This window comes from Pseudoalteromonas sp. S327, assembly GCF_005886415.1.
GTDB lineage: Bacteria > Pseudomonadota > Gammaproteobacteria > Enterobacterales > Alteromonadaceae > Pseudoalteromonas > Pseudoalteromonas atlantica.
This window is the reverse complement of sequence record NZ_PNDP01000052.1, coordinates 1-57,079: the sequence shown is the minus strand read 5'-3', so window position 1 is coordinate 57,079 and position 57,079 is coordinate 1. Positions and strand designations below refer to the sequence as shown.

Below are 57,079 nucleotides of genomic sequence, written 5' to 3'. Positions count from 1 at the left end.
ACTATATTACCCCTAATTTACATGAATTTAATTTGGCTGGGGGGAAAACAGGCTCTGAAGAAATATTAGCACAAAGCGCGCGTGAGCTAATTAGTAAAAATGGTATTAAAGCCATGCTACTTACACGCTCTGAGCAAGGTATGTCATTAATTAACGCTGATGAAAAACACGACTTTGCAGCGCAGCAGCTAGAAGTAAGTGATGTAACTGGCGCAGGCGATACTGTTATAGCCACGCTTGCGGTGATGCTCGGGGCAGGTATGGAGCCTAAAGATGCGGTAGAAATTGCTAATTTAGCCGCAGGCATTGTAGTAAGTAAGTTGGGGGCGGCAACGGTTTCACCAGAAGAGCTTAGCCAAAAGCTTGGCCAATACTTACACACCAATGGCGAGCACTACCAAACTCCGTTTGACGATGTGCTGCAACATATTGAGTTTGCTAAACAAAATGGCGAAACGATAGTGTTTACCAATGGCTGTTTTGATATTTTACACGCAGGCCACGTACGCTATTTAGCCCAAGCCAAAGCGCGTGGAGATAGACTCGTTGTTGGTTTAAATAATGATGATTCAATTACGCGTTTAAAAGGCCCTGAGCGCCCTATAAATCCGCTTGATGAGCGCGCAATGGTATTAAGTGCACTCGCCTCTGTAGATTGGGTAATTCCCTTTGGCAGCGCGGACGAAAACGACACACCTGCTAAATTAATTGAGCAAATAAGCCCCGATATTTTAGTTAAAGGTGGTGATTACACGGTAGAGCAAATAGCTGGCGCCGATCATGTGCTACGCCATGGCGGCAAAGTAGAAGTGCTGACATTTTTAGATGGTTGTTCAACCTCTAAGGTGATTAGCAAAATAAAGCAGTAATATTTGCTGATTAAATAAAAAAGGGTTGAAAACGCAGTTTTCAACCCTTTTTTGTTATAAATAGCTGGCATTTAAAATGCTATTTTTAAATATACGGTTTAAAAATTATATTCGTACTTAGCAAACGCTGATGTGTCGTTTTCTGCGCCATCGTTGTTTGATGCAAAAGCGCCCAGCGTTAAGCGCCCACCCATAGCCAGCTGCCTGTAGCGTAGCTCAACTTGTTTTGAGTTATAACCGGTTTTGGTAATTGTATTACCTAAATCGGGGTTACTAGGGTAACGGTCAAGATTATCGCTGTTGTAATCTACACTACGTAGTTTTACTTGCCAGTCATCGCCATTTGAAAGCTGACCTAAAAGTGTTAATACCACTGACTGTGCATCATTATCAAAGGTTGAGCCAATAGTGCGGCCGTGGTAACGATAGCCCGATTTATAATCGGAGTGTTCGTAGTAGCAGTTTTCACTGGTTGATTCGGCCGAGCACGATACACCTGTATCTATGTATTCAACGTTAACGAGCACATTTTGATTGTAAATGCGCTGCGTAGTTTGTACGCCAAATAAGTACGCTCTGTCGGCTGGTTTGAATTGCGAGCTGGCATCTTCGCCAATTGTACTTGCGTAGATTGCATACGGGTGACTAAATAAAGTGTCAGACCAACGCACATCTATGCCTGCAAGCTGATTACCAATTTTAGACTCCAGTGAGCTATCACAATTTTCATTGCCATCAATACAATTAGTTTGCCCAGTAATAACATCAATAAAGTCACCTGCTGAGCTTGGTTGGCCTTCACCGGCCCACTGCGCAGACCAACTTAAAGCAATTTCAAGCTGTTGCATCGGGCGAAAGTTAACACGGCTGCTCCAAAGCAGCGCATCAGGAATAACACGGGTCGATTCTAACTTTGCCATTTGCGCGGTAAAGCTCCATTGCCCGAGCCAACTTAACCAAGGCGTTTCAAACGCTGTGCTTTGCTCACGGGTTACACTTAGTGCCGGCAGTGGCTTTGCATTACCCGACATAATTAAACTGTTATCAACACCTGGGCCCCAAAACTGCTCTACGGCACCGGCTCTAAAAATCCAATTGCCCAAGCGGTAGGCTAAGTAGCTATCGTCAAATGAGGTATCGTTACAATCTTCAAGTGCTTGTTCGTTAGTGGCTATATCATCGGTTGTTTTGCCATCAACTAAGCATTGTTTACCATCGTTTCGGTAATTAATGGCTACCTTCGCCGCAAAGTTATCGCCAAGGTAGGCGTAGGCCGCAGAAAGCTCAGATTCTTGTGTGTTGGTTGCCCCAAAGCTGGTGGCTATAATTGGGTCTGATACGGCAAGCGCTGAGAGTTGTACACTGTGCGAGCTACTGTTTTCTGACTTATAACGATGTTTTACACGAAGCAGTGCATCTTGCAGGCTGGGAGATAAAAGTTCAAGCTTGCTCGATTCTAGCTCGCCAATAAAGCTTTTCCACATTAGCGGGTAGGTGGTTACAGGCGCTAAAATAACACCGGCATCGGCCAGTTGTTGAATGTCGGCTCGTAGACCGTAATCGTCTGGCTTTACCCAGGGCTCTGCTGTTACTGATGCGCTTATAGCGCAAAAAAGAGAAGAAAGTAGAAAGATTCTGTTTCGCAAAGTTCAGATCCTTGTGATTAAGATTGCGGCTAAGTTTACCAATCTAACATGGCTATTGCAGTAAATAATCTATTTTAGGGCGTTAAATTTGTGTATAAAAATGTAACCTAGCTATCGTAAAAACAATGGGATTGATATACTGCTGCGCAAATAGGAAATAGAGAATGCAATGAGCAACAAACGACTTTTATTTATACCCGTATCATCGCCACAAGGAATAGGTGAATACATGCGCTCGTTGTTGCTAGCCCAAAGCCTTGAGAGTGAATGTCTAGGTTCACTTACCATCCATTTTGTTTTAAATAAACACACGAACTACGCTAAAAACTGCCCATATGATACCACCTTGCTTGAGCGCTCTGCGACTAAAGAGCGCGATAAAGTGTGTGAAGTTATAGCCGATTTTAAACCTGACATTGTAATATTTGATTGTGCAGGGCGCGCTGCTCACATGAAAGCTGCAAAAAAAGTGGGTGCCAAAGTGGTGTTTATTTCTCAGCATGCGAAAAAGCGAGCGAAGGGCTTAAAACTTAACCGTATCAACTTAATTGATAGCCATTGGGTGGTACAGCCCGATTACTGCATTGAACCTCTGAGCTGGGCTGAAAAAGCTAAAATAGATATGTTTTCTTTAGCTATGCCTAAAAATGTGGGCCCTTACATAGCATTTTCATCAGCGTGTGATACCAAACAGGTGTTAAAAAAATATCAGCTTGATGAACAAGGCTACTTTATTGTGAGTGCAGGCTCTGGTGGTCATGTGCTAGATAATCAAAACTGTGCAGATGTATTTTTTGCTGCCGCAGAGCAAATTTCATTGCAAACAGGGTTAAAGGCGGTGGTGGTATTTGGCCCTAATTATAATAAAGCGTTGCCAGTATCAAATACGGTTATAAATTTGGATACGTTAGAAAATAGTGAGTTTTTGTCGCTTATGGAGCAAGCTAAATTTGCATTGTTAAGTGCTGGCGACACGCTATTGCAGGCGGTTGCTGTTAAAACGCCTGCTGTGGCATGCGCTATATCAAAAGATCAAACACAGCGCCTAGCAAGCTGCGCCACAACTGGCGTGGTAATTAAAGCAAACTTTGAGATTGAAGACATAATAAATAAAGCCAGCGCTTTACTAATAGAGCCGCATTTTAACCAGCTACTAGAAAAATATTCTTTGCTTGAAAGCGCGCATAGCTATGAAGAAATAACGCAAGGGGTTAAAAGCATGCTGATGGTTGCCGATAGATGAATATAGTGATTGTAATAGACTCGTTAGCGGGTGGTGGCGCCGAAAAAGTGATGCTAACCCTTGCTCAGCAGCTAGTAAAAACGCATAGCGTTACTATTTTATCGTTGGCTAATAAATATGAATACACGATCCCTGCGAACATAAAGGTTGAAAGTTTATTCAGTGATAAAGCCACTAAAGTGGATCGCTTTTGGAAAATAAACAAAAGTGTAGCAAAACTAGAGGCGTGGTTTAATAACAAACAAAAACAAATTGGCCCCATAGATTTAGTGCTTAGCAATTTAGATAGAAGCAATAACTTATTGGCTAAAAGCCAGATTAAAAATGTTCACTTTGTTATGCATAACTCTGTTAATGCAGAGCTAGCTAGGCAAAAAAAGTTAGGCCCGTTTTCTTATTACTATCTTAAAAAGTCAAAGCAAAACTTAAATGGAAAATCCTTGGTGTGCGTGTCTAAAGGGGTAGAGCAAGAAATTACCCAAGGGCGTTTAATTAGCCCAAGCGCCATCACAACTATTTATAATCCCTTTAATTTAGTGGATATAAAGCGGCTCTCAAATGAGGTTAATACGCAAATTCCACAATCGCCGTATGTTATTCATGTAGGGCGATTAGCTAAACAAAAGCGCCACGATATTTTATTTTCGGCATTTGCAAAGCTTGATAAAAAATACAAATTAGTCCTTTTATGTAATAAGCCTAGCAAAGCATTTAAGCTTGCAAAAACGTATGGTATTGAGGGACAACTTATAGTGCCAGGGTTTGAGCAAAACCCGTATAACTGGATTAAGCAGGCTGAGGCATTAGTATTAAGCTCTGATTTTGAAGGGCTCCCTACAGTGTTAATTGAAGCATTAGCTGTTGGCACGCCTGTAGTAAGTACTAACTGTACGTTTGGGCCGAGCGAAATTTTAACAAACGACTTGGCTAAATATTTAGCGCCTGTAGGGCATAGCGATGAGCTAGCGGCTAAAATTGAGCTGGTTTTAAACACTAAGCCTAATGTAGATAATGCCGACATTTTACAAAAGGTAACGGCCGAACAAGTTGCTAAGCAATACCTAGCTTTGTGTGGTTAATTGCTCTTTATAAATAGCCAATAAAGTTTGCCAGTCATTACTTTGCCAATAAAAAGCGTTGTTACGTCCTTGCTCTTTTAAAAATGAGCGCTCTAAACGTGCCATATTACTTTGTTGCCATTGCTTGTTAGGTGGTTTTATTTCGCCGCGATCAAAGTCGATAATATAAACCTCGCCCGTTTCATTAAATAAAATATTATTTATATTCAAATCAGCGTGGTACACACCTTTTGAGTGAAATAGCGCAACAGTATTGGCAATGCGCTTGAGCTCATCTTCTGTTAGTGGGCGTTCAATTAAAATATCGAGCAGGCTTTTAGCCCCTTTTACAGCCTCTGTAATTATATCGCCACGATAAATTAAGCCTGTGGTTGTTACCTTGGCGGCAATGGGTTTTGGTACATTTAAGCCAAGCTCAATAAGCCTTATCATTAAGCTGAACTCTTTATACACACGGGTGTTTTTAAGCCCAGGGTAGAGGTACTGATCGCTTAACAACTTGCCAACTAAACCGCCGCGCCAATAGTGCCTAAGTACAGCGGTTAAATCATCGTGTTTAAAAAACCAGGCTGTGGCGCGGCCTTTTTTAGCACCGACTATTTTATTTTGCTGTTGCCAATAATCTGCATTGAACCAGTTTAAATCAACCTCGTTAAAATAATCTGGGTGGCTTAAAATAGTGTGCTTACCTTGCGTTAGTGTTTTAAACATAGCTCGTTAAAATAATTCAATAATGCGCGTATATTAACGTGTTTTATAGCGCAGCATAAGTGCTTGCATTAGTGCGAGTATAATTTAAGATCGCAGTCTATTATTTAAAGCCAAAGTGGAACGCGTGACTCAAGTGCCTAATTACTCCTCAATTTGTATTTTAAGACTCTCTGCCATTGGTGATGTGTGTCATGCCGTTAGTGCTGTACAAGCCATTCAAAAAGCACACCCCAATGCAAAAATAACGTGGGTAATGGGTAAAATAGAAGCCATGTTACTTGCCGATTTACCTGGGGTTGAGCTGGTGGTTTTTGATAAAAAACAAGGTAAGGATGCACTTAAAAAGTTAGCACATTCTTTTAAAGGGCAGCAGTTTGATGTGCTGCTTAATATGCAAGTCGCATTAAGAGCTGGCTTTGTTGCGCGCTGTATTCCGGCTAAAGTAAAAATAGGCTTTGATTGGGCACGTTCAAAAGAATTACATAGCTTGTTTATAAATAAACGAATAGCCCCACAAAAAGAAGCGCATGTGCTAGAGGGATTTAAAGGCTTTGCGGGTGCCATTGGGGTTAAAGACTATTCACCTACCTGGGATATGCCTTATACCTTAGCGGATGAGAACAAAGCAGATGCATTATTAGGGCCTGCATATTTGGCAAATAAGTTATTGGTAATATCTCCTGCGGCCAGTAAAGCACAGCGAAACTGGTTGCCTGAGCGCTATGCTGCCCTTGCTGATTACGCGCATGAGCAAGGCTTTAACGTGGTACTAACGGGCGGCCCAACTGAGCTTGAGATTAATTTAGCTAATCAAATTATAAAACACAGTCACTGCACTATTTTAAACTTAGTTGGTAAAACAAAACTTAAAGAGCTGCTATGTGTACTTAAGCGCGCTGATTTAGTTTTAGCCCCCGATACCGGTCCTGCGCATATGGCGGTAACGGTAGGTACGCCGGTTATTGGTTTATATGCGCATTCTAATCCTGCACGTACAGGCCCTTATTTATATCAAGACTACGTAGTTGAGGTGTATCATCAAAATCTGCTAAAACAAACGGGTAAAACAGCTCAACAATTGCCTTGGGGTACGCGCGTTAAGGGAGATGACCTTATGAGCCAAATAACCGTAGGCAGTGTTAAAACTATGTTTGATCATGTGGTACAAAAAGAGTCTATAAAATGAGTGTAACAGAAAAAAACAAAGCGCTTTTTTTAGACCGAGATGGCGTGGTAAATATTGATCATGGCTATGTGTATCAAAGTGAAAAATTTGAATTTATAGACGGTGTGTTTAGTACCTGTAAAGCATTTTATGATGCAGGTTATAAAATTATCATAGTGACTAATCAATCAGGAATAGGGCGAGGTTACTACACTGAAGATGACTTTTTAGCTTTAACTCAATGGATGAAAACACAATTTAGTAAGCACAATATTAAAATTACAGATGTGTATTTTTGCCCGCACCATCCCAAAAAAGCGATGGCGCAATATTTAAAACAGTGCCAGTGCAGAAAGCCAGCTCCAGGTATGCTGTTACAAGCTATGCAAGAGCATAATATTGACCCTTCGAGCAGTGTTATGGTGGGTGATAAACTTAGCGATATGCAAGCGGCACAAAAAGCAGCTATTAGCACGCGAGTGCTAGTTCGCTCTGGTCAACAATTTGACGAAACCGCAAAACAATACGCCGATTTAGTGATTGACTCTATTAACGATTTACCAGCACACTACCTGGTATAAAGTGCGTTTATATTTTCGCAACTGAAGTGTTAAGTATTGCTGCCATTACCTGTATTAGCGACGAGCTGCAAACAGTGCATTTTACTTGTTAAACTTTTACAATACACCTCAACATAAACAGTGGCTTTAATGTTGTTGTTTACCCGTTCATTTAATTGGAGACTACAGATGAGAGCATCTGCTTTTTTTAGCCAACTACAAGAGCAAATTGAAGACGTTAAAGCGCAAGGTTTGTATAAAAGTGAGCGTATTATTACCTCGCAGCAACAAGCTCAAATAGAAGTTGCATCTGGCGATAAAGTTATTAATTTTTGTGCTAACAATTACTTAGGCTTAGCAAATAGCCCTGAGCTAATTAAAGCAGCGCAAGGTGGTTTAGATGACCATGGCTTTGGTGTTGCTTCAGTACGTTTTATTTGTGGCACGCAAGATATTCATAAAACACTTGAGCAAAAAATTAGTGCGTTTTTAGAAACCGAAGATACAATTTTATACTCGTCTTGTTTTGATGCTAACACGGGCCTATTTGAAACTATTTTAGGCGCTGAAGATGCTATTATTTCTGACTCTCTAAATCACGCATCAATTATTGATGGCGTACGCTTATGTAAAGCTAAGCGTTTTCGTTATGCTAATAACGATATGGAGGATCTTGAAAAGCAACTTATTGCAGCTGATGAAGCGGGCGCTAAAACAAAATTAATTGCCACCGATGGCGTGTTTTCGATGGATGGCGTAATTTGTAACCTTGAAGCTGTGTGTGATCTTGCCGATAAGTATGATGCATTAGTGATGGTTGATGACTCACATGCGGTAGGCTTTGTTGGCGAAAACGGTAAAGGCACGCCTGAGTACTGTAATGTGCTTGACCGTGTAGACATTATTACCGGTACGCTAGGTAAAGCGCTGGGCGGTGCATCAGGCGGTTATACATCAGGTAAAAAAGAAATTGTTGAATGGCTACGTCAGCGTTCACGCCCTTACTTATTCTCAAATTCATTAGCGCCTTCAATTGTAACTGCATCAATTAAAGTACTCGAAATGCTTGAAAATGGTGGCGAGTTACGCGCTAAACTTTGGTCAAATGCTAAATATTTCCGTGAGCAAATGGAAGCCGCTGGCTTTACGTGTGCGGGTAAAGATCATGCCATTATCCCTGTAATGCTTGGCGATGCTAAAGTTGCTTCATTAATGGCAGACAAACTACTCGCTGAAGGCATTTATGTAACCGGCTTTTCGTTCCCTGTTGTGCCAAAAGGCCAAGCGCGTATTCGTACACAAATTTCTGCTGCGCACAGTATTGAACAATTAGACACCGCAATTGCTGCCTTTACCCGTATTGGTAAAGAAATGGGCGTTATTTAATTTTTTATAAACCGAAGTATTGCTTCGGTTTTTTAGTTGAGTGTTAACTATGAAAGCTTTATCAAAATTAAAAGCCGAAACCGGCATCTGGATGACCGACGTACCCAAGCCTGAAGTAGGGCATAACGATCTACTCATTAAAATTCGTAAAACCGCGATTTGTGGCACCGACGTTCATATTTATAAATGGGATGAGTGGTCACAAAAAACCATTCCGACTCCTATGGTTGTAGGCCATGAGTACGTGGGTGAAGTGGTTGATATGGGCCAAGAAGTACGTGGCTTTGCAGTAGGTGACCGCGTATCTGGCGAGGGACATATTACGTGTGGGCATTGTCGTAACTGTCGTGCTGGTCGTGTGCATTTGTGCCGAAATACAACCGGTGTGGGCGTTAACCGCGAAGGCGCATTTGCAGAATATTTAGTTATTCCGGCCTTTAATGCGTTTAAAATTCCCGACAATATTTCTGACGAGCTTGCGTCTATTTTTGACCCATTTGGTAATGCTGTGCACACCGCTTTATCGTTTGATTTAGTGGGCGAAGATGTGCTTATTACAGGGGCAGGTCCAATTGGTATTATGGCGGCGGCCGTTGCTAAGCATGTGGGTGCTCGCCATGTTGTGATTACCGATGTTAACGAATACCGTTTAGAGCTTGCGCGTAAAATGGGCGCTACACGTGCCGTAAACGTTGCGAATGATAAACTTGAAGATGTAATGAATGAGCTAGGTATGACTGAAGGCTTTGATATTGGCCTTGAAATGTCAGGTGTGCCAAGCGCCTTTAATTCTATGTTAAATAACATGAACCATGGTGGCAAAATTGCCATGCTGGGTATTCCGCCATCAGATATGGCCGTAGATTGGAATAAAGTTATATTTAAAGGCTTAGTGATCAAAGGTATATATGGTCGCGAGATGTTCGAAACGTGGTACAAAATGGCAAGCTTGATTCAATCGGGCCTTAATTTAGACCCTATCATTACACATCAATATTCGGTAGATGACTTCCAAGCTGGCTTTGATATGATGATTTCAGGTCAATCTGGTAAAGTAATTTTAAACTGGGAATAGTTTAAAGTTTGCATACAGAGGCGGCTTAAGCCGCCTTTTTATTATATTTTTAAAAGAGATTTCAATGGCATTTAAACATATATCTATAGCACAAACGCACGAACTGCTTGATAAAGAAGATGTAGTGATTGCAGATATACGCGATCCTAACTCGTACCAAGCAGGGCATATTCCTGGCTCTGAAGCGCTTTCAAATGCCAATATCGCTCAGTTTATGATGGAAAAAGAGTTCGATCAGCCCATTATTATTGTTTGCTACCACGGCATGAGCTCACAAGGTGCGGCTAGTTATTTAGTAGAGCAGGGCTTTGAAGATGTATATAGCATGGATGGTGGCTTTACGGCTTGGGAAGCGGCTTACAGCGAGAAAGTGGAACGATGATTGAGCTAGGTAGTTTAAATAATCCTCGTGCCGCACAGGGCTTTATAGATTATTTAAAAAGCCAAGGCTTTGAAGGGCAACTGCGCAGTGCTGATGGCAGTAATGTTATTATTTGTGTTGCGGGCGAGCACTTTCATCAAGTGCAACCTTTGTGGGCTGAATTTGTACAAAACCCCAATCATGAGCGTTATCAACAAGCCTCCTGGGATGTGGGCAGTACACAATCTGGCTTAACGTATCAAGGACAGTCGCTTAATTTAGTGGCGCGCTTTAAAGCACTAAGCTGGCTAAATAAAACCGTAAGTATTGTAAGCGTTGCTATTTACTTTGCATTTTTATTGGGTGGCTTTGAGCAAATTTATACTGCTTTGCAGTTTAGCCCGAGCCAACCACTGAACTGGTTAACGCCGGCACTTGTTCATTTTAGCGCAATGCACATCGTATTTAACCTAATTTGGTGGATGTCGTTAGGTGATAATATTGAAAAGCAATGCGGCAAGCTGAGTTTAGGTGGGCTATTTGTGGTTACTGCACTTATTAGTAACTGGGCTCAGTTTTTAATTGTGGGACCTAACTTTGGTGGCTTAAGTGGCGTTGTGTATGGTTTATTGGGTTTTTGTTGGATTCACAGCTATTTAAATCCTAAGCAACCTGCGCTAGTAAGCACTGCCATTATTGGCTTTATGTTAATTTGGCTGGTACTCGGTTTTGCTGATGTGTTGTTTGTTGGTATGGCTAATTGGGCGCATTTAGGTGGGCTTTTAAGCGGCATGGCTTATGCCGTAACCGCTAATTTATTTAATGCTAAAAAAGCGTAAGCTTAGTGGTATAAATACTTAGTAAATAATACTTCACGAATAATCTCTTGGCCTGTTTCTTCTTTTAACAGGCTTTTTAATTTTTCGGCACACTTTGCTCTAATTTCTTCACGCCCAGTAAGCGACTTTATTTTTTCTTCAGGTTCTTTAGATAGTATTTCTACTAACGCATCGCGTAAAAGCGGAGTATGGTGCTCTACAATAGCAATATCTGTATTATTGCTAAGCATTAAATCTATAGTCACGCGTACATAGCCCATTTTTTTACTTGAGGCGCCTATGTAATTGGTAATAATGTCTGGCTCAAAACCAAAATAGCCCACTGTCGATTCCGCTTTTGCCGAGAAGCTAAAACAGTTTAGGATCAGTGCTAAAAAACCTGCGTATACTATTTTTTTCATCTTTAGTGTGTTTCCATTTTCTTAATACAAATAGTTTATACTTAATAGCGCCTAATAAACAGCTCCTGCAATTATTTATCGGCAGTAAAACATCACTTTTTCAAATGCTTTGGCAATGTTATCATCGTCTCGGTTTTAATTTTATTGAGCTATTGTGATTACATTTCCGCTTTCTATATCTGCCAATTGGCAATGTGCTTCTTTGGTAAATAACTTATCTGCGTTAGAGCAAGAGTGGCTATTTGAGCCACATTCATTAACCGCTAAATTAAAAAGTAATGCACAAACTTTTAGTGTAAAAGTGCTTAATGAGCAAACTTTTACTCTAAGCGATGCACAGCAACAACTACTTGGCTCAAATACAAATAAAGCACTTAATCGTGAGGTGCTTTTATTGTGTGATAATACGCCCATGGTGTATGCCCAAAGTTGGTTGCCCAGTACACAAACGCAAACAACACTGCATAATATGGGCGCACGCCCTTTAGGTGATGTTATTTTTCAGCACCCTGAACTTACCCGAAGTAATATTGAGGTAGGGCGCTTTGACTCAGAACATGCGCTGCAGTCACTTGTTAAAGAGTTGAATTTAACTACGCACCCTTTATTAGGTCGTCGTAGTGTGTTTTCTATTAATGATTATCACTTTTTAGTGTGCGAAGTATTTTTACCCGGAGCCTATTTGTACTCATGAAATTAGCCCCTTTGCAATTACAGCATAGCCCTTTTTATATTCAGCTCATGCGCATTGACAAACCTATCGGTACATTACTATTACTGTGGCCTACTTATTGGGCTTTATGGCTTGCAAACGGTGGTATGCCAAGCTTAGTTAACTTTATTGTATTTACCTTAGGCGTAATTGTTATGCGCAGTGCTGGCTGCGTTATTAACGATTTTGCAGATAGAAAAATAGACGGCTCAGTTAAGCGTACAGCAGGGCGGCCTTTGGCCACCGGACAAGTAAGTGCAGGTGAAGCACTGAGTTTATTTATATTACTGATAGCCATTGCTTTTGTATTGGTATTACTACTTAGCATCAACACTATTTTATTGTCATTTGGGGCGTTGGCACTGGCATTTTGCTACCCGTTTATGAAACGCTATACACATCTTCCGCAGGTAGTCTTAGGCGCTGCATTTGGTTGGGCGATACCTATGGCATATATGGCATCAATAGACTCATTACCGCTGCAGGCGTGGCTGTTATTTGTTGCAAATATTTGTTGGACGGTAGCGTACGATACTATGTATGCCATGGTCGATAGAGATGACGATGTAAAAATAGGGGTTAAATCTACTGCTATTTTATTTGGTAAATACGACCGCCATATTATATTTTTGTTAAACGCTAATTTTATAGCGTTGTTGGCGCTTATTGGCTTAATTAACCAGCTAGGCTTGGCGTTTGTTGCAGGTTTATGTACTGCCGCTGGGTTACTTATTTATCAGCAAGTGCTTATTCATAAACGTGCACGTGATGCATGTTTTAAAGCGTTTTTAAATAATCACTATGTGGGGTTAGCTATTTTTGTTGGCTTGTTCTTGTCATTTGTATTTGCGCGTTAATTTCATCTCAACGCTATTAATTTAACCTCAGCATAGCCACTAGTTGTTGTGGCTATGTTGGTTTTATCGTGGCGGGTCAATTACTCCACTTATTGAGGCGTTTTTTCTAAACCAGCCAGCAATAGAGTAGCGCTCATTAATGGCAGGTAACACCTCGTGTGCAAAACGCTCGCTTTCAAACATAACGAGTGTCCCCGCGGTGGGTTTAATTATTATCTCTACTTGCTTACTTTTTGGCTTGTAAATAACAAGCTCGCCGCCTTGCTCGGGCGTATTTAAATAAAGGATTGTTGTAAATACGCGGTTAGATCGCCCTTTAAATGCATCGAAATGCTTTTTATAAAAGTCGCCTTGGGTGTATTTAGCGTAGTGGCACTCATAATCAAATAAGCCCATAAAAAACTGCCGATTAAGTGTGGTTTTTATACTTTCCATTGTTGCTTGATAAGTTAGCTGTGCTTGTGAGCTGCCATCAAACCAATAGGTTTTATCTTTACGAATGGTTTTATCTATTTGTAAGTCATTAAAACGGCCAATACCTGCAGCGCTAAAATGCGGGTTAATACGGTGGCAATCGGTGATTAAACTCTCTACTAGCTCGCTAATAAGTGCGTTAGGTATAACAACATAACCATGGGTTTCTATTGCATCTAAATAAACATCAGAACTAAAAAGTGTGTTCATTTATGTCTGTTGATTAAAAAAGGTGCGACAGTGTAGCCTAAAAAAATTTAATAGCTAGTGGTTTGTGCTCCGCTATTTAAGCAAATAAAAACCTAACGCGTAAGCATAAAAACTAAAAGGGCTTTTTAGGTTAAGCTGCTGTGCTGCAGGTTTTGGTAACAAGAAGAGTAAATCAGTAAGGGCTATCTAAATTGGTTGCCCTTAAAAGGTTTAAGGGCAATGCGGTATGCTATTTTTATCTTGGCTTAAGTAATAGTCGTAGATGCTTTTTTGATAAGAGATAATAAATGGTCAATGTGTTCGCCAACTGCTGCTTGTTGGCTTGTTTGTATAACAAGTTGTTCGTGACTTAAGTCTTTATTTGTTTTTAGCTGTACAAGCTCTGTGTGCTCTGCAAGAGTGCTCGCGTGTTCAATACTTGCAATAGCAAAGTGATCTGATTTAACCAGCCCTGACATTACTTGCTCAATGCTGCCTACCTTAATGCTAGCCGATTTGTTGAGCATATCGATGGCTTCGTTAAGCATGCTTTGTACTTGTTTAGACTGAGAAAAACAGCCGTACATAGGGTAGCTATCTAAATCGTGTTTGCTGATATCGCTTTTATTTGCTAACGGATGATGTTTAGAAACAAACAATACCAGTTGGTCTGGCAGGTGTATGTCGCTGCCGATGCTGTTAATTGCCTGCGAATAAACACTGATATCAATCTCGCCCTCTTGCAGTTTGCGTGCAAGTTCGTGCTGCTCTTGCAATTGCATTTCTATTTTAACATGGGGGTATTGTGCTAAAAATTGCCCGCATGAGATAGGTACTACACTGCTGGCTTTGTTGGTATAGCCGATGACTAACTTTTCGTCAGTATTGCCGTTAACCGATTGAGAAATTCGTTTTTTTGTATGCTCAAGTTCGGCAAGGGTGTTTTTGGCGTAATCAAGAAATAGCTCGCCTTCGGGTGTTAACTTTACTGAACGTGTTGAGCGTTTCACCAGTTCGTACCCCATTTCGTCTTCTAGGGTTTGAATGCTGCGCGTTAGCGCTGATGTACTAATTTGAGTTTGTTCGGCTGCTTGTCTGAAGTGGCGTAACACACCAAGCGCTACAAATTGTTCTAACTGTTCAAATCTCACTTTATAGTCCCTTTTTATAAGTAAGTCGCGTGTGCCGCGAACATCAATAATATTAGATTCGAGCTTTCAAAAAGCGAAGCCTAATATGTAACTGTGTTTGCAAATTTATGACATATTTGCCTCAGCATATCCCTCTTTTAGTATTATTTAAAGAGAAGACGCATTTAAAAGTATTACCAATTAGGCTTATTTATAGTGATTTATTACTCTATTTAAAACTAAGCTATGTTAGCAAGTAAGACTAAATACAATGACTTAGGTGCTTTGATGCTTTTAAAAGTAATACTTTAGACATAATTTAGCATTAATTAATAAAAAAGTATGCCAGAAAAAAGGCTATAGGAGAGTCCTACGTAGTGATTTGTAATGAAGTGAGGCATAAACGCTTATAGTTTTAGGTTATGCCATCGCTTTATTATTGTTTAAGATTTTAGAAAAATAAGCCGCTAAGGCTTATTACTTTTGTTAGTAAAGTTTTTAGTAATGCGGTTACTTAAGGGTTTGTCTTCAATACTTTGTAGCTCTATTTCTATGGCGTCGCACGAAATATGAATTTCAAATAACGATGTTAATAACGAAAGGCTTAAGCACGCTAAGCTCACCCCAAACAAAATAATGCCTGTGGTATTAAATTCTATAAATAAGGCAAACATTGATAGCGTACACAATAAAAAAGACGCCACACCATACACTTGCATGGTACGTATTAGCTTAATGCGCTTTCTTAAGTTTGTTATTTGAGCCACAACAACGGGGCGAATAGATTCACCTTCTCGTGAATTTAATTCTCGGATTAATTGCGCTAGTACTAAAAAGCGGTTTGTGTAAGCAAGCAGCAACAGTGAGATTGCTGGAAAAAGTAAACCTGGGGTAGTAAGTGTCATTGTTTTATCCTAAAAAGTTACCTGCTATACACTTTAGTAGAGTATCGTAGGATATTGTAAACACAAAATAATTGAGGTGATAATTGCAAAATATTAATACTCATAGTACTCAGCAAGCTTTTCAGTGGGTAACGCTCTACAAAGCAGATAACACATTAGAGGCAAATATAATCAAAGGGCTGTTATTAAGCGCGGGAATTGAGTGCCAAATTCAAGGTGAAATGCTTCAAGGCGCCTTAGGCGAAATCCCCTTTGAACAAACCCAAGTAAGTGTGCAGGTTTATTCGATAAAAGAGCGCCACGCGCGCGAAATATTGGTAAACTACCAACAAGTAAAACAATCCGCTCCAGATTGGGTATGCCCTAACTGTAATGAGCATAATGGATCAACATTTGATTTTTGTTGGTCATGTGAGACGTTAAGAAATGACAAAAGCGAATAACTTTCAGCGTATTAGAGAGCTAAACTACTTACAAAAAGCGGTGTTAGCAAGTGCTTTAATTGAGCGTATGTTACCTAATTATGGTTTATTTAGTGAAGCCACCGGTTTTGGTGATGAAGCCTTATTACGCAGTGCGTTAAATGTTTGCTGGGAAAAAATATTACTACCAAAAAGTAAAATAGATCTCGAAAAACAAGTAGAAAAAATTGAGCCAAATGTACCTGAACTTGCCGACTTTGATATGTTTGGCACTTACCCCGCAATAGACGCTGCAACCTCGCTTTTGAGCCTAATGCACGGCTTGATGGGGCAAGACGAGCAAGAATTTATAAGTGTTAGTAAAATATCGCAAGCAACGGTGGCGCGTTTTATTGAATACCAAATGACGGTTGAAGGTGAAGTGGCTGACAATAAAGCCGTACGAGAACACCCATTAATGCAATACGAAATTGAAGTTTTGAGTGAGCTAATCGACTTTGTAGAAAATATGGGCCGCGTGACTTCTGAAAACGTTAAGGCACTTAAAAAGCAGGCCGTTGCAGATGGACAAACCAATATTGGTTTAGCGTTATAGTTGTAATTATTAACTGTGGTTAATTAATCGCTCTCTAGCAATTTTAGCGTTTATTACGTTGAACTTAGTAAAAACCTTAGCTAGAGAATGATAAAATAGTTTTAAATATGTGTGTAAATCTCTTAACCACAATGCAGGTTAAGCAGTAAATAAAGGCAGGAGAAGTAAAGTGCGAATTTTAGGCATTGAGTCATCGTGTGATGAAACCGGTATTGCAATTTACGATGATGAAAAAGGCTTATTGGCTCACCAGTTATACAGCCAAGTAAAAGTACATGCAGATTATGGCGGTGTTGTACCTGAGCTTGCATCGCGCGATCATGTTCGTAAAACCCTGCCACTTATTGACGCTGCGTTTGCTCAAGCCGGTTGTGGCCCTGAAGATTTAGATGGCATTGCATACACCGCAGGCCCTGGTTTAGTCGGGGCGTTACTGGTAGGTACCTCTATTGGCCGCTCTTTAGCCTATGGTTGGGATATTCCAGCTGTTGCCGTGCATCATATGGAAGGGCATTTACTTGCTCCTATGCTTGAAGAAAACGTGCCTGAGTTTCCCTTTATTGCTCTGCTCGTGTCGGGCGGCCATACCATGATGGTAAAAGTAGCCGGTATAGGCCAGTACGAAGTATTGGGTGAATCTGTTGATGATGCCGCAGGTGAAGCATTTGATAAAACAGCTAAACTGCTAGGGCTTGATTACCCAGGCGGCCCTCGACTAGCTAAAATGGCTGAGCAAGGTGTTGCAAAACGGTTTGTTTTTCCACGCCCTATGACGGATAAGCCAGGCCTTGATTTTAGCTTTAGTGGCTTAAAAACAGCAGCTTCTATAGCGATTCGCGAAAATGATGATGACGCACAAACCAAAGCAGATATCGCCCATGCGTTTCAAACAGCAGTGATTGATACATTGGTTATTAAGTGTAAGCGTGCTCTAAAACAAACTGGGATAAAACGTTTAGTGATTGCCGGCGGAGTAAGTGCAAATACACAGCTGCGCTTACAGCTTGAGCGTGTTATGCAAGGGATGAAAGGACAGGTTTACTACCCACGTACTGAGTTTTGTACTGATAATGGCGCAATGATTGCCTACGCTGGTATGCAGCGCTTAAAAGCAGGCCAGTTCGCCACACTCGACATGAAAACCAAACCGCGTTGGCCAATAGACAGCTTAGAAGCGATTTAGCATCAATAATTATTGATTTTTTTCATTAGTGGGTGCTTTTTTGGCGCCCACTTTTGGTTCTTCACCTTTAAAAAGGCGCATAATATTAGTGCGATGACGAAATATAATTAGCACGGTAATAAAGGTTACCGGTAGGGTGTAAAGCGGTTTAATCAACCACGTATACAGTGGAGCAAGCGACACCGTGACCAAAGCGCCTAATGAAGAAAAGCGCGTAATAGCTACCACAATAATCCAGGTACTTATTAACAGACCCGCCAACGATAAACCAATCGGCAATAAAGAGCCAAATGCAGTAGCTACCGCCTTTCCGCCTTTAAAGCTAAAAAATAGTGGGTACATATGCCCTAAGCACGCGGCAACGGCGACCAAACCAAGCGCTAAAGGCGTTAGATCTAAAAAATAAGCCCCCCATACGGGGATGGTGCCTTTTAAAATATCAAACACTAATACTAAGCACGCAGGAAATGCTCCACCTAAACGATACACATTGGTGGCACCTGGGTTATTTGAACCGCTGCTGCGAGGGTCTGGCAGTTTGAATAGCCGAGACACTAATATAGCCGATGAAATCGACCCTAATAAGTAGGCTAAAACAAACAGTAAAATGGCTAACACAAAGTCCCTTATTTTTTAATTGCTATACCCATCGATAGCACTTTTACGCTATTATTGGCGGCACAATTTATCGTGAAAATTATTAACTGCTGTATTTTGCAGTTAATCTAGCTATTTGGCTATTGTAGAAGTAATTTTTACATATTTAAACACTGCTTAAAGCATATACAGTATTAATTTAATCAATGCATTGTATGCTTAGAGAGTGTTTATAGTTATTTGGAGTATCAATGGATAAGGTTTTTATATCTCAACTACACGTCGACACAATTATTGGAGTGTACGACTTTGAAAAAGAAAGTAAACAAAGCCTTTATTTTGATATTGAAATGCTCAGCGATATAAAGCCTGCAGCAGCAAATGATGACATTAATTTAGCACTCGATTATGCAAAAGTAAGCGAGCGAGTGATTGAGCACACTACGGCTAAGCCGGTTGAGTTACTTGAAACCTTAGTAGAGCAACTAGCAACTATTATATTAACCGAATTTAATACACCACAAGTAACAATTAGAGTGAGCAAACCGGCCGCTGTAGCGCAAGCAAACACCGTAGGTGTAGAAATAACACGCACAAAGGCTATGAGCTAAATGGCGCAAATTTATATCAGCTTAGGCTCAAATATAAATAAAGCGCATTATATTCGCTGTGCGCTTGATGCACTTGAGCACCACTTTACAGATATTGTGCATTCATCTGTTTTTGAAAGCGAAGCAGTAGGGTTTAAAGGTAATAACTTTTATAACTCGGTGGTGGCTGCTACCACATCAATGCCGCTTGAGCGTGTATGTAAGTTATTAAAACAAATAGAGCGAGATAACGGGCGTAAAGCGGATGATAAAAAATTTAGCCCCCGTACATTAGATTTAGATCTGCTCTTTTACGATGACGTTATTTGCGACTCGCCAGCACAATTACCTCGCGATGAAATTACCAAAAACGCTTTTGTACTTCAGCCTCTTTGTGAAGTCGCCCCCAATTTTTATCACCCCGTTGCTAAGCAAACCATTTCTGCGCTATGGAGTGCTTATAACAACCCTCAACAAAAACTATGGAAGGTGGAGTTTTCTTACCCATGAGTATTTTAGAAATAATTATTTTAGCCCTGATACAAGGATTTACTGAGTTTTTACCTATTTCGAGCTCAGCTCACTTAATTTTACCTTCGCAAATTTTGGGATGGGAAGACCAAGGCCTTGCTTTTGATGTGGCTGTGCATGTTGGTACGTTAATAGCGGTTGTTATTTATTTTCGTAAAGAAGTGGCTGATATTCTTAGCGCCTGGTTTAAATCGTTTGGCGCCCAAGGCACCACCGACGACAGTAAACTTGGCTGGTGGATTATATTGGGCACTGTACCTGCTGCGTTATTAGGCTTATTGCTAAAAGACGTTGTTGAGCTGTACCTGCGCAGTGCGTGGGTTATAGCAGCTACGACTATTATTTTTGGTTTATTACTTTGGTACGCCGACGCCAAAGGTAAGCAAATGAAAACAATTTATCAGCTTAACTGGAAAACAGCGCTGCTTATTGGCTTTGCTCAAGCGGTGGCTATGATCCCAGGTACCTCTCGCTCTGGCATTACCATGACAGCGGGTTTACTGCTGGGCATGAACAAACAAAGCGCAGCGCGTTTTTCATTTTTACTCGCTATACCTATTATTTCTATGATGGGCCTTTACTACACGATAGAGCTGGCTTTAGGCGATCATGTGGTTGATTGGAGCACATTAATTTTAGGAGTAGTCCTTTCGTTTTTATCGGCGTACGCCTGTATATTCATGTTTTTAAAAGTGATAGAACGAATGGGTATGCTGCCGTTTGTAATTTACAGACTTTTACTTGGCGTAGGCTTAATTGTATTTTTAACGCTGTAATTTAGCTTATTGTCAGCAAGCCCTCTTACTTAGGTAAGAGGGCTTTTTTATTTTATTAACGCTGTTTTAGCATCAGTGAATTGACGAGACGTGCATAGTCACGAAGCCTAAAATTTGGCATTATAGCGCCATTAAACTTCACAGACGTGCGAAGTACGAAAGGATTTAAAAAGTTATGCATATTCATATATTAGGCATTTGCGGCACCTTTATGGGCGGTATAGCGGCTATTGCTAAATCGCTTGGCCATAAAGTAACCGGCTCTGATCAAAATGTTTACCCGCCGATGAGCACTCAACTTGAGCAGCTGGGCATTGAGCTAACCCAAGGTTACGACGTAAAACAGTTAGAGCCAAAGCCAGACATGGTGGTTATTGGTAATGCCATGAGCCGAGGCAACCCCTGTGTAGAGTATGTGTTAGATAAGGGCTTGCCGTATACATCGGGTCCAGAGTGGCTTAAACATAACCTATTGCAAAATGCTTGGGTGCTTGCGGTGGCAGGCACACATGGAAAAACAACCACAGCAAGCATGCTGGCGTGGATTTTAGAGTATGCAGGTTTAAAACCCGGGTTTTTAATTGGTGGTATAGTTCAAAACTTTGGTGTGTCAGCCAAAGTGGGCGAAACCCCATTTTTTGTAATAGAAGCGGATGAATACGATACCGCTTTTTTTGATAAGCGCAGTAAATTTGTGCATTACTTACCACGTACGCTCATTTTAAATAACCTTGAGTTTGACCACGCCGATATTTTTGACGATTTAAACGCAATAAAAAAACAATTTCATCACTTAATGCGTACATTACCTCATACTGGCAAGGTAATTTGGCCAAAAGACGATGTCGCACTTGATGATGTTATTAAGCAAGGGCTCTGGAGCGAAAGCGAAACCCTAAATGGTGATTGGCATTATAACTTGTTAAGCGCTGATGGCAGCCAATTTAATGTGCTTTTAAACAATGAACTTCAAGGCACAGTTCATTGGCAGGCTATAGGCGAGCATAATGTTAAAAATGCCATTATGGCTATCGCGGCGGCGCGCCACGTAGGTATAGCCGTTGAGCATAGCATTGCAGCGCTTGAAGAGTTTATTAGCCCTAAACGGCGTATGGAGCTTAAAGCCGACATAAATAACATTAAGGTGTACGACGATTTTGCGCACCACCCAACAGCCATAAAAACTACGCTTGCGGGGTTACGAGCAAAAGTGGGTGATGAAAAAATTATTGCTATTTTAGAGCCTCGCTCAAACACCATGAAGATGGGTGTACATCAAAATACGCTACTTGCTTCGTTAAGTGATGCCGATGACGTGCTGTTATTTGAGCCCGATAACCTAAATTGGTCTCTTAAAGCGCAAGCCGATAATGCCGGTATGCAGTGTTTTAATAGTACGCAAATGATTATTGACACTGTGCTTGAAAATATCATGCCAAATCAGCACATATTAATTATGAGCAATGGCGGTTTTAATGGCTTACATCAACACTTAGTTGATGGTTTAGCTAAAAAATACAGCGGAGAATAATGTGCAGTTTAAAGATAAAATTACACTGGCGTTTAGTGGTGCTTCAGGCGCGCCTTACGGTTTAAGATTGCTTGAAGTATTACTCGCGCAGCAATTTCAAGTGTATGTACTTATATCAAGTGCTGCGCGCGTGGTGCTTGATACAGAGTCAAACATTAAACTCTCAGCTAATGAAGATAAAGCAACCGAGCAGTTAAGTGCTTTATTTAATGCCAAGCCAGAGCAGTTAAAAGTATTTGGTAAAGATAACTGGTTTAGCCCTGTAGCTTCAGGCTCTGCGGCGCCTAAAAAAATGGTAGTATGCCCGTGCAGTGCAGGGTCTGTGTCTGCTATTGCGCTCGGAGCATCAGATAACCTACTCGAGCGTGCAGCCGATGTGGTTATTAAAGAGCGAGGGCAATTAATTTTAGTGCCACGCGAAACGCCCTTTAGCGAAATTCACCTTGAGAATATGTTAAAGCTTGCGCGTTTAGGGGTCACTATTATGCCCGCTGCGCCTGGTTTTTATCACAAGCCACAACGTATTGAAGACTTAGTTGATTTTATGGTGGCGCGAATTTTAGATCATTTAAACATTGAACATAACCTAACTAAACGTTGGGGTTATGGTGAGGGTAAATAATGAATAAGCAAAATGTTGCTTTAAATATAGAAGGCCTGACCAAGGTTTATAAAAACGGTGTAGAGGCCGTGAAAGGTGTTGATTTACAAGTTTTTGAAGGCGACTTTTTTGCCTTACTTGGCCCAAATGGTGCCGGTAAGTCGACCACTATTGGTGTTATATCGTCCTTGGTAAATAAAACGCAAGGTAAGGTGGAAGTGTTTGGTCACAACATCGATACCGACCTTGAAGCTGCTAAAGCGCATTTAGGGCTTGTCCCACAAGAGTTTAACTTTAGTCAGTTTGAAACGCTTGGCCAAATATTGGTAAATCAAGCAGGCTACTACGGTGTTACCCGCGCAGAAGCGCATAAGCGTGCCGATAAATATTTAACTCAGCTTGGCTTATTAGAAAAAAAAGACAAGCAAGCACGTACGCTTTCTGGGGGTATGAAACGCCGTTTAATGATTGCCCGCGCATTAATGCATGAGCCAAAGCTACTAATATTAGATGAACCCACTGCAGGGGTTGATATAGAGCTGCGCCGCTCAATGTGGGACTTTTTACGCCAAATTAATGAGCAAGGCGTAACGATAATTTTAACCACGCATTATCTTGAAGAAGCCGAGCTGTTATGTAAAAACATCGCCATTATTGATACTGGCCGTATTGTTGAAAACACCACTATAAAAGCGTTACTAGCTAAGCTTGATAAAGAAACCTTTGTGCTCGATTTAAAACAGCCAGCACAGCCAGTTACCCTTGAGGGGTACTCGTTTAGCATGCCTGATGAGCACACCATAGAAGTTGAAGTGGCTAAATCTCAAGGCTTAAATGCAGTTTTCAGTGCGCTAACCGAGCAAGGCAACACTGTTTTGAGTATGCGTAATAAAGCAAACAGATTAGAAGAGTTATTTGTAGGATTACTAGAGCAAGGGCGGGGCGAATAAATGTTTAAATATGGCGTAGCCTTAAAGAGTTTATGGATTAAAGAGTGTATTCGTTTTTTACGTATTTGGGTGCAAACCTTAGTACCGCCGGCGATTACGATGAGTTTATACTTTGTTATTTTTGGTAATTTAATTGGCTCACGTATTGGTGAAATGGGTGGTTTTAGCTACATGGAATTTATTGTTCCGGGGCTAATAATGATGTCGGTTATTACCAACTCATATTCTAATGTTGCTTCTAGTTTTTATTCAACCAAGTTTCAAAAAAGTATTGAAGAGCTATTGGTTGCGCCTGTGCCTAATTACATAATTGTACTTGGTTATATGGGCGGCGGTATGACCCGCGGCATGATGGTAGGCTTTATTGTTACCTGTGTATCACTGTTGTTTGTGGATATTCAAATACACAATATATTTGTAATTATGGCGACGGTAATTTTAACCTCAGCGGTGTTTGCACTAGGTGGTTTAATTAACGCTATTTACGCCAATAGTTTTGACGATATTAGTATTATCCCAACCTTTATTTTAACGCCACTAACATACTTAGGTGGCGTATTTTATTCAATTACGCTACTGCCAGAGTTTTGGCAAAATGTATCGCAAATAAACCCAATTATTTATATGGTTAATGCGTTTCGTTATGGCTTTTTAGGCGTGTCGGATGTTGATTTAAGTGTCGCGCTTGGCGTTATATTAGTATTTATTACGGTGCTATTTACTTTAGCGCTAACGTTAATTAAAAAAGGTGTGGGGCTTAGACATTAATGAGCGATGCAAATTCACGCAGTATTGTATCTAATCAGGCGGGTATACACGAAAAGCTTGATGAAATCGTTAACAAGCATTTAAACGCAGAGTTTAAAAAGCCTATTGCTGAACACACTCAACAAGCGTTCGATGAAGTCAATGAGCAGGTTCAAGCTTTTAATGGACCGCTTATTATAGACTCATGTTGTGGAGTAGGGGAGAGCTCGGCTAATTTAGCTAAGCGCCACCCAGATGCATTAATTATTGGTATTGATAAATCGTCACATCGCTTAGATAAGCACGATGTTGAATATAAACAAACAGACAGCGGCCAGTACATTTTGGTCCAAGCTGACTTAAATGACTTTTGGCGTTTAGCTGTGGCTGCTAATTGGCAGCCTACTCATCATTATTTGCTTTATCCTAACCCATGGCCTAAATCTAAGCATATCCAGCGTAGGTGGCACGGCGCGGCTATTTTTCCGTTTATTGTTAAGCTAGGTGGTCGCTTAGAGGTGCGCAGTAACTGGGATATTTATGTAAAAGAGTTTGCCAGAGCGCTTGAGCTATCGGGACACCCTTGTGAGGTGACGCTGTATGAATCAAACGAAGCAATTACTCCGTTTGAGCGTAAATACTGGGCCAGCGGCCAACAAAGCCATCGTTTAGTGATAGACCTTTAAACGGCCACTTCCTCTTGGCTTGATGAGTTAACATGTGGCGCTGGGTAAGCAAAGTAATTGCCTTGCATCAGCGCCACATCTACATTTTTAAGCGCATTTTCAATACTTACATTTTCTACCGACTCTGCCATGAGCGTTAAACCAAGCTGCTTTGCAGCATGAACTGTATGCTCAATAAATAAGGCTATATTTTCATCACTTACTGCTTGTTTTACTAATGCGCCGTCGAGTTTTATACCGTTTACTTCAAGCTTTAGCGCATTCGAAATATTTGAATAACCACTACCAAAACCAGTAATAATGACATTCACCCCTTTGGTTTTTACCATAGAAATAAACGTTTTAACTTCTAAAAAATTAGTAATAGCATGTGACTCTAAAAGGCCAAGCGTGATGTTTTCTGGGTGCGGGTAGCGCTTAAGCTCGCTAGCAATGTATTCACTCAAACTAGGGTCGAGTATATCTTTATCGCTGATATTTAAGCTCCAGCATATATCTGTTTTTCTAAACCGCTCTATACATTGGCTAAATAGCGTGCGCGTTAGTAGTCCGCCCATTCTTGAGCGGCTCACTACATTTAAAAATGAGTCGGGTTTTAAAATTTCGCCATTCTTAGTCACCATTCTGGCTAAGCATTCGTAATGTACAACTTCATTATTGGTGGTGTTAAACATAGCTTGAAAATAAGGCACTATGCGGTTGTTATCAAATGCTTCTTGAACCTCTTTGGCAAGGCTTACATTGTATTGATACTGGTTTTTTACATCGCTCATTACTTTTGAGTAGCTAACAACTTTACCGCGGCCATGTTTAGCCTGAAGCGTTGCAATGTGCGCGTTTTCAATCAGTAGTGATTTATTACCACTGGCGATACCTGCGCAGTAAGTTATATAAATAAATGGGTTTGTTAATACCGGGCTGTTTGCGTTATACGACTCAACTAAATCGCTCAGTTCGCTGCTTTTAAAGCTTTTAGGGGTAAGCACGGCAATTTTATTAGTAGCAAGGCGATACACCTTACAGCTTTGCGGGCTGCGACTTTGATAATGACTGAGCAAGCTTTTCATTACGTTGTCGCCAACTTGAGTGCCATAAAAGCTATTAATATCTTCAATTTCGTTCACCCAAATAATGGCAAGCTGCATGTGGTGTGAATTACTCTTTTTGATAAAGTACTCAAGCGCAATATGATTGGCAAAGCCCGTACTGGCATCTGTTGCTAGGGTACGCTTTAACAAATATATATAAATAGCTGCAACCAGTACCGCAATAAAAAAGAAAAAACACGCCGTTATTATGGCTTTAGTGACGCTGTATTGAAGCTTTTTATTTAAATCATCTAAGGTTATGTCGGCACCCGTAATGTAGGTAGTACCATATTTATCTACAAAGGGAATAAAAACAGTTTTAAAATCACCCCATTGGTCGCTAGATTGCTCAAAAACAGGCTCGGTAGAATAAAACGCGCCCCTGTTAATGTCGGTGGCCTCTGGGTATAAATCAAGAAATTGCGTAACACGTGCGTTTTCTTGATCGTCTTTAGTGTAGCTGGATGAGGTAAAGTAAACTTTGTTATCGCGCATGATCATCGAATAGACGTAAGCTATATCAAGCGCTTGTGCAAGCTCTGAGAGTTGTTTGCTTTTAGTTTGGTAAACCGAAAAACCAATATCGTAACCTTGGCTAATTCTATCGTGGTAACTTTGCCCTAAAATATGTTTTACGCTGGTGGCGGCATTTAGAAGGCGCTCATCGACAGCGTGCATAATTTCGCTACGCGCTGAGCTATAGGTGTAATAAACATAGACTAATAAACTGACCAAAAACAATGTAAAGCCAGCTATAAACCACTTCCCTTTTAATTTCCCTGTGAGCATACTTGTCCCTTATTGTTACACATATTAAGTATACGCATAAATGCAATTTGCCCAAAACTAAAATGTGACTTTTTAATAAAATCCTATTATTGAAATTTTTTTACAATATTTGTCATCCGTTTAGTCGCTTTTATGGCTTAAAGGGAGACATTTTACTTATATTGCAGTAAAGTTAGCGCAATTTTTAAAAGAAGCACGCTGCTTATAATAGCGCCATAGTTTGGCATTTTTAACTGTTAAACGCGTGTTTTAGCTACACACACACTAGGTATAAAGATGGATCAAAAGCGTTGTGCCGTCGCCTCTAAAGAAAGCCTTAAGCGTATATTTACTGTACCTGAAGCGCCAGACTCAACTTTAAGCAAAATTGAGCTTGAAATTTCGAGTAATTTAGCAGGGTTTTTAAACGAAAATATAGCGGCAATTGAAAAACCATTACACGAAATTGAAAAAGATTTTCAGGCTGCGGTGATTCCAGAAAACCCAACGTTTGTATCTGCTTACGCCCAAGATATTATGGAGCAGCTAGTTGCCCATTCGGTACACACGGCTGCGCCTAGCTTTATTGGGCATATGACATCGGCTCTTCCGCATTTTTTACTACCGCTTTCAAAATTGATGGTGGGGCTTAATCAAAACCTAGTAAAAATAGAAACCTCAAAAGCATTTACGCCCCTAGAGCGCCAAGTACTAGGTATGATGCATCATTTAGCTTACTCGCAAGATGAGTCGTTTTATTCTAAATGGATGCACAGTGCTAAAACATCACTCGGTGCTTTTTGTTCTGGTGGTACAGTTGCAAACATAACGGCACTGTGGATTGCACGTAACCGCTTATTAAAACCCGACGGCAGCTTTAAAGGCATTGCCGCTCAAGGGCTCGTTGCCGGTATGCTGCATTATGGCTACAAAGGGCTGGCCGTTTTAGTGTCGGAGCGAGGGCATTATTCTTTAGGTAAATCAATTGACTTACTAGGCATCGGCCGTGAAAATTTAATTGGTGTAAAAACCTGCGAAAATAATAAGGTTGATGTGAATGCCATGCGCGAAAAAGCCTTAGAGCTTGAATCGCAAGGCATAAAAGTTATGGCAATTGTAGGGGTTGCTGGTACAACCGAGACCGGTAATATCGACCCTCTTAATGATATGGCCGATTTAGCACAGCAAATAAACTGTCATTTTCACGTTGATGCAGCGTGGGGTGGGGCAACGCTTTTATCGCAAACACATCGCCCATTATTAAAAGGAATTGAGCGTGCAGATTCAATTACCATTGATGCACACAAACAAATGTATGTGCCAATGGGCGCAGGCTTGGTGTTATTTAAAGACCCAACTGCTACGGATGCAATAGAGCACCATGCAGAGTACATATTACGTAAAGGTTCAAAAGATTTAGGAAGCCATACACTCGAAGGCAGCCGCCCTGGTATGGCTATGTTAGTACATGCTTGCTTACGCGTTATTGGTCGCAAGGGTTACGAAATGCTTATTGATCGTAGTATTAAAAAAGCACATTACTTTGCTGATTTAATTAAAGCCGATGAAGACTTTGAGCTGATTTCAGAGCCTGAGCTGTGTTTGCTTACATACCGCTATGTGCCTAAACAAATTAAACAAGCCATAGCTCAAGCAGATGCCGCAACACGGTTAGAAATTTTCGCGTCGCTCAATCGCTTTACTGCCAGTATGCAAAAACGCCAACGTGAATCAGGGCGCTCGTTTGTATCGCGTACTCGCTTAACCCCTTCAAAGTACGATAATCAGCCGACGGTGGTATTTAGAGTGGTATTGGCTAATCCGCTCACATCGGGTGTTATATTAAAAGAGATTTTAGCTGAGCAAAAAGAGCTTGCTAAAACAGACCCTGTATTTAAAAAGTACTTAAGTAAGTATATGCGGTAACGCCTAGGTATAAACTAAAACAAAGGCGCCAATGGGCGCCTTTGTTATTTTTGCTGTGAGTTTTTACTACAGTCTTCTTTTTAAGCGTTAAAGCAGTTTGCCCTAATAATGTCAGTTATAATTTTTTGCGATGGGTTTATTTTCTCCATTGCTAAAAATTCATCAGGTTGGTGGGCTTGATTAATTGAGCCTGGCCCCATGACTATTGTTTCACAGCCAAGTTGCTGAATAAACGGAGCTTCTGTGCAGTAATTTACTGCAACTGCTTTTTCCCCTGCAATTTTTTCTGCCATTTTAACGAGTGCGCTATCAGTGCTGCCACTAAAAGCTGGAATGGGCTCGTGTAAATCAATTACGCTCACTGCGCTTGGGTATTGCGCGTTTATATCGCTGGTGGCATCAATAAGTAAGGCTTGTAAGTCTTTAATGCTTAACCCTGGGAGCGGGCGCATGTCTATATGCATTTCGCAGCAGCCACAAATTCGATTTGCGTTGTCGCCACCATGAATATTACCTAAATTTAAGGTAGGGTAAGGTATTTCAAAATGTTCAACTGAATATTTATTCTTTAACTGCTCTTTTAAGATCAGCAACTTTGTAATCACTTTATGCATGACTTCGATGGCGTTAAGACCACGTTCGGGATCGGAACTATGACCTGAGCGACCAATCACTCTTATAGCCGTGCTCATATGTCCTTTGTGAGTAAATACAGGAGTCATATCAGTAGGTTCACCAATAATACAACGCGCAGGTTTTAAATTAGGATGCTTACAAATTTGCTGCGCTCCGGCCATGGTGGTTTCTTCATCGGCCGTGGCGAGTATTAAAATAGGTTGTGTTTGCTGCTTTATATCAAGCTCACTAATAGCTTGTAATACAAAAGCAAAAAAGCCTTTCATATCAATACTACCTAAACCATATAAGTTATTATTATGTTCAGTGAGTTTAAACGGGTCGTGGTTCCAGCGGCTATCGTCAAACGGTACGGTGTCTGTATGGCCGGCAAGCATTAAGCCGCCATCGCCTTGCCCTCGCTTTGCAAGTAGGTTGTATCGGCCTTTCCCACCTTCTAACTCTATAATTTCGCAAGTAAAACCTAAACTTTCGCACCAATGTGCTAGCAACTCTATTACCCCTTTATTACTCATACAAAGTTCATCTTCTATTGCACTAATAGAGGGGGCAGCAATGAGTTGTTGGTACATAGAGATAAATGACGGCAAAGACATAAAAAAATCCAAAATAATTATTCAATTTAATTGCATAACAATATAAAAGTATTTATGATGAATATCAATTCACTTTTTAAGCATAAATATATTAAGTATAGCCATGAAGATAATGCGACGATAATCAACAATTCATTGAGAAAAGTATTAGCTAGCATCTAAGCTAGTGTAAGCGAACACCACACCTATTTAGTAGTAAATTTATAAACGAGTAAAAAATGAATGTAGCGATTATTGGCGCAAGCGGTTATAGCGGCGCAGAATTAGCAAGCTTAGTTGCTAAGCACCCTAATTTAACGTTATCGGGCTGTTATGTCTCTGAGGGAAGTTTAGATAAACATAAATTATTAAGTGATTTATACCCAGAGCATAGAAACCTTCTTGATATTCCTCTACTACCACTGAGCGAATCAGCGTTTGATGACATAAATTCGAGTGCCGATTACATCTGCTTATGTACTGATCACAAAGTAAGTGTTGATTTAGCCCCGCAGTTTTTAGCTATGGGTAAAAAAGTATTTGACCTATCAGGCGGTTACCGCCTTGCTAGCAACGACGACTATGTTACTTACTATGGTTTTGAGCACCAACATCCTGAGTTATTAAACGAAGCAGCCTACGGGTTAGCAGAGTGGAATAGCAGTGCAATTGCCAATGCAAATCTTGTGGCAGTAGCCGGCTGTTACCCAACCGCTGCGCTTAATGCGTTAAAGCCGTTGCAACAGGCAGGCTTGTTGAGTGATGAAAAAGTGATTATTAATGCTGTTTCAGGTGTTACTGGCGCAGGGCGTAAAGCCAGCGTAGGTACTCACTTTTGTGAAGTATCGCTTGCCCCGTATGGTTTGTTTAACCATCGTCATGGGCCTGAAATTGAACAACACCTTGGCCACAAGGTGTTATTTACACCGCACTTAGGTAACTTTCCGCGTGGAATTTTAGAAACTATTTATGTACAGCTTAAGCCAGGCGTTACCAAGGAAAACGTATCTGATGCTTATCAAGTACTTAATAACGAGCCGTTGATTCGTTTGTTAGCTGATAAAGTGCCATCTATTAAAAGCGTGGTAAAACAACCCTATGTTGATATTGGTTGGCAGCAGCAAGGCTCTCAACTGATTGTTATGGCAGCGATAGATAATCTATTAAAAGGCGCTGCGGGCCAAGCCTTGCAATGTATTAACTTATCAATGAATTTAGATCACACCACTGGCTTAAAAGGAGCCTTTTAATGAGCACTAAAACGTGGGTAATTAAATTAGGTGGTGCTGTACTTAATACTGAAAACGCGGCAAAAGCTTTGTTTGATGTATTAAGCGCTGATCAAAATAATCAGTTTGTTATTGTTCATGGTGGTGGCTCGTTAGTTGACACTTGGCTAAAACAAGCAGGCTTTGCTAGTGCAAAGCACCAAGGACTGCGTATTAGCCCAAGTGAGCAAATGCCTTACATAGTGGGGGCGCTGGCTGGCTGTGCAAATAAGCAGCTGGTAAGCCAAGCTATTAATGCAGGCCATAAACCTGTTGGCCTTTGTTTGTATGAAGCCGGAGTTATGGCGTCTCAAAAGCTAAAAGCGCTTGGGCAAGTAGGTAAGTGCGAAAGTAATGATGATTCAATTGTTAACGATTTACTTAAGCTTGGCCGGTTACCTATCGTGAGCTCTATTGGGTTTGATGAGCAAGGTAACTGGTATAACGTTAATGCTGATGAAGCTGCCGCAGCGATTGCTAGCAACTTAAATGCAGAACTTATTTTTATGACAGATGTAGAAGCGGTACTTGATGCAAACAAGCAGCCGTTACATCAACTTGACACAAAACACATTGATACTTTAATTGATGAAGGGGTAATTTTGGGCGGAATGGAGGTCAAAGTTAAGACCAGCCTGCACGCTGCCCAACATTTACGACGCGGTGTGTATATTTCCAGCTGGCAAAAGCCAGACAATTTAACTGCTTTGCTACAGGGCGAGCATGTCGGAACAAAAATTACACCATAGGGTTATCATGTTAGAGAATTTTTTAACGGGTCTAGAATTAGACCAACAAGGCGCACTAAATTTACTAAAACTAGCGCGTGATTTAAAAGCAAAGCCAGAAAAGTACAGCCAAGTATTAGCGGGTAAGTCAATTGTTACCTTATTTGAAAAGCAAAGTTTACGTACGCGTTTATCGTTTGATATTGGAATTAACCGTTTAGGCGGCCACGCTGTGTATTTAGATCAGCAAAACGGCGCTATGGGTGCACGTGAATCTGTAAAAGACTTTGCACTTAATATTTCTACGTGGGCTGATGGTATTGTCGCGCGCGTAAACCAGCACAGCACGTTAACCACCTTAGGTGAATACTCTAGTGTACCTGTAGTGAATAGCTTGTGTGATTTATATCACCCGTGCCAGGCATTGGCTGACTTTTTAACGCTACAAGAAGTACACGGCGATGTAAGCGAGCTAAAAGTGGCTTACTTAGGTGAAGGTAACAACGTTACTCATTCACTTATGCTATTAGCGGCAACGCTAGGTACTGATTTTGTTGCTGTTACACCAAAAGGCAGCTCGCCTGATTCACAAATTCTTAAAAAGGCAGAGCAAATTGCTGCAATGAACGGCGCATCAGTAATGGTAAGCGACCGTGTAGAAGCCGCTGTAGGCGCTAATGTTGTATATGCAGATACGTGGGTGTCTATGGGCGATGATACGCCTCTTGAGCAAGTTAAAGAAAAATACATGCCTTATCAGCTAAACCAAGCATTGCTAGAACAAACAGGTGCGACTACGGTATTACATTGCCAACCGGCACACCGTGAGTTTGAAATTACCTCTGAGGTAATGGATGGCCCAGCATCAAAAATTATTCAACAAGCAGAAAATCGCATGCATGCGCAAAATGCTCTGCTAGTTACATTACTAAATCCAAATTTTGTTAAGGAACACCTATGAGTTCAATTAAAAAAGTCGTTTTAGCCTATTCAGGTGGTCTTGATACTTCAGCTATCGTGCCATGGTTAAAAGAAAACTACGGTTGTGAAGTAATTGCCTTTGTTGCCGATGTAGGCCAAGGCGCTGAAGAACTTGAAGGCGTTGAAGAAAAAGCCATCGCATCAGGCGCATCTGAGTGTTACGTAGTTGACTTAAAAGATGAAATGGTAAGTGAGTACATTTACCCAACGCTTAAAACGGGTTCTATTTACGAAGGTACTTATTTATTAGGTACGTCTATGGCGCGTCCTATTATTGCTAAAGCGCAAGTTGAAATTGCACGTAAAGTAGGTGCCGATGCACTTTCGCATGGTTGTACTGGTAAAGGTAATGACCAAGTACGTTTTGAATCATGTTTTGCAGCGCTTGCACCTGATTTAAAAGTAATTGCACCATGGCGTGAGTGGGATTTATCAAGCCGTGAATCATTATTAGATTACTTGGCTGAGCGTGATATTCCGTGTTCTGCTTCAGCAACAAAAATTTACAGCCGTGATGCTAATGCATGGCATATTTCGCACGAAGGTGGCGAGCTTGAAGATCCATGGTGTGAGCCTAGTGACCAAGTTTGGACCTGGACTAATTCACCAGAACAAGCACCCGATAAAGCTGAGCATGTAACGCTTACGGTTATTGAGGGTGAAGTGGTTGCCGTAAATGGCGAGCAGCTTAAACCTTACGACTGTTTAGTTAAATTAAACGACATTGCTGCGCCACATGGTGTTGGCCGTGTAGATATTGTAGAAAACCGTTTAGTAGGCATGAAATCGCGCGGCTGTTACGAAACACCAGGCGGTACCGTTATTATGGCGGCACTGCAAGCCATTGACGAGCTAGTGCTTGATAAATCAAGCCGTAAGTGGAAAGAAGTACTGGGCGGTGAATTTTCGCATTTAGTCTATGACGGTCGTTGGTTTACACCTCTTAAAGATTCTATTTTAGCCGGTGCAGAAGCGCTTTCTACACTAGCTACAGGTGAAGTTGTACTTAAGCTTTACAAAGGCCAAGTGACAGCCGTTCAGAAAAAATCACCTAATAGCTTATACAGCGAAGACTTTGCTACATTTGGTGAAGACGACGTATATGACCAATCGCACGCTGAAGGCTTTATTCGTTTATTCTCGCTTTCGAGCAGAATTTCAGCAATGGCTAAAAAGTAAATTATTTATAGCCCCTTGTATAAGGGGCATTACAGGGTTTGGAGAGATTTCATGGCATTATGGGGCGGACGTTTTTCTACGGGTCCAGATGAGGCGTTTAAACAGTTTAACGACTCACTTCCGTTCGATTATCAGTTAGCAGAGCAAGATATTATTGGCTCTGTGGCATGGGCAGGTGCGCTTGAGCAAGTAAATGTACTTACAAGCGATGAGCACACCAAATTGGTTGCAGCACTAAATGAACTGCTTGAAGAAGTAAAAGCAGATCCACAAGCAGTGGCAACCTCAGGTGCAGAAGACATACACTCGCACGTAGAAGCTGCACTAATCGAAAAAGTAGGTGATTTAGCTAAAAAGCTACACACAGGCCGAAGCCGTAATGACCAAGTAGCCACTGACTTTAGATTATGGTGCCGTGATACTGCCGATCATTTGCTTGGTGCAATTGCTGCACTAAAAGCTGAGTTTGTGGCGTTAGCGGAGCGCGAGCTGGGCACTATATTGCCAGGCTACACTCATTTACAACGTGCTCAACCTGTACTGTTTAGCCATTGGTGTATGGCTTATGTAGAAATGCTAGAGCGTGATGAAAGCCGCTTGCAAGATGCCAAAGCGCGTTTTAATTTTTGCCCTCTAGGTAGTGGCGCACTAGCAGGTACTGCCTACCCAATTGATCGCCAAGCTTTGGCGCAAGGCCTGGGCTTTACTGGCGCAACTAAAAACAGCCTTGATGGCGTATCTGACCGTGATTTTGTAGTAGAGCTTTTAAGCTGTGCCTCTATTTCGATGATTCACTTATCACGTATGGCTGAAGATTTAATATTTTATAATTCTGGTGAAGCCGGATTTATAGAGCTTGCTGATAATGTTACCTCTGGCTCATCGTTAATGCCGCAGAAAAAGAACCCTGATGCACTAGAGCTTATTCGTGGTAAAACGGGCCGTGTATTTGGTGCGTTTAGTGCCATGATGATGACCTTAAAAGCACTCCCTCTTGCGTACAATAAAGATATGCAAGAAGACAAAGAAGGTCTTTTTGACGCTATGCCAACTTGGCTTGCCTGTATTCACATGGCGCAAGCGTGTATCAAAGGCGCAAAAGTAAACGGCGATAAAACGCTTGCAGCAGCAAAAGGTGGCCATGCTAATGCAACAGAGCTTGCAGACTACTTAGTAGCTAAAGGTGTGCCATTTAGAGAAGGCCACCACATTGTGGGTGTACTTGTGCAGCTTGCTATAAGCGAAGGTAAAACCCTTGAAGAGCTTTCGCTTGAGCAGTACAAATCGGTTAATGACGTATTTGAAGATGACGTTTACCCAGTACTTGAAATAGATGCCTGTATTAAAGCACGTCAAGCGCTTGGCGGTACATCTATTGAACAAGTTACTAAAGCGGTTAAAGAAGCCAAAAAAAAACAGCAAATAACGGTTCGTGATGCAAATTTAGATGATGTTGAAGATATTGCTAGGCTGATACAGCACTGGGCCACTGTAGGTGAAAACTTGCCGCGTGCTAAAAGCGACATGGTGCATTCAATTAACGAATTTGCAGTAACAGAAATAGACGGCAAAGTGTCGGGATGTGCATCGTTATACATTTACGACACGGGGCTTGCTGAAATACGCTCTTTAGGCATTGATCCACAAAGCGCGGTAACTGGACAGGGTAGGCAGCTTGTAGAGCACTTATTAGCAAAAGCCAAAAAATTGGCGCTTAATCGCGTTATTGTACTAACTCGTGTGCCAGATTTTTTTGAACAGCAACGTTTTACTTTTTGTAGTAAAGAATCGTTACCAGAGAAGGTAATGAAAGATTGCGAACTTTGCCTTCGTAAAGAAAATTGTGACGAAGTAGCAATGGAATATATTTTAAAGCCAAGTACACGTGCGGAGATCCCGTGTAAATACGTGGCTTAAATTCCCTGGATATAAAAAACGTACGGTTACCCCTGTGCGTTTTTTTATGTGTATAATAAACTGGTCAGATGAGCTCGGTGTTAGCTAGGGTTTTAGATTTAGTTTTAATAAATAGTTGTAGGTAGCATGTATTTTTAATATGTCAAAAAATGTTGGCACATTGGTTGCTTTGTATAAGTCAGATAGCAAAATAGCTATCACTGCTTAAAACAGGTAATGCAATTACCTACATGATGGTGTGATTAAAGGTTGCGCCAAATAATATTAAAACTTATACAAGGATCAATCACATGCAAGTTTCAGCTAATAGCCAATTACAAATGCAAGCATACAATAAAACACAACAATTACAGCCTGCAACGGAACAAACTGCTAGCCCTAAAACCCTACAATCTGATACAGTAAGTTTCTCTCAAGAGGCGATGAGTGCTGCGAGTGCGGAACTCCAGCGTGGTGGAGTTGTTTACCTCCCACCTGTAAAACCTAAGTAATACAAATGGTGTTCAATGTTTTTGACTGACTTTTTTGGTATGTTTTCGCTTTCAGCCTTCTCAACTTGGGGGTTTTTGATGGCGTTTCTTTTTAATGTATTTATTTTTTCATTACAATTAAAAAGAGATACTACTCTATTTATCAGTTCATTTGTAATGATGGCTTCTTATTCCATCTCGTATTATTATTTCACTTGGTTTTCTTTTCAAAGCTCAGTTTACGTAGATTGGGCTTTATATGATTATGCTACAGTAGCAACTTTGGGGTTAGTTTACTTCTTCATAAAAAAGACGACTACATCTTTTTTATATCTCATATCTGGTTTGATAATTAATTCAGTTTTCAGTTTATTAATGCACTTGGATATATATATATTAGGGAATAGGGAATCATGGGTTTTCTGGAATATTTATACTTTTACAGTCAATATTATTGATTTAACTATGATTGTTGCATTAATAGTAGATAGAGACTTTCTCGGACTTCATAAATTGAAGGCTCTAATCAGCAACTTTCTTATAAGTAAGCACAAAGTATTAAAGAGTAAGTTGCTTTAATACTGTATATCCTACCTTTGAGTATCTTTGCTTTAATCTCTAACTTCGATTTCGCTTATATATTAAGCGCTATTGTGCAGTGGGGGTTTCTCATGGCCTTTTTATACTCATTCGTATCCTCTATTAATAATCCCTTTAAAGGCTTTGTTGTACTTTCGAGTATTATGGCGATAGGTTACTTGCCTTGGATATTCACAAACTTTCAAACGGTTACTTATTTAGATTTTGCCCTTTTAGATATCGCTATTTTAGTTGCTGTGTATGTAACTCAGCGTTATTTTATTAAAGAGAAAACGACAGCTTATGTCTACTTAATCATCGGCCTTAGTGTTAACACCTTTTTAGCCCTATGCATGTATCTAGATACCAATATTCTATATAATTATACCTACTGGTGGTTTTGGCGTTTCTATTCATCGGCTGTTATGTTTTCTGATTTGTGTATGATTGCCGTACTAATTATCAATAGAGACTTTTTAGGTCTTGTTAGGTTTAAAAGTTGGTTTTTTAATAGAACTTTGTAATTAATAATAATTGTTAAAAAGTTTAGTGTTAAGTCAGGTTGTTTAGTAAATGGTTGTTTTAATAAATTTCGAGATCTTTATTCTCCGAGCTTGCTTTTAAGATGGGGTTTATTTCTTTTATCTCAGATATAAGCTTTGCACATACTTTAAGTATTATTATGCAATGGGGATTTCTCATGGCATTTCTATACTCTTTAGTTTCATCTATTAACTCACGCTTTAAAGCATTAGTTATCCTTTCGCTTATAATGGCTGTTTCATATTTCCCAGGAATGTTCTTTAATTTTCAAACAGTTACTTATTTTGATATTGCTTTATTAGATGCTATAACCCTAGTTGTATTGGCACTTGTGCAAAACTTATATATTAAAGAAAAAACAATTGCCTTTAACTACCTTATGTTTGGGCTGAGTATCAATATGTGTTTAGCTCTGGGTATGTACTTAGACCGTCATATTTTACAGAATTACACCCACTGGTGGTTTTATGATTTTTATGTAACGGTAGTATTGGTATTAGATTTAAGCATGATTTTAGTGTTGTTTATCAATAGAGATTTTTTAAAGCTTATTTATTTAAAAAACCTTATTTACTCGTTCTTTGCTAAGAAACCGCAATAGTGAATAATGTTCTAATCCCTCCTGAAGTGTCAGTTTATATCGGTGTGTTGGTGCAGTGGGGGTTTTTAATGGCCTTTTTATATTCACTAACAACTAGCATTAACAATCCATCTAAAGAGGCAGTATGGCTATCTTTAGTTATGGTAGTTTCTTACTGCTTAAGTACAGTGATAGATATTTACAACATTAGCTACATAGAGTTATTTTGCTATGACGTAGCCACTTTGTTTTTTATTTTTTTTCTGCGGTATTACTTACCTGAAAAGCTCATGTCTACTTACTTATTATTTGGCTTGAGCATCAATTCGTTATTATTTTTAGCTATGCACATAGATGTGTTTGTACGTGGTAATTACGAACCGTGGTGGTTTTGGTCTTTTTATACGGTTGTTATTAATATTATGGATATCATCATGGTTAGTATTTTTTTCGTTAAAAAGGATTTCTTAATGTTAGTGTATGCTACTGATAAGTTAGTGAACGGTGTTATGAGATTGAAGCAAAGTGGCTGATATTCTTTGGGATTTAGTGTCAATTAGAGACTATGTGGGTATTTTCATTACTTGGCTGTTCGTTTTTGCATTTTTATATAATTTATCTGTAAGTATAAATACTTCTCAAAAAGCGAATGTGTACTTATCTTTGATTATGATGATCTCTTATAGCTCTAGCACTCTCTTCGATACAGTTACTGTATCGCACTTATATTATTTTTATTTTGACATTGTTACTTTAGGAGTCATTTTTTCCTATAAACGCATTAGTAATGAAGCTATGCCTGTATCTTTATATTATGTCATTGCAGGCTTAAGTATTAATGCGTGTTTGTTTTTAGCGATGCATTACGATATCGAAGTACGTGGCACATTGTATTATTGGTGGCTTTGGAATGTTTATGTGTTTGGCATGTATTTTACTGATTTGTTAATGCCGTTGGTTTTAGTTGTTAATAAAGATGTCTTAGGTTTAGTAAAGCTAAGTAATTATTTAACTACAAAGTTGAAGCGTTTCCGATATGCATAACCTGTTATGGGCGATGGCTGACCTTTATGATTACATAACCATTTTAATTACATGGTTGTTTGTTTTTGCATTTTTATATTGCTTATCTACAAGCATAAATAAGTCAGATAAAAGTTTAGCCCAAATATCATTTATTATGATGGCTTCATATACATCAAGTATGGTTATGGACCCGCAAACAGCCACACCTCACTTAAACCTGTTCTTATTTGATGCAGTTACCATAATCGCTTTGATGATATGGATGATTTTTCTATCGAAAGCGAAACCGATCGCTTTTTATTATTTACTCGTGGGGCTAAGTTTTAATGCTTTTGTATTTTACGGTATGCATTACGATAGTATCGTTGTTGGGAATATAGAGTATTGGTGGTTTTGGGGGCTTTATGGTATTGGGCAGCTTACAAGTGACTTAGTAATGGCATTGGTTTTATTTATAAATAAAGATATTTTAGGGTTAATAAAAGTCAAAAATTTTCTCGTTAAGAAAATGGGTGCTCATTAATGCTTCAACATGTATTTATGACATTGAGCACAGTAAATGACTACCTAAGTATTTTTATTACATGGGCTTTTGTAGTTCCATTTCTTTATAATTTTGCTTGTACAATAAACTGCCGCAATAAGCATATTATGTACATTTCTTTGGTGATGATGCTCTCTTATACGCTCAGCCTATTTATGTTCAAAGCATCATTTATCCTTACAGGCTCAATATATTTAGATTTAGTAATTGCAGATTTACTTACCATTTTCACGCTTGCTTGCCTCTCCTATAATTATAAACATGCTAACGCCACAGCCTATTATTATCTTCTTTGTGGTTTAACGTTTAATGCAACATTACACATGGCTATGCATTACGATTATGTGGTGTTGGTTAGTTATGACTATTGGTGGTTATGGGGGGTCTATGGGGTTGGCCAGTTTTCGAGTGACTTAATAATGGCAATAGTATTAATTATAAACAAAGATATTTTAGGCTTGGTAAAGCTTAAACGCGCTTTATTTAACCGCAATGAATTACAAGTTATGGCTAAAAAGTAGTTAGGTATATTAGCGCACCTAAAGTGCGCTAATTGTGTTTTTTTTAGCTTGCGTCGCAGCCTAACTTTTGTTTTAAAGCATCCACTACAAGTGGGCTTACAAATTCGCTCACATCGCCATTATGGCGGGCAACTTCTTTTACCAAGGTTGATGATATAAACGAGTTGCGCTCAGAAGGTGTTAAAAACACGCTTTCTAAATCTGGATTTAGGCGGCGGTTCATATTTGCGAGCTGAAATTCGTAATCAAAATCAGATACCGCTCTAATACCGCGAATAAGCACATCGGCTTTATGATCAAAAGCTAAATCGGCTAGTAAGCCTGAAAAGCCAATCACTTTTACATTACTTAAATGCCCTAAAATAGTGTTGGCTAAATCAACTCGCTCATCAAGACTAAAGCACGGCTTTTTAGAAGGGTTATGAGCAATAGCAACAATAACCGTGCTAAACATTTTAGCTGCGCGCTGAATTAGGTCGGTGTGGCCGTTGGTTAACGGGTCGAATGTACCAGGATAGATTGCCGTAACGTTCATAGATTTCACTAACTATTATTTTTTAAGTAGTCTATCAGTGTTTGTTCTACAAATCAGCCTAGGAGATCAGGTTGAGCTTTTATGTTTGATATTTAATCAGTAAAAGTGCTTTAAATGCGTTACCATTTTTTAAAGTGTAATTACGCTGCTTAGGCTTTGCGTTAGCTAACAGCACTACATTAATGAAAATGCCTACGTGCAGCATAATCAGACCCTCGTTTTTAAAATAGTAAATTATGATGGTATTTAAACCAGCCCGATTTGTTTATACTGCAAGGCTGATATTTAGTGTAATGTAGTTTATAAGTTAATTTGAGTCGTCGCATATGAATACTAAGGATAAAATAATACACACCAGTATTTCGTTATTTAATGAACATGGTGAGCGTGCAATATCAACCAATCATATTGCATCACATTTAGGGATGAGCCCGGGTAATCTTTACTATCATTTTAAAAATAAAGAAGACATTATCCGACATATTTTTGCGCTTTACAGCGAGCATTTACATACTCATTTTAAACCTATTGAAGCAAACGATGATGCGTTTGATCATTTAACTGCTTATTTAGATTCATTATTTGAGCTAATGTGGCGCTATCATTTTTTTTACGACAACTTAGGCGACATCCTCTCAAGGGATGAAAGTTTAAAGCAAGCCTACATTGGTTTTCAGTCAACTTTATTAGAGCAGGTTCGCCAAGTTATTTTAGGCCTTCGCGATAACGAAATGATTGCCATAGAAGAGCAAGATGCGCTTGAACTTGCCCATACTCTTAAACTAACCGTTAGTTTTTGGACTCCGTATATTAAAGCGCGTAGGCTCAGTGGTAATTTAGCTGAGCAAGATATTTATCATGGCATTTTAAAAGTATTAGCATTATTTAGGGCTTACAGCACCGAAAAAAGCATTCTTAAAATGAATCAGTTACGTGAAAAATACACCCAACTAGCAGAGCAAGCGCCAGCGCTTGCCTAACTGCTGTTAGTTGGTTAGTTCCTAGACGCAAAAATTTTTGCTATAATCGCGCGCCCAATGCCTGGGAGCGCGAATTCCCGCAGTCTAAGAGTGAACTATGCTTAAATTTATCGTCAAACTACATCCTGAAATTGCCATTAAAAGCCGTTCGGTACGTAAACGCTTTACTAAAGTGTTAGAAAATAACATTAAAATTGTATTGCGCCGTGTTGACGAAAAAGTACAAGTAAGAAACAACTGGGATAATATTTCTGTTGTAACTAAGCTTGATGATGCGCAAACACGCCTAGACTTTATCGATAGCTTGCAGCGCATTCCTGGTATTGTGCAATTTATTGAAGTGACCGAAACTGACTTCACAACGCTTGACGATATCTATAAAAAAACCATAGACCTAGTAGGGCATACCATCGTTGGTAAAACGTTTTGTGTACGCGCAAAGCGTATTGGTCAACACGACTTTACTTCTACGGATTTAGAGCGTTACGTGGGTGGTGGTTTAAACCAGCACGTTGAAGGCGCTCGCGTTAAGTTAAGCCGCCCAGAAGTAACTATTCGCTTAGAAGTAAAGGACGATAAAGCCTACATAGTTACGCAAACTCACCTAGGTATGGCAGGCTTTCCACTGCCAACACAAGAAGACGTGCTTTCGTTAATGTCAGGCGGCTTTGACTCAGGTGTAGCAAGTTATCAGATGATCCGTAAAGGCGCTCGCACGCACTTTTTATTCTTTAATTTAGGTGGCGCAGCACACGAAATTGGTGTTAAACAAGCCAGCTACTACTTATGGAAAAAATTTAGCTCTACTCATAAAGTTAAATTTATCACGGTTGATTTTGAACCTGTTGTAGCCGAAATTTTAGAGAACGTTGAAAACAGCCAAATGGGTGTTGTGCTAAAACGTATGATGATGCGTGCTGGCAGCCAAGTAGCCGAAAAATTAAATATTCAAGCCTTGGTAACTGGTGAGAGTATAGGTCAGGTTTCTAGCCAAACCTTAGCTAATTTAAGTGTGATTGACCGCGTAACAGAAACCCTGATTTTGCGCCCACTTATTCAGCACGACAAACAAGAAATTATTAATATTGCCCGTAAAATTGGCACCGCAGAAATGGCCGAAACCATGCCTGAGTATTGCGGCGTAATATCTAAAAAGCCAACAGTTAAAGCTAAACTTGACGTTATTAAAGCCGAAGAAGAAAAGTTCGACTTTGATGTGCTTAATACAGTTGTTGAAAACGCTCGCATTATGGATGTGCGTGATATAGACGTAGAAGCTAAGCAAGAACTTAAAGAAGCTGAGTCGGTAGTTGATTTACCAGCGGGTGCAGTGGTTGTTGATATTCGCTCACCAGAGGAAGAGGATGCAGCGCCGCTTGAGATTGACGGTATAGATGTAGTGCATTTACCGTTTTTCCGCTTAGCGACTAAATTTGGTGATCTGCCAAAAGATAAGGATTACTACCTGTATTGTGAAAGAGGGGTTATGAGCCAGTTACAGGCGCTTATTCTTCATGAAGCAGGCTTTACGGGTGTAAAAGTTTACCGCCCGTAAAGGTTAACCGTAATTTAGAGCGTGGTTTATACCACGCTTTTTTTTGCCTTAATTTTAGCAAGTAGGGCATCGTTTAGCGGGGTGCTGATATTTAATCGCTTTCCTTGTTGGCTAATATAGCCACAAATGGCGTCTATTTCGGTTTGTCGGTTATGCGCTACGTCTTGATGCATTGAAGAGTAGTTTTCAGCGGTTAGCATCATTACGTTGTAAGCGTTGTTAAGCGCATCGGCCAGCTTAATATCAAGCTTTAAAGCATGGGCTATTTGGCATGCCTCAGTTAACAAATTAAAGATAATGCTATTAAAATAAGGGGCACGTAACTGACCATTTTTAATATCATACAGTGCGCTTAATGGGTTAATGGCAATATTTACTAATAGTTTTTCAAAACGTAGCTGCTCAATATTAGTACTATAGCTTAGCTGCGGCACGTTTTGCAATTGCTCACACATTGCTTGGCGATAACTGTGCGCGCAAGGGTTGCAGGCACCTAATACGCTTTTACCTTCACCGGTGTGCTGTACTATAAAGTCGTTTGTTTTAAAGCCAGCCATGCTGGTGGTTAAAAAGTACAACGCTTGTTGCTTATCGAGTTGCTCATTGAGCGTTTCAACATTACCCATACCGTTGTGCGATACAATAAGTACACTACTTGGCGATAAAAAGGGCTTAATTTGCGTAAAGGCAGATTGAACCTGAAAAGCCTTTACAGCAAAAATAACAATATCAAACGCGGGCTGTTCATTAATTTGCTTAAGCGTAATAAACCGCGCATTAATTTTTTGCGAAGGCTGTTTTGCTTTGCAATAAAAGCGTGTATTTGCAGTGGCTTTGCGTGTTAACACATGAACAGTGTGAGCTTTAGATAAAAAGTGGCTTAGCAATAAACCAATAGCGCCGTCGCCAATAATAAGAATATTAGCCATAAGGGTTCTTTTTTCGAGGAGTAAAAATGCTTCTTAGTAAAAAGTACGTGGCCGCACCGGCAAAATCAGCAACAAAATCACCTAACGAGGCCTGCCTGTAGGGAAGCGCATCTTGCATTATTTCTATTGCTGCACCGTAGCCCGCAAGCAAGAGTACTTGCGTGTACAGCGGTAACTTAAAGGCTTTATCCATAATGATGGCAAGTATAAAAAAAATCCCAAAGTGGGCAACTTTATCAACATGTGGAAATAAGTTCGTAACGCCGCCTTTTATTTCTTTGGCAAATAAGAGGGTAAACACCACAATACTAATCAAAAAAACTGCTTGGTAAACACGCCTTGTCACGATAAATCCTAAAACCGCTTAAAAAAGAGGCTGCAGTATATCAAACTAAATTAGTATCGCACCTGAACAACTGGCAGAAAAATGTAAAGATTTATAATTTTAGCGTTATAATCGGCGCATAAATTTAGATTTAATAGTTAGGAGAACCCAATGCCTTCATTTGATATCGTATCAGAAGTAGAAATGAACGAAGCTAAAAATGCAGTAGATAACGCCAACCGTGAGCTAGAAACGCGCTTTGATTTTAGAGGTGTTGACGCATCAATTGAGCTAAACGACAAAACAATTAAACTAAAAGCAGAAGCTGACTCACAAGTTATGCAGTTGTTTGATATTTTAGCAGGTAAAATTTCTAAGCGTGGTATGGACGTAGCAAGCTTGGAGCTGCAAGACATCACTCGTGCTGGTAAAAATGTGTTTCGTAATGTTGCACTTAAACAAGGCATTGAGAAAGACATGGCTAAAAAAGTAGTTAAAGCCATTAAAGACTCAAAAGTAAAAGTACAAGCTGCTATTCAAGGTGAAGAAGTACGTGTAACGGGTAAAAAGCGTGACGATTTACAAGCCGCTATGCAAGTCGTTCGCACTGCAGATTTAGGTCAGCCTTTCCAGTTTAAAAACTTTCGCGATTAATTAGCTAAGTGCCTTTAGTATTTTAAAGTGAAAATTTAAATGTGTGGTTATTAAATATATTAGCCACACATTTTACCCCGCCCTAATTACAGCCTTTACTTACTCGCAAGCCTAAACCCCTTTTACCTACGTAAAATTAGTCCACTGTTATTCCATACTCTTTTAACGTTATTTAAATGCATTATTAAACCTGCTTATCACGCAGTTGCGTATATTAGGCTATTCTTAATATCAATATTACTTAATAGCGACTGTTAAAGGCTTTAAATGCTTAAGTTTCTTATTTTTATAATTATTATTGCGTGCAGTAAGTTTAGTTTTGCCAAGCCAATAAATGTAGATGTGTTGGTAGAGGACGGTTACTTTCCAATTATTATTAATGCCGAAAAAGAGCAAGGGTTAGCGCCTGAGTTTGTAAAAATACTCAATGACTCTCAAAGCGAATATAAATTTACTCTTAACTCTTTGCCTGTAAAAAGGCTCAAAAAGTGGGTCGAATGGGGGGAATTCGACATGTTGTTTTTAATGGCTATGCAATGGGTGCCTGAAGTAGCAAGAAGTGCCTTAAAGGAAACTAGCTTTTATGTTATTGCTAAAAATGAGTTGTATACGCTGGCACAAAACGCCCAAAAGCAAAGCTATTTCGATGACTTACATGCTTTAACAAAAGCGGGAGTATTGGGGTATTCCTATCGTTTTGCTGATTTTAAAACCGATGCACAGTATTTAAGTGATGAACACCAAGTTAGTTTAACAATCGATGAGTTTAACGTTGTTAAAATGCTGCTATTAAAGCGTGCCGATGTAGGGGTGTTAAATAACATAGCTTATCAATACTTTAAAAAGAACAACATTTTTAATATGAACCTGCTTTATAAGAGTAATACCCCAGATGCTATATACGATACTCATTTTTTAGTTAATCCTGTGCGCAGTAAAATTACGGTAAAACAAATGGATAAGCTTTTAAATTCGCCCGAAATAAAACCTAAAATCACAGCGCTTTTAAGTTTATACGGCGTAACATCCAGCTTTACTGAAAATAAATAATTTAACCTTTAGCTATATAGACGTCCGTTGACATTTGTAAACAAACTGCTCACAATAACCGCCTATTTTCAAGGTGCTTGCTGGTTGCTAAATACAGGGTTTAAAGTATTAAAACTAACAGCGAGATAATCGGGAAGTTGGTGCGCCTTTATGATAAAAGCAATCCCAACACTGCCCCCGCAACGGTAAAGTATTAACGCATTTATGTGTTTACTGAGTCCGGAGACCGGCCTTGAAGTAATCTTACTTACTTAAATCTTTGCGGTGGGCAAAGATAGGGAACATCATGCTAAATAAAACAACTCTTGGCGTTGCTATCTCGGCTGCGCTGTCTTTTTCTGTATCTGCTGCACAAAGCCCAATTGAAAAAATCACTGTTACCGCTAATAAATTTGAACAATCAATAAATAATGTATTAGCGAGCGTTAATGTAATTGAACGCGCCGAAATAGATGCAAGCAATGTACGCGATTTACCAACCTTATTAAGCACTCAAGTGGGTTTTCAGATTAATCCTAATGGTGGCTTTGGCCAAACGTCGGGCGTATCTTTACGTGGTACAGGTTCTGGCGATACGCTAATTTTAATTGATGGTGTACGCACGGGCTCAGCCACGCTAGGACAAAAAGCATTAAATAACGTGCCGCTAAATAGTATTGAGCGAATCGAGATCATAAAAGGCTCGCGTGCAGCTGTGTATGGCTCAGATGCATTAGCTGGGGTTATTAATATAATAACGCGTGAAGCGAGCAATGTATCACTTGATGCCACATTTGGCTCTAACGCTTATCAAAACTATCAGCTTGCAGGTTCAGTAAAATCAAATGAAGTGGTTAGCGCATTTAATGCAGGCTTTGAAAAAACCGATGGTTTTGATGCATTACAAGGTATAGCGCCCGATGACGACAGCTATGAAAATAAAAACGTAGGCTTTAAATTAAACTATGCAGATGCACACTACGGTAACTTTAAGCTACTAGGCCAGTACAGCGAAGGTTACGCGGATTACGATAGCAGCTTTAGCCCTGCAACGAGCACGGTCGAAAGAGGGGATTTTAAAAACTATCAACTGTCGGCGCAGTGGAGCAAAAACTACACTAACCAATCTCATGCTATAGATGTTGCTTTTGCAACCGATGATTCTGACAGCACATATGTGGACTCTTTTACCGGCGGGCCATTAACCAGTACATTTATTACTAAGCGCTCGCAAGTAGATTACAGCGGCCAATACCGCTTAACAAATGCGCTTAATATTAGCGGCGGCGTTAATTGGTATAACGATGATGTATCGCAAAGCTCGCAAGCATTTGATGAGAATAGCCGCGATGTATTAGCAGTGTTTGTTGGGGCTTATTACGACACCGACACTGTGCTTGCCAATTTAACTCTTCGCCAAGACGACGATGAACAGTTTGGTGATGAAACAACCTATACTGCGGCGGCTGGTTATCATTTATCTGAAAATTCAACATTTAGAATTAGTCAAAGCACAGGTTTTAAAGCGCCAACATTTAACGATTTATACTACCCAAATTTTGGTAATCCAGATCTCCAACCTGAAAAATCAATAAACCGCGAGGTTGGTGTAAATGTTAATTTTGACAGTGCACAAGTCGATTTTGCAATTTTTAGAAACGACATCGAAGATAAAATTGATTACGATGAAAACTTTGCGTTAGCTAATATAAACGAAGCTCGCTATGAAGGGGTTGAGTTTAGCCTTACACAACAAATTTTAGGCTTTGATAGCCACTTTAATTTTGCATATTTAAGTGCCGAAAACAAAGAAACCGGCGATGAGCTACGCAATGTTGCCAAGCGCACTGTTAATTGGGAGCTCACAAAGCAATTTGGTGATTTTGATGCTCGCATTGATATGCAATACCGCAGTGATCGCGAGGGTGCAGTCACGCGCCTAGGTTCGTATACACTTTGGAACCTAGCGGGTAACTATCATGTAAACGATAATATTGAGCTGTCGCTTCGTGTAGAGAACCTATTTGACAGAGATTACAATGTGGTTGACTCAAGAGCTGACTTTACAAGCGGTGACGTATATTACTACAACACCCCAGAGCGCCGCTTTTTTGTAGGTGCAAGCTATCAGTTTTAATAGCGTTTTTTAATATACAAAAGCCCGATTTATATCGGGCTTTTTAATGTGTATTTATACCAATTCGCATTAATACTTAATCATTTTCAGGGGCTAAATGTGTCGCTATCTGCGTTAAAAAATTCTCATTTAGAACAACTAAATAGCGAATTTTTTGCCTTGCTATCAACACGTTTATCCATCCTCAAAATAGATCACTTAATTATGCGGATTGGTATTAGAATTATTTTAACAACGAAAATTAGCTAGTCAGTTAAAAACTCTTTAAATACAGTTTCAAACTTGTGTAATTTAGGTGCTTTTAAAATACTACAGTAACCCTGCTGTGGGTTTTCGTTGTAGTAATCTTGATGATAATGCTCCGCTGGGTAATATGTGGTCGCAGGGCTAACCTCTGTCACTATTGGCTCGCTAATATGGTTTTGTAGCTGGGCTATCGTCTCATTGGTTTTAATTAATTGCGCATCGTTGTGGTAATAAACAACACTTCTATACTGTGTGCCAATATCGTTACCTTGGCGATTTAATTGCGTGGCATCGTGTAACGTAAAAAACATGCTAAGCAGTGTTTCAAAGCTTACTACAGCGCTGTCAAATTCCAGTTGCATAACCTCAGCATGGCCTGTTGTACCAGAGCAGACTGATTTATACGTGGGGTTGTCGGTATGGCCGCCGGTGTAACCTGAACTTACGTTTAGTACACCTTTTACTCGTCTGAATGCAGCGTCTATACACCAAAAACAGCCTCCACCAAATGTTGCTAGTTGTGTTGATGTGCTCATAAGTTGTCCTAATTATGTATGTTACAGTATTAAGGCGAGCATAAATTGAATACGCCGTAACAGCAAGTTACGGCGCAGTGTAAGCTCAGTTAAATTTCTTAGCTGTCTCTTAGCGGGTGAGAGTCGGCTTGCTTATTTAATTTTTGCTGTAAAAATTCTGGCGACTGTGTGTTGCGGGCTAGGGCATAATACGCCGCAGGCACAACATAAAGCGTTAGCAACGTTGATACAATAACCCCTGTAAATACCACCACACCAATTACCATGCGGCTCTCTGCGCCTGGGCCTGATGCCAATACTAAAGGCACTGCGCTCATTACCGTAGTCAGAGAGGTCATTATTATTGGGCGCAGGCGCTGTGTGGCCGCTTGCAAAATAGCCTCGCTAAATTCTACGCCTTTATCGCGCAGTTGGTTGGTAAATTCGACTATTAAAATACCATTTTTAGCGCTTAAACCTATCAGCATTACAATACCAATTTGGCTATAAATATTAAGCGTTAAGCCGGTTGCCCATAGGCCAAACATGGCGCCCATTAGGCCAAGTGGTACTGTTAGCATAATGACAAACGGGTGCATAAAGCTTTCAAATTGGGCAGCTAAAACTAAAAAGGTTACAGTTAGGGCAAGCACAAATACATAGGTCATGGCCGATGCGCCTTCGTAATATAATTGTGATTCACCTTTATAATCTACAGCGCCGTCAATGTCGTTTTCTTCTGCGGCTACTTTGTTTAAAAAGTTAAGTGCTTGTTCAAGTGTATAACCGTCCGCAAGATTAGCGCTTAGTGTAATGGCGCGCATTCGGTTATAACGGTTTAAGCGCGATGCTGTGGCCTCTTCTTTTAAGCTTATAAGGCTATCTAGTGGGACCAGTTCACCACTGCGTGATTTAAGGTAAATATTTGAAATGTCAGTAGGGTTTGTAAAGTCTTGTTTAGTGCCTTTTAAAATTACATCGTATTCTTCACCTCGGTCAATAAAGGTGGTAACACGGCGCTGCCCTAACATGGTTTCAAGCGTGGTGCCTACATCTGATACCGACACACCTAAATCAGCGGCTTTGTTTTTATCTATGCTGACTAAAAATTGTGGAAAGGTTTCTTTATAGTCGTGATCGATTCTTACCAAGCCTGGATTTTTTTCTGCGCGCTCTATAATGCGGTCGCGCCAATCAGCAAGTTGCTCGTAATCGTTACCTTGTAGCACAAACTCAATGGGGCGAGAAGAGCCACCACCGCCAATACCACGGCGCATAATAGCAAAGGCACGTACATCTGTTACTTCGGTCATTTTGGCGCTTATTTCGTCCATAACTTCCCAGGTAGAGCGTTTGCGCTTATCCCAATCGGCCATACCAACGATAGCAACACCGCCACTGCCGCCCCAGCCCGGTACGCGCACTAAAACACGGCTTAATTCGCCAGCTTCTGAGTAAGGAAGCAGGCGCTCTTCTATTTTGGCCATGTTGGCAGCGTTATTTTCATAACTTGCGCCTTCAGGGCCGCTCATCATAATAAAAAAGGTACCGCGGTCTTCTTTTGGCGTAAGCTCAGAGGGCACTTGTAAAAACAACGAGTAGCTAACAAAACCAGCAAGCACTAGGCTTATCATTAGGCCCCATTTTTTGGTCATATTTGAGGTAAGCGATTGGCGGTAACTGTTTTCAACTTTGCTAAAAACGCGGTCCATCCATTGGCTAAATTTACTTTCTTTTTCTGACGCTTTTAAAACTTTAGAGCACAGCGCCGGCGAGAGGGTAAGGGCGGTAATACTAGAGAAAAACACCGCGGCACTTACAGCCATTGCAAACTCTGTAAACAAGGCGCCAATTCGGCCATCCATAAATACTAAAGGTACAAACACCGAAATAAGCACAAGCGTTGTCGCAATAATTGCAAAGCCTACTTCGCGGGCACCTCTAAAGGCTGCTAATAAGGGAGGCTCGCCAAGCTCAATACGACGGTGAATGTTTTCAAGCATTACAATGGCGTCATCTACGACCAAACCAATTGCTAATACCAGCGCAAGTAAGGTTAATAAGTTGATTGAATAACCCATGGCAAGTAAAAACATAAAGCTGCCAACAAGTGCTACAGGCACAGTAACGGCGGGGATAAGCGTAGCGCGAATATTACCTAAAAAGATAAATATTATTAACACTACTAAACCCATAGAAATGGCAAGCGTGCTATATACTTCGTTGATTGATTCTTTAATAAAAATAGACGAGTCGTAGCTGTCTTGAATAGTGGTGCCCTCTGGCAAATTACGTTTTATTTTTTCAAGTTCACTGCGGGCGTTGTCTACCACTGTTAAGGTGTTTGCTTTAGCTTGCTTTACTATGCCAAGGCCAATCATGTTACGGCCGTTACCACGGAACAGGCTTTCATCGTCGGCGGCTTCTAAATGTACATCGGCAACTTCACCTAAACGCACAAGGTAGCCGTCTTCACCGCGTTTAATAACTAAGTTTTGAAAATCACGTTGGTCTTTATAGCTACGCGCTGTACGTACGGTAAAATCGCGGTCGATAGATTCAATTTCACCTGCTGGTAGCTCTACGTTTTCGCTGCGTAGGGTGTTTTCGATATCACTTGAAGTGATCCCACGAGCAGCCATGGCCTGGCGGTTTAGCCAAATTTTCATGGCGTATTGGCGCTCACCACCAATACGTACATTTGAAACGCCATCTACAACGGCTAATCGGTCGACAATAAAGCGCTGTGCATAATCGCTCAATTGCAGCGAGTTCATGGTTTCACTGTTAAGTACAAACCAAGCAATAGGACTCTCGTCGCTGTTTGACTTAGACACCTCTGGTGGGCGTACTTGCTCTGGTAGGTTATCTAGTGCGCGAGCTACTCGCTCTCGTACATCGTTTGAGGCTGCGTCAATATCACGGCTTATATCAAACTCAATAACGATATTAGAGCGCCCATTTCTGCTTGAAGAATTAATACTTTTAATGCCTTCAATACCCGATATCCGGTTTTCTAATATTTGCGTTATTTTTGTCTCGACTATTTCTGCCGAAGCACCAGTGTAGTCAGTACTAATACTAACAATAGGAGTTTCAATATCTGGGTATTCTCTAAGTGGTAGCATCGAAAAAGCCACCAAGCCAAATGTTAGCAGTAGTAAGTTAATTACTATGGCAAAAACAGGGCGTTTAACACTCGTATCTGTAATTTTCACCGATTAACCCTCAACACTTACTTTGCTACCAGGGCGAATTTTAATAATGCCTTCGGTAATCACTTGCTCGCCATCGCTAAGGCCTTCATCAATCGCTACCCAGCCGTTATTTCTGCCAGCAACATGTACTTCTACCTTATTGGCAATACCCTCTTTTACTTGGTATACAAAATGTTTATCTTGCAGTGGGATCACGGCTTTTTCTGGCACCATAAGCGCCTGATTACTACTAAGCTCCAAAGCGGTGTTTAAAAGCATCCCAGGGCGTAATAATCCGGATTTATTAGCAAAGCTTGCGGTTACTTCTACACTGCGAGTAATCGAGTCGATACGAGAACTAATATGGGTCACTTTGCCGGTAAAAGTGCGCCCTGGGTAGGCATCGTTTTGAGTATGTACTTTCATGCCTAGGTTAAGTTGAGATAAATATTTTTCAGGGACTTTAAAGTCAACTTTTATAATACTAATATCATCAAGCGTTGTAATAATTGTATCGCTACTTACATAAGCACCAACTGACACTTCTCGTTTGCCTAATAAGCCAGAAAACGGCGCGGTAATTAGCATTTCATCAAGTTTGGTTTTAGCGCTTTCTAGTTGGGCTTGCGTGGCATCTACGCGAGAAAGCTGCTCTTCTAATAATGATTTCGCGGTAGATTGCGTACGAGAAAGCTCAGTAAGGCGGCTTAACTGACGTTTTTCTTCTTTTAAGTTAATGCCTAGCTCTTTTACAGCGTATTGTTCTTGCTGATTTTGCAGCTGCACAAGGCGTTGGCCTTTACTTACTAAGTCGCCATCTTCAAAATATATGTGTGTAACATAATCGCTTTGTGCGCTTTTTATATAAATTGCTTGGTTTGCGCGTGCACTGCCTATGGCTTCAATCATAACGGTGTTTTCTTGAGACGATACCGTATGAGCCATTACCTGTGTGGGTGTATCACTTGAATTAGATTGTTCACCATGGCTAGATGGCAAATATAAGTACACACTTAAAATAACAAGAAGCGTAATTAAAAATGGAAAAAGAGCTTTACCTGACTGTTTTGAATACATCGTTTTCATACCTGAAAATAAATTGTAAGTATTGTACGAAATAAGACCGTGAAAAGGCGGTTATGTGTCTCATAAATTTGTGCGTTAGGCGTAAAAATTTATGAGACTAATTACTTGTTCCCATTTAACACTAAAATTATGATAAAACGATGAAGCAACCACCGCAGTGTAAAACCTGTTTAACAATGAGAAAAATAATACTTTGGGGTATTGTTATGTTTTTATTTTATATGGCTTTTTACCAATATGGGTAAGCCAAGTTCAATAATAAAATACAGGGCGCAAGGGGCGCGCAATGGCATTGAAGTACTTACTGTAGGCAGCGTAGGTTTGGTATTTATTATGCTGTTTAATTTACTGCGCCCGGGTGAAATTAGCTTAATAGAAATTTTTTTAGTAAGCATGTGCATAGCTGCTATTTTTATTGGTTTTTTAAAAACACAGGAACCTTATTACAGTTTAGTGCTTAGTGAGTCCTTACTTGTGTATCAGCATAAGTATGGCCAGTGGCAGTTACATGTTAGTAACTTACACCACAGCGGTATTCCTAAGGTGGCTGATGGCCTTGAATACCTTGAATTAAACGCAGTAGGTTTAAAACTTAATGATATGGACGAATTTTTAAGCGCTATACACCCACGCATTGCCGGAAAACTACTGATAGAGCAGCGTAATTTATTTATGCAAGCTGTTCAAAAACATTGCAAAAATGGCAATTGCCCATCAGAATGGTTAATAGAAGAGACACAATACACCTCACCTAAAGGATTTAGCTATACTGGACTTATAGCTATGTTTGCTAACAGAGCCAAGCACCTTGAGTTGTTAACGGGATATAATTTACTGTTACCCGCAAGTGTATTAGAGACAGACATTTGGTCGTTCAGTGCCGATTTAAATAAATGGAAACGCGCACCTGAACGGTTTATAGCATCGCAAGTTGGACACTAAATGCGATAGTAGGAAAAATAATGAGCCAAGAAAGATCTTTTATAAAGAGTGGTCGCAATACCATCATCCATAAAGATAAAAAGCTTGATCTAGTCATTGTAAATGCAGAGCAGCACCCACGTATAAAGGTAACTCAAAATGGTTTGGAGCCATTTAAAGAGGATCTACCTAAAAACCGGCGCGATGCCAAAGAGCGTTACCTTGAAATTGTTAATGTAAGTAGCGCTGATATTTTTGGTGAAGAAAAACAGCTGTTGTTTATTCAGGCGCTTGATGGGCGTGAATACAAAGTAGATTACTCAAAAATAGGCACTAAGCTGTTTGTGCGTATTCATCAAGATACGTATATGTAATACCAATCCACAATAATGCTTAATCATTTGAGAGGCTAAACGTGTTAAAAAATTTTCATTTAGAACAACTGAATAGCGAATTTTTTGCCTAGCTGGCAACACGTTTTCCAGCCTCAAAATAGATCACTTAATTAAGCGAATTGGTATAACTCTAAATGGCATCTTTATTGCTAGTGATTACACTATAGTAATTATTTGACATTATAGGTGCGTTTTATGAAAGCGTTTGCTTTTACTCCCCTTATATCTTGTTTTTTATTGGCTGCCTGTGGCGGTGGAGGCGGCGGTAGTGATGACTCTGCTGTTGAAACCTCGGTTAATGCCGGAACCGATCTTCAAGTTGTAGAAAAAACAGAGTTTACAATCACCGCACAAGGCTCACCAGATGACGGTACCTTTATTTGGCAGCGCGTTAGCGGCCCATCTGTGGACGGCTTCCCGCTTGAAGGTGCAGAGCAAACAATTACTGCGCCCGATGTTAAAGCCGACAGTGAACTTGTTCTATCTGTAAGCTATCAAACAGATAACGGCAGCTTAGTTAGTGACAACGTGAGCATATTTATTACCTCAAGTAATCAATTACCGCTTGCTGTTGTTAGTCAAACAGCCCCTGAAACACTGCCTTCAACCTATAACGACACCGTAACGTTAAGCGCTGAAGAGTCGAGCGACCCTGACGAAAATGGCCAAATTAATAGCTATCAGTGGCAATTAATTTCAGGCCCTGATTTAGATGTAACCGACTTTGACAACTCTACGGTAAGTTTTAGCCACCCGCTGCTTGAATCAAATACTAATTTAATATGGCAATTAAGCGTTACCGACGACGAGGGTGGCGAGGCAAGTACTGAATACAGTATGACATTAAATAAAACAGACGAGCTGGTTGTGGCCAATGCCGGAGATGACCAAAACGTTGAAGAATTTGAGGAAGTGACCTTAGATGCAAGTGAAAGTGACACCCTAACAGATACGTTTTCGTGTAGCTGGCAACAATTAACAGGCAATGCCGAAACGCTGGCAAATACTAGCCAATGTACCACGACATTTTTTGCCTCCGACGTTGATTTAGATACCACATCGAGCTTTGAAGTCACTGTTACTGATTCTAAAGGGCGCACTGACACCGATACCGTATTTATTGACGTATCACCAAAAGCATTAGGGTTAATTAACGACAGTGGCCTAGGCGAGTGTTATAACAATACCCAGCGTATCAATTGCCAAAGTAGTGACTTTCCGGGTCAAGATGCAGAGCTTGGCCGAGACAGCTTTGCCAACCAACTCGATAAAGCAGGCCAAGGTAACCTTGCGTTTGACTACACTAAGCTAAATCAGTTTGCTGATGAAGTAGCGGATGATAGTGACGACTTTACTTGTATACGCGACAACGTAACGGGGCTTGTGTGGGAAGTGAAAAGTGTAGAGTCAGGTACATTACCTAATACCACATTACGCGATGGCCAAAATCATTACTTTTGGGATTTAGGCACGACAACCTTTACCGATACCAGTACCGCTAATACCACCTGCCCAGATGATACAAGCTGTGGTGTGCAAACCTATATAAATGAAGTGAACGACATAGATTTTTGCGGCGGTACCAATTGGCGCTTACCAACTTACACTGAGCTGTTGAGCTTAATAGATTATGGCAAGCAGGGCGAAAACGTATTAATTGATGAAGCGTTTTTTCCAAATATGCCAGAAGCAGGCGCTATAGATGATGTGAATTTACCGTACTGGACATCGCAAACTGCAGCAGATGGTACCAGCTTATCGCAAGCGTACATTATCGATATGAGCAACGGGAATGACTTAGCCTACCCGAAAGAAAAATACGCGTATGTACGTTTAGTCAGAAGCCGATAGGAGAAAATCATGAAAACATGCTTACTATTTTCAATGGCTGTATTTAGCGCAAGCTTTCAACTAGCCGCAGCGCAAACTTGCTACGACGGGGCGGATACAACAACACCAACCACTCGCTTCACCCTTAATGACGATGGCACAGTGTTAGATACAGAAACAGGCCTAATGTGGCAACGTTGTAGCTACGGACAAGTTTACGATAGCGACACTGAAACATGTACAGGCTCTACCCCGTCACTTAAGTGGCAAGAAGCACTCACAGGTGCAGAAAACGACACCACTGCCGATTACGACGATTGGCAGGTGCCTAATATTAAAGAGCTTGCCAGTATTTTAGAGCACAGCTGCACCGAGCCAAGTATTAACGAAGAGGTGTTTTTAGGCACTAAATTGCAAAACTACTGGAGTAATACCTCAGGGGTAAGCACGATGAGCTCGGCATGGGTTTACCAGTTTGATAGCGGGCTTAATAGCTTACATGCTAAAACCAGTGACGTGTATTTACGTTTAGTGCGTTACGAAAACTAAGTAAAATAAAATAGCCAAGCACTTAACTTTAATACAAAAGCGCCGCTAAATTTAGC

Annotated in this window: 59 protein-coding genes and 1 riboswitch (1 of these 60 cut by a window edge); of the genes, 44 read left to right on the top strand and 15 right to left on the bottom strand. The window is 40.3% G+C overall.

What is annotated here, in order from left to right:
• Positions 1–869 carry the 3' portion of a bifunctional D-glycero-beta-D-manno-heptose-7-phosphate kinase/D-glycero-beta-D-manno-heptose 1-phosphate adenylyltransferase HldE gene (gene hldE, locus CWB60_RS16075; RefSeq protein WP_029773562.1) on the top strand. Its footprint begins 571 nt before the window's first position, so the window shows 869 of its 1,440 coding nt (coding positions 572–1,440); its start codon lies off the left edge, out of view; it ends in the stop codon at positions 867–869.
• A 98-nt stretch (positions 870–967) separates the two neighbouring features.
• Here the strand turns inward: hldE and CWB60_RS16070 are convergent, their stop codons facing one another.
• Positions 968–2,515, bottom strand: a complete 1,548-nt coding sequence (locus CWB60_RS16070) for a capsule assembly Wzi family protein (RefSeq protein ID WP_138578378.1) — start codon at positions 2,513–2,515, stop codon at positions 968–970.
• Between the two features lie 169 nt (positions 2,516–2,684).
• Between CWB60_RS16070 and CWB60_RS16065 the strand changes: the two genes are divergently transcribed.
• Entirely contained in the window at positions 2,685–3,758 is a 1,074-nt protein-coding gene (locus CWB60_RS16065; protein WP_138578375.1) for a glycosyltransferase family 1 protein, read from the top strand.
• Entirely contained in the window at positions 3,755–4,837 is a 1,083-nt protein-coding gene (locus CWB60_RS16060) for a glycosyltransferase (RefSeq protein ID WP_054983156.1), read from the top strand. Before CWB60_RS16065 ends, CWB60_RS16060 begins: the two co-directional genes overlap by 4 nt.
• Here CWB60_RS16060 and CWB60_RS16055 read toward each other — a convergent pair.
• The gene (locus CWB60_RS16055; protein ID WP_054983157.1) at positions 4,820–5,548 is read right to left on the bottom strand and encodes a 3-deoxy-D-manno-octulosonic acid kinase; all 729 of its coding nucleotides are present in this window, start codon (positions 5,546–5,548) and stop codon (positions 4,820–4,822) included. The two genes, CWB60_RS16060 and CWB60_RS16055, sit on opposite strands and share 18 nt — an antisense overlap.
• Before the next feature lie 124 nt (positions 5,549–5,672).
• Between CWB60_RS16055 and CWB60_RS16050 the strand changes: the two genes are divergently transcribed.
• The 6 genes from CWB60_RS16050 to glpG all read left to right on the top strand — a co-directional run bounded on the left by CWB60_RS16050 (position 5,673) and on the right by glpG (position 10,934).
• A complete protein-coding gene (locus CWB60_RS16050) occupies positions 5,673–6,734 on the top strand; it encodes a glycosyltransferase family 9 protein (protein WP_138578373.1) in 1,062 nt (353 codons plus the stop codon).
• On the top strand, positions 6,731–7,294 hold the full coding sequence (gene gmhB / locus CWB60_RS16045; protein WP_138578371.1) for a D-glycero-beta-D-manno-heptose 1,7-bisphosphate 7-phosphatase: 564 nt from the start codon (positions 6,731–6,733) through the stop codon (positions 7,292–7,294). The genes CWB60_RS16050 and gmhB overlap by 4 nt, the downstream gene beginning before the upstream one ends.
• A 168-nt stretch (positions 7,295–7,462) precedes the next feature.
• The gene (locus CWB60_RS16040; protein WP_024034359.1) at positions 7,463–8,659 is read left to right on the top strand and encodes a glycine C-acetyltransferase; all 1,197 of its coding nucleotides are present in this window, start codon (positions 7,463–7,465) and stop codon (positions 8,657–8,659) included.
• Between the two features lie 49 nt (positions 8,660–8,708).
• Entirely contained in the window at positions 8,709–9,734 is a 1,026-nt protein-coding gene (gene tdh / locus CWB60_RS16035) for an L-threonine 3-dehydrogenase (RefSeq protein ID WP_004588559.1), read from the top strand.
• Between the two features lie 64 nt (positions 9,735–9,798).
• Complete coding sequence (gene glpE / locus CWB60_RS16030; protein ID WP_004588558.1) at positions 9,799–10,116, top strand: thiosulfate sulfurtransferase GlpE; 318 nt, start codon at positions 9,799–9,801, stop codon at positions 10,114–10,116.
• Positions 10,113–10,934 carry a rhomboid family intramembrane serine protease GlpG gene (gene glpG / locus CWB60_RS16025; protein WP_138578369.1) on the top strand — a complete coding sequence of 274 codons (822 nt, stop codon included), beginning with the start codon at positions 10,113–10,115 and terminating at the stop codon, positions 10,932–10,934. The genes glpE and glpG overlap by 4 nt, the downstream gene beginning before the upstream one ends.
• A gap of 2 nt (positions 10,935–10,936) precedes the next feature.
• Here the strand turns inward: glpG and CWB60_RS16020 are convergent, their stop codons facing one another.
• Positions 10,937–11,335 carry a flagellar basal body-associated protein FliL gene (locus CWB60_RS16020; RefSeq protein WP_138578367.1) on the bottom strand — a complete coding sequence of 133 codons (399 nt, stop codon included), beginning with the start codon at positions 11,333–11,335 and terminating at the stop codon, positions 10,937–10,939.
• Between the two features lie 154 nt (positions 11,336–11,489).
• On the opposite strand from CWB60_RS16020, the gene CWB60_RS16015 reads away from it, so the two are divergent.
• Both CWB60_RS16015 and ubiA read left to right on the top strand, forming a co-directional pair.
• Positions 11,490–12,029, top strand: coding sequence for a chorismate--pyruvate lyase family protein (locus CWB60_RS16015; RefSeq protein WP_004588555.1), 540 nt, complete (start codon positions 11,490–11,492; stop codon positions 12,027–12,029).
• A complete protein-coding gene (gene ubiA, locus CWB60_RS16010) occupies positions 12,026–12,904 on the top strand; it encodes a 4-hydroxybenzoate octaprenyltransferase (RefSeq protein WP_138578365.1) in 879 nt (292 codons plus the stop codon). The genes CWB60_RS16015 and ubiA overlap by 4 nt, the downstream gene beginning before the upstream one ends.
• Positions 12,905–12,967: 63 nt before the next feature.
• On the opposite strand, the gene CWB60_RS16005 is transcribed toward ubiA, so the two are convergent.
• From CWB60_RS16005 to CWB60_RS15995, 3 genes are all read right to left on the bottom strand, one after another.
• Entirely contained in the window at positions 12,968–13,588 is a 621-nt protein-coding gene (locus CWB60_RS16005) for a 2OG-Fe(II) oxygenase (RefSeq protein ID WP_138578363.1), read from the bottom strand.
• A 245-nt stretch (positions 13,589–13,833) separates the two neighbouring features.
• Positions 13,834–14,718, bottom strand: a complete 885-nt coding sequence (locus CWB60_RS16000; protein WP_004588552.1) for a LysR family transcriptional regulator — start codon at positions 14,716–14,718, stop codon at positions 13,834–13,836.
• 446 nt (positions 14,719–15,164) lie between these two features.
• Positions 15,165–15,602 carry a DUF2721 domain-containing protein gene (locus tag CWB60_RS15995; protein WP_096740037.1) on the bottom strand — a complete coding sequence of 146 codons (438 nt, stop codon included), beginning with the start codon at positions 15,600–15,602 and terminating at the stop codon, positions 15,165–15,167.
• An 83-nt stretch (positions 15,603–15,685) separates the two neighbouring features.
• On the opposite strand from CWB60_RS15995, the gene CWB60_RS15990 reads away from it, so the two are divergent.
• The 3 genes from CWB60_RS15990 to tsaD all read left to right on the top strand — a co-directional run bounded on the left by CWB60_RS15990 (position 15,686) and on the right by tsaD (position 17,802).
• Positions 15,686–16,045 carry a putative signal transducing protein gene (locus tag CWB60_RS15990; protein ID WP_024034351.1) on the top strand — a complete coding sequence of 120 codons (360 nt, stop codon included), beginning with the start codon at positions 15,686–15,688 and terminating at the stop codon, positions 16,043–16,045.
• Positions 16,029–16,619: a YjaG family protein gene (locus CWB60_RS15985; protein ID WP_004588549.1), complete on the top strand. Its 591-nt coding sequence runs from the start codon at positions 16,029–16,031 to the stop codon at positions 16,617–16,619. Before CWB60_RS15990 ends, CWB60_RS15985 begins: the two co-directional genes overlap by 17 nt.
• Before the next feature lie 169 nt (positions 16,620–16,788).
• Entirely contained in the window at positions 16,789–17,802 is a 1,014-nt protein-coding gene (tsaD, locus tag CWB60_RS15980) for a tRNA (adenosine(37)-N6)-threonylcarbamoyltransferase complex transferase subunit TsaD (protein ID WP_054983164.1), read from the top strand.
• Positions 17,803–17,811: 9 nt separating this feature from the next.
• Here tsaD and plsY read toward each other — a convergent pair whose 3' ends face one another.
• The gene (gene plsY, locus CWB60_RS15975; RefSeq protein ID WP_138578361.1) at positions 17,812–18,420 is read right to left on the bottom strand and encodes a glycerol-3-phosphate 1-O-acyltransferase PlsY; all 609 of its coding nucleotides are present in this window, start codon (positions 18,418–18,420) and stop codon (positions 17,812–17,814) included.
• 230 nt (positions 18,421–18,650) lie between these two features.
• On the opposite strand from plsY, the gene folB reads away from it, so the two are divergent.
• The 8 genes from folB to trmB all read left to right on the top strand — a co-directional run bounded on the left by folB (position 18,651) and on the right by trmB (position 24,811).
• Positions 18,651–19,010, top strand: a complete 360-nt coding sequence (folB, locus tag CWB60_RS15970) for a dihydroneopterin aldolase (RefSeq protein WP_004588546.1) — start codon at positions 18,651–18,653, stop codon at positions 19,008–19,010.
• Positions 19,011–19,499 (top strand): 2-amino-4-hydroxy-6-hydroxymethyldihydropteridine diphosphokinase, encoded by a 489-nt coding sequence (gene folK / locus CWB60_RS15965; RefSeq protein WP_138578359.1) that lies wholly within the window; start codon positions 19,011–19,013, stop codon positions 19,497–19,499. It abuts the gene before it with no gap.
• The gene (locus tag CWB60_RS15960; protein ID WP_004588544.1) at positions 19,496–20,296 is read left to right on the top strand and encodes an undecaprenyl-diphosphate phosphatase; all 801 of its coding nucleotides are present in this window, start codon (positions 19,496–19,498) and stop codon (positions 20,294–20,296) included. The genes folK and CWB60_RS15960 overlap by 4 nt, the downstream gene beginning before the upstream one ends.
• 175 nt (positions 20,297–20,471) lie before the next feature.
• The gene (mpl, locus tag CWB60_RS15955; protein WP_138578357.1) at positions 20,472–21,827 is read left to right on the top strand and encodes a UDP-N-acetylmuramate:L-alanyl-gamma-D-glutamyl-meso-diaminopimelate ligase; all 1,356 of its coding nucleotides are present in this window, start codon (positions 20,472–20,474) and stop codon (positions 21,825–21,827) included.
• 1 nt (position 21,828) lies between these two features.
• The gene (locus CWB60_RS15950) at positions 21,829–22,449 is read left to right on the top strand and encodes a flavin prenyltransferase UbiX (RefSeq protein ID WP_004588542.1); all 621 of its coding nucleotides are present in this window, start codon (positions 21,829–21,831) and stop codon (positions 22,447–22,449) included.
• On the top strand, positions 22,449–23,378 hold the full coding sequence (locus CWB60_RS15945; RefSeq protein WP_004588541.1) for an ABC transporter ATP-binding protein: 930 nt from the start codon (positions 22,449–22,451) through the stop codon (positions 23,376–23,378). The genes CWB60_RS15950 and CWB60_RS15945 overlap by 1 nt, the downstream gene beginning before the upstream one ends.
• Positions 23,379–24,146: an ABC transporter permease gene (locus tag CWB60_RS15940; RefSeq protein ID WP_004588540.1), complete on the top strand. Its 768-nt coding sequence runs from the start codon at positions 23,379–23,381 to the stop codon at positions 24,144–24,146.
• Positions 24,146–24,811 (top strand): tRNA (guanine(46)-N(7))-methyltransferase TrmB, encoded by a 666-nt coding sequence (gene trmB / locus CWB60_RS15935; protein ID WP_055252926.1) that lies wholly within the window; start codon positions 24,146–24,148, stop codon positions 24,809–24,811. Before CWB60_RS15940 ends, trmB begins: the two co-directional genes overlap by 1 nt.
• Here the strand turns inward: trmB and CWB60_RS15930 are convergent.
• Positions 24,808–26,688, bottom strand: a complete 1,881-nt coding sequence (locus tag CWB60_RS15930; protein WP_138578355.1) for a bifunctional diguanylate cyclase/phosphodiesterase — start codon at positions 26,686–26,688, stop codon at positions 24,808–24,810. The genes trmB and CWB60_RS15930 overlap by 4 nt on opposite strands.
• Before the next feature lie 276 nt (positions 26,689–26,964).
• Between CWB60_RS15930 and panP the strand changes: the two genes are divergently transcribed.
• Entirely contained in the window at positions 26,965–28,593 is a 1,629-nt protein-coding gene (gene panP, locus CWB60_RS15925) for a pyridoxal-dependent aspartate 1-decarboxylase PanP (RefSeq protein WP_138578353.1), read from the top strand.
• Positions 28,594–28,673: 80 nt separating this feature from the next.
• On the opposite strand, the gene argE is transcribed toward panP, so the two are convergent.
• Positions 28,674–29,825: an acetylornithine deacetylase gene (gene argE / locus CWB60_RS15920; RefSeq protein WP_138578351.1), complete on the bottom strand. Its 1,152-nt coding sequence runs from the start codon at positions 29,823–29,825 to the stop codon at positions 28,674–28,676.
• A gap of 218 nt (positions 29,826–30,043) precedes the next feature.
• Between argE and argC the strand changes: the two genes are divergently transcribed.
• The 12 genes from argC to CWB60_RS15855 all read left to right on the top strand — a co-directional run bounded on the left by argC (position 30,044) and on the right by CWB60_RS15855 (position 40,140).
• The gene (gene argC, locus CWB60_RS15915; RefSeq protein ID WP_138578349.1) at positions 30,044–31,054 is read left to right on the top strand and encodes an N-acetyl-gamma-glutamyl-phosphate reductase; all 1,011 of its coding nucleotides are present in this window, start codon (positions 30,044–30,046) and stop codon (positions 31,052–31,054) included.
• Positions 31,054–31,821, top strand: coding sequence for an acetylglutamate kinase (gene argB, locus CWB60_RS15910; protein WP_024034342.1), 768 nt, complete (start codon positions 31,054–31,056; stop codon positions 31,819–31,821). Before argC ends, argB begins: the two co-directional genes overlap by 1 nt.
• A gap of 7 nt (positions 31,822–31,828) precedes the next feature.
• Positions 31,829–32,761 (top strand): ornithine carbamoyltransferase, encoded by a 933-nt coding sequence (locus tag CWB60_RS15905; protein ID WP_024034341.1) that lies wholly within the window; start codon positions 31,829–31,831, stop codon positions 32,759–32,761.
• The gene (locus CWB60_RS15900; RefSeq protein ID WP_004588532.1) at positions 32,758–33,960 is read left to right on the top strand and encodes an argininosuccinate synthase; all 1,203 of its coding nucleotides are present in this window, start codon (positions 32,758–32,760) and stop codon (positions 33,958–33,960) included. Before CWB60_RS15905 ends, CWB60_RS15900 begins: the two co-directional genes overlap by 4 nt.
• A gap of 51 nt (positions 33,961–34,011) precedes the next feature.
• Positions 34,012–35,877 (top strand): argininosuccinate lyase, encoded by a 1,866-nt coding sequence (gene argH / locus CWB60_RS15895; protein WP_138578347.1) that lies wholly within the window; start codon positions 34,012–34,014, stop codon positions 35,875–35,877.
• Positions 35,878–36,167: 290 nt separating this feature from the next.
• Positions 36,168–36,368 (top strand): hypothetical protein, encoded by a 201-nt coding sequence (locus CWB60_RS15890; protein ID WP_004588530.1) that lies wholly within the window; start codon positions 36,168–36,170, stop codon positions 36,366–36,368.
• A 650-nt stretch (positions 36,369–37,018) separates the two neighbouring features.
• Entirely contained in the window at positions 37,019–37,450 is a 432-nt protein-coding gene (locus CWB60_RS15880) for a hypothetical protein (RefSeq protein ID WP_138578345.1), read from the top strand.
• A 158-nt stretch (positions 37,451–37,608) separates the two neighbouring features.
• Positions 37,609–38,070, top strand: a complete 462-nt coding sequence (locus CWB60_RS15875) for a hypothetical protein (protein WP_249318419.1) — start codon at positions 37,609–37,611, stop codon at positions 38,068–38,070.
• The gene (locus CWB60_RS15870) at positions 38,067–38,582 is read left to right on the top strand and encodes a hypothetical protein (RefSeq protein ID WP_502704741.1); all 516 of its coding nucleotides are present in this window, start codon (positions 38,067–38,069) and stop codon (positions 38,580–38,582) included. The genes CWB60_RS15875 and CWB60_RS15870 overlap by 4 nt, the downstream gene beginning before the upstream one ends.
• Complete coding sequence (locus tag CWB60_RS15865) at positions 38,575–39,093, top strand: hypothetical protein (RefSeq protein ID WP_249318417.1); 519 nt, start codon at positions 38,575–38,577, stop codon at positions 39,091–39,093. Before CWB60_RS15870 ends, CWB60_RS15865 begins: the two co-directional genes overlap by 8 nt.
• Positions 39,086–39,598 (top strand): hypothetical protein, encoded by a 513-nt coding sequence (locus tag CWB60_RS15860; protein ID WP_138578343.1) that lies wholly within the window; start codon positions 39,086–39,088, stop codon positions 39,596–39,598. The genes CWB60_RS15865 and CWB60_RS15860 overlap by 8 nt, the downstream gene beginning before the upstream one ends.
• Positions 39,598–40,140, top strand: a complete 543-nt coding sequence (locus tag CWB60_RS15855; protein WP_138578341.1) for a hypothetical protein — start codon at positions 39,598–39,600, stop codon at positions 40,138–40,140. The genes CWB60_RS15860 and CWB60_RS15855 overlap by 1 nt, the downstream gene beginning before the upstream one ends.
• Before the next feature lie 43 nt (positions 40,141–40,183).
• On the opposite strand, the gene coaD is transcribed toward CWB60_RS15855, so the two are convergent.
• Positions 40,184–40,675, bottom strand: coding sequence for a pantetheine-phosphate adenylyltransferase (gene coaD, locus CWB60_RS15850; protein ID WP_004588523.1), 492 nt, complete (start codon positions 40,673–40,675; stop codon positions 40,184–40,186).
• Positions 40,676–41,001: 326 nt separating this feature from the next.
• Here coaD and CWB60_RS15845 point away from each other — a divergent pair, with 326 nt between their 5' ends.
• Together CWB60_RS15845 and thiI are read left to right on the top strand one after the other, a co-directional pair.
• Entirely contained in the window at positions 41,002–41,655 is a 654-nt protein-coding gene (locus tag CWB60_RS15845) for a TetR/AcrR family transcriptional regulator (protein WP_004588522.1), read from the top strand.
• Between the two features lie 97 nt (positions 41,656–41,752).
• The gene (gene thiI, locus CWB60_RS15840) at positions 41,753–43,210 is read left to right on the top strand and encodes a tRNA uracil 4-sulfurtransferase ThiI (RefSeq protein ID WP_004588521.1); all 1,458 of its coding nucleotides are present in this window, start codon (positions 41,753–41,755) and stop codon (positions 43,208–43,210) included.
• Positions 43,211–43,236: 26 nt separating this feature from the next.
• Here thiI and CWB60_RS15835 read toward each other — a convergent pair whose 3' ends face one another.
• On the bottom strand, positions 43,237–44,139 hold the full coding sequence (locus CWB60_RS15835) for a ketopantoate reductase family protein (RefSeq protein ID WP_138578340.1): 903 nt from the start codon (positions 44,137–44,139) through the stop codon (positions 43,237–43,239).
• A complete protein-coding gene (locus tag CWB60_RS15830) occupies positions 44,132–44,485 on the bottom strand; it encodes a VanZ family protein (protein ID WP_138578338.1) in 354 nt (117 codons plus the stop codon). The genes CWB60_RS15835 and CWB60_RS15830 overlap by 8 nt, the downstream gene beginning before the upstream one ends.
• Positions 44,486–44,635: 150 nt before the next feature.
• Between CWB60_RS15830 and CWB60_RS15825 the strand changes: the two genes are divergently transcribed.
• The 3 genes from CWB60_RS15825 (at position 44,636) to CWB60_RS15810 (ending at position 48,284) form a co-directional block, all read left to right on the top strand.
• The gene (locus tag CWB60_RS15825; protein ID WP_004588518.1) at positions 44,636–45,118 is read left to right on the top strand and encodes a YajQ family cyclic di-GMP-binding protein; all 483 of its coding nucleotides are present in this window, start codon (positions 44,636–44,638) and stop codon (positions 45,116–45,118) included.
• A gap of 267 nt (positions 45,119–45,385) precedes the next feature.
• Entirely contained in the window at positions 45,386–46,168 is a 783-nt protein-coding gene (locus tag CWB60_RS15820; RefSeq protein ID WP_138578336.1) for an ABC transporter substrate-binding protein, read from the top strand.
• 67 nt (positions 46,169–46,235) lie between these two features.
• Positions 46,236–46,405, top strand: a riboswitch (cobalamin riboswitch).
• Between the two features lie 49 nt (positions 46,406–46,454).
• The gene (locus CWB60_RS15810; RefSeq protein ID WP_138578334.1) at positions 46,455–48,284 is read left to right on the top strand and encodes a TonB-dependent receptor domain-containing protein; all 1,830 of its coding nucleotides are present in this window, start codon (positions 46,455–46,457) and stop codon (positions 48,282–48,284) included.
• Positions 48,285–48,529: 245 nt separating this feature from the next.
• On the opposite strand, the gene msrA is transcribed toward CWB60_RS15810, so the two are convergent.
• The 3 genes from msrA to CWB60_RS15790 form a co-directional block, all read right to left on the bottom strand.
• Complete coding sequence (msrA, locus tag CWB60_RS15800; protein ID WP_138578332.1) at positions 48,530–49,066, bottom strand: peptide-methionine (S)-S-oxide reductase MsrA; 537 nt, start codon at positions 49,064–49,066, stop codon at positions 48,530–48,532.
• 98 nt (positions 49,067–49,164) lie between these two features.
• A complete protein-coding gene (locus CWB60_RS15795; RefSeq protein ID WP_138578330.1) occupies positions 49,165–52,263 on the bottom strand; it encodes an efflux RND transporter permease subunit in 3,099 nt (1,032 codons plus the stop codon).
• Positions 52,264–52,266: 3 nt separating this feature from the next.
• Positions 52,267–53,319, bottom strand: a complete 1,053-nt coding sequence (locus CWB60_RS15790) for an efflux RND transporter periplasmic adaptor subunit (protein WP_054983189.1) — start codon at positions 53,317–53,319, stop codon at positions 52,267–52,269.
• 246 nt (positions 53,320–53,565) lie between these two features.
• On the opposite strand from CWB60_RS15790, the gene CWB60_RS15785 reads away from it, so the two are divergent.
• The 4 genes from CWB60_RS15785 (at position 53,566) to CWB60_RS15770 (ending at position 57,023) form a co-directional block, all read left to right on the top strand.
• Positions 53,566–54,270: a DUF2982 domain-containing protein gene (locus tag CWB60_RS15785; RefSeq protein WP_029773870.1), complete on the top strand. Its 705-nt coding sequence runs from the start codon at positions 53,566–53,568 to the stop codon at positions 54,268–54,270.
• Positions 54,271–54,290: 20 nt separating this feature from the next.
• The gene (locus CWB60_RS15780; protein WP_024034321.1) at positions 54,291–54,623 is read left to right on the top strand and encodes a hypothetical protein; all 333 of its coding nucleotides are present in this window, start codon (positions 54,291–54,293) and stop codon (positions 54,621–54,623) included.
• Between the two features lie 216 nt (positions 54,624–54,839).
• Positions 54,840–56,495: an Lcl C-terminal domain-containing protein gene (locus CWB60_RS15775; RefSeq protein WP_138578328.1), complete on the top strand. Its 1,656-nt coding sequence runs from the start codon at positions 54,840–54,842 to the stop codon at positions 56,493–56,495.
• 9 nt (positions 56,496–56,504) lie between these two features.
• Positions 56,505–57,023 carry an Lcl C-terminal domain-containing protein gene (locus tag CWB60_RS15770; protein WP_138578326.1) on the top strand — a complete coding sequence of 173 codons (519 nt, stop codon included), beginning with the start codon at positions 56,505–56,507 and terminating at the stop codon, positions 57,021–57,023.
• The last annotated feature ends 56 nt before the right edge of the window (positions 57,024–57,079 follow it).

What these genes read in the sequence shown, in the direction of transcription:
- CWB60_RS16060 (WP_054983156.1), top strand. Translation starts at nt 3,755, where the DNA reads ATGAATATAGTGATTGTAATAGACTCGTTAGCGGGTGGTGGCGCCGAA.
- CWB60_RS15890 (WP_004588530.1), top strand. Translation starts at nt 36,168, where the DNA reads ATGCAAGTTTCAGCTAATAGCCAATTACAAATGCAAGCATACAATAAA.
- CWB60_RS16040 (WP_024034359.1), top strand. Translation starts at nt 7,463, where the DNA reads ATGAGAGCATCTGCTTTTTTTAGCCAACTACAAGAGCAAATTGAAGAC.
- CWB60_RS15780 (WP_024034321.1), top strand. Translation starts at nt 54,291, where the DNA reads ATGAGCCAAGAAAGATCTTTTATAAAGAGTGGTCGCAATACCATCATC.
- argH (WP_138578347.1), top strand. Translation starts at nt 34,012, where the DNA reads ATGGCATTATGGGGCGGACGTTTTTCTACGGGTCCAGATGAGGCGTTT.
- thiI (WP_004588521.1), top strand. Translation starts at nt 41,753, where the DNA reads ATGCTTAAATTTATCGTCAAACTACATCCTGAAATTGCCATTAAAAGC.
- glpE (WP_004588558.1), top strand. Translation starts at nt 9,799, where the DNA reads ATGGCATTTAAACATATATCTATAGCACAAACGCACGAACTGCTTGAT.
- CWB60_RS16005 (WP_138578363.1), bottom strand. Translation starts at nt 13,588, where the DNA reads ATGAACACACTTTTTAGTTCTGATGTTTATTTAGATGCAATAGAAACC.
- CWB60_RS15790 (WP_054983189.1), bottom strand. Translation starts at nt 53,319, where the DNA reads ATGTATTCAAAACAGTCAGGTAAAGCTCTTTTTCCATTTTTAATTACG.
- glpG (WP_138578369.1), top strand. Translation starts at nt 10,113, where the DNA reads ATGATTGAGCTAGGTAGTTTAAATAATCCTCGTGCCGCACAGGGCTTT.
- CWB60_RS15880 (WP_138578345.1), top strand. Translation starts at nt 37,019, where the DNA reads ATGGCCTTTTTATACTCATTCGTATCCTCTATTAATAATCCCTTTAAA.
- CWB60_RS15945 (WP_004588541.1), top strand. Translation starts at nt 22,449, where the DNA reads ATGAATAAGCAAAATGTTGCTTTAAATATAGAAGGCCTGACCAAGGTT.
- trmB (WP_055252926.1), top strand. Translation starts at nt 24,146, where the DNA reads ATGAGCGATGCAAATTCACGCAGTATTGTATCTAATCAGGCGGGTATA.
- ubiA (WP_138578365.1), top strand. Translation starts at nt 12,026, where the DNA reads ATGAAATTAGCCCCTTTGCAATTACAGCATAGCCCTTTTTATATTCAG.
- CWB60_RS15820 (WP_138578336.1), top strand. Translation starts at nt 45,386, where the DNA reads ATGCTTAAGTTTCTTATTTTTATAATTATTATTGCGTGCAGTAAGTTT.
- coaD (WP_004588523.1), bottom strand. Translation starts at nt 40,675, where the DNA reads ATGAACGTTACGGCAATCTATCCTGGTACATTCGACCCGTTAACCAAC.
- CWB60_RS15835 (WP_138578340.1), bottom strand. Translation starts at nt 44,139, where the DNA reads ATGGCTAATATTCTTATTATTGGCGACGGCGCTATTGGTTTATTGCTA.
- folK (WP_138578359.1), top strand. Translation starts at nt 19,011, where the DNA reads ATGGCGCAAATTTATATCAGCTTAGGCTCAAATATAAATAAAGCGCAT.
- CWB60_RS15825 (WP_004588518.1), top strand. Translation starts at nt 44,636, where the DNA reads ATGCCTTCATTTGATATCGTATCAGAAGTAGAAATGAACGAAGCTAAA.
- gmhB (WP_138578371.1), top strand. Translation starts at nt 6,731, where the DNA reads ATGAGTGTAACAGAAAAAAACAAAGCGCTTTTTTTAGACCGAGATGGC.
- msrA (WP_138578332.1), bottom strand. Translation starts at nt 49,066, where the DNA reads ATGAGCACATCAACACAACTAGCAACATTTGGTGGAGGCTGTTTTTGG.
- CWB60_RS15930 (WP_138578355.1), bottom strand. Translation starts at nt 26,688, where the DNA reads ATGCTCACAGGGAAATTAAAAGGGAAGTGGTTTATAGCTGGCTTTACA.
- CWB60_RS15810 (WP_138578334.1), top strand. Translation starts at nt 46,455, where the DNA reads ATGCTAAATAAAACAACTCTTGGCGTTGCTATCTCGGCTGCGCTGTCT.
- CWB60_RS15775 (WP_138578328.1), top strand. Translation starts at nt 54,840, where the DNA reads ATGAAAGCGTTTGCTTTTACTCCCCTTATATCTTGTTTTTTATTGGCT.
- CWB60_RS16020 (WP_138578367.1), bottom strand. Translation starts at nt 11,335, where the DNA reads ATGAAAAAAATAGTATACGCAGGTTTTTTAGCACTGATCCTAAACTGT.
- CWB60_RS15875 (WP_249318419.1), top strand. Translation starts at nt 37,609, where the DNA reads ATGCAATGGGGATTTCTCATGGCATTTCTATACTCTTTAGTTTCATCT.
- CWB60_RS15845 (WP_004588522.1), top strand. Translation starts at nt 41,002, where the DNA reads ATGAATACTAAGGATAAAATAATACACACCAGTATTTCGTTATTTAAT.
- tdh (WP_004588559.1), top strand. Translation starts at nt 8,709, where the DNA reads ATGAAAGCTTTATCAAAATTAAAAGCCGAAACCGGCATCTGGATGACC.
- CWB60_RS15855 (WP_138578341.1), top strand. Translation starts at nt 39,598, where the DNA reads ATGCTTCAACATGTATTTATGACATTGAGCACAGTAAATGACTACCTA.
- argC (WP_138578349.1), top strand. Translation starts at nt 30,044, where the DNA reads ATGAATGTAGCGATTATTGGCGCAAGCGGTTATAGCGGCGCAGAATTA.
- CWB60_RS16065 (WP_138578375.1), top strand. Translation starts at nt 2,685, where the DNA reads ATGAGCAACAAACGACTTTTATTTATACCCGTATCATCGCCACAAGGA.
- panP (WP_138578353.1), top strand. Translation starts at nt 26,965, where the DNA reads ATGGATCAAAAGCGTTGTGCCGTCGCCTCTAAAGAAAGCCTTAAGCGT.
- argE (WP_138578351.1), bottom strand. Translation starts at nt 29,825, where the DNA reads ATGTCTTTGCCGTCATTTATCTCTATGTACCAACAACTCATTGCTGCC.
- CWB60_RS15785 (WP_029773870.1), top strand. Translation starts at nt 53,566, where the DNA reads ATGGGTAAGCCAAGTTCAATAATAAAATACAGGGCGCAAGGGGCGCGC.
- CWB60_RS15900 (WP_004588532.1), top strand. Translation starts at nt 32,758, where the DNA reads ATGAGTTCAATTAAAAAAGTCGTTTTAGCCTATTCAGGTGGTCTTGAT.
- CWB60_RS15770 (WP_138578326.1), top strand. Translation starts at nt 56,505, where the DNA reads ATGAAAACATGCTTACTATTTTCAATGGCTGTATTTAGCGCAAGCTTT.
- CWB60_RS16055 (WP_054983157.1), bottom strand. Translation starts at nt 5,548, where the DNA reads ATGTTTAAAACACTAACGCAAGGTAAGCACACTATTTTAAGCCACCCA.
- CWB60_RS15960 (WP_004588544.1), top strand. Translation starts at nt 19,496, where the DNA reads ATGAGTATTTTAGAAATAATTATTTTAGCCCTGATACAAGGATTTACT.
- folB (WP_004588546.1), top strand. Translation starts at nt 18,651, where the DNA reads ATGGATAAGGTTTTTATATCTCAACTACACGTCGACACAATTATTGGA.
- argB (WP_024034342.1), top strand. Translation starts at nt 31,054, where the DNA reads ATGAGCACTAAAACGTGGGTAATTAAATTAGGTGGTGCTGTACTTAAT.
- CWB60_RS15985 (WP_004588549.1), top strand. Translation starts at nt 16,029, where the DNA reads ATGACAAAAGCGAATAACTTTCAGCGTATTAGAGAGCTAAACTACTTA.
- CWB60_RS15940 (WP_004588540.1), top strand. Translation starts at nt 23,379, where the DNA reads ATGTTTAAATATGGCGTAGCCTTAAAGAGTTTATGGATTAAAGAGTGT.
- CWB60_RS15860 (WP_138578343.1), top strand. Translation starts at nt 39,086, where the DNA reads ATGCATAACCTGTTATGGGCGATGGCTGACCTTTATGATTACATAACC.
- mpl (WP_138578357.1), top strand. Translation starts at nt 20,472, where the DNA reads ATGCATATTCATATATTAGGCATTTGCGGCACCTTTATGGGCGGTATA.
- CWB60_RS15995 (WP_096740037.1), bottom strand. Translation starts at nt 15,602, where the DNA reads ATGACACTTACTACCCCAGGTTTACTTTTTCCAGCAATCTCACTGTTG.
- CWB60_RS15905 (WP_024034341.1), top strand. Translation starts at nt 31,829, where the DNA reads ATGTTAGAGAATTTTTTAACGGGTCTAGAATTAGACCAACAAGGCGCA.